This window comes from Thiomicrorhabdus heinhorstiae (assembly GCF_013391765.2).
Taxonomy (GTDB): domain Bacteria; phylum Pseudomonadota; class Gammaproteobacteria; order Thiomicrospirales; family Thiomicrospiraceae; genus Thiomicrorhabdus; species Thiomicrorhabdus heinhorstiae.
Map to the genome: position 1 here is coordinate 1 of NZ_JACBGI020000015.1, position 51,271 is coordinate 51,271.

At 47.2% G+C, this 51,271-nt stretch carries 46 protein-coding genes and 2 tRNA genes; 16 read left to right on the plus strand and 32 right to left on the minus strand.

Translation table 11 applies throughout. The features are described from left to right. Positions 1 to 135: 135 nt before the first annotated feature. Positions 136 to 678, minus strand: coding sequence for a hypothetical protein (locus H8792_RS08045; protein WP_194947654.1), 543 nt, complete (start codon positions 676 to 678; stop codon positions 136 to 138). Between the two features lie 475 nt (positions 679 to 1,153). Here H8792_RS08045 and H8792_RS08050 point away from each other — a divergent pair, with 475 nt between their 5' ends. Together H8792_RS08050 and fic are read left to right on the plus strand one after the other, a co-directional pair. Continuing rightward, positions 1,154 to 2,446: a hypothetical protein gene (locus H8792_RS08050; RefSeq protein WP_194947655.1), complete on the plus strand. Its 1,293-nt coding sequence runs from the start codon at positions 1,154 to 1,156 to the stop codon at positions 2,444 to 2,446. Between the two features lie 244 nt (positions 2,447 to 2,690). Then, positions 2,691 to 3,794, plus strand: a complete 1,104-nt coding sequence (gene fic, locus H8792_RS08055; RefSeq protein ID WP_185978439.1) for a protein adenylyltransferase Fic — start codon at positions 2,691 to 2,693, stop codon at positions 3,792 to 3,794. Between the two features lie 132 nt (positions 3,795 to 3,926). On the opposite strand, the gene H8792_RS08060 is transcribed toward fic, so the two are convergent. The 11 genes from H8792_RS08060 to H8792_RS12750 form a co-directional block, all read right to left on the minus strand. Next, positions 3,927 to 4,985 carry an Abi family protein gene (locus H8792_RS08060; protein ID WP_185978440.1) on the minus strand — a complete coding sequence of 353 codons (1,059 nt, stop codon included), beginning with the start codon at positions 4,983 to 4,985 and terminating at the stop codon, positions 3,927 to 3,929. Further along, positions 4,985 to 6,709: a restriction endonuclease subunit S gene (locus H8792_RS08065; RefSeq protein WP_228767016.1), complete on the minus strand. Its 1,725-nt coding sequence runs from the start codon at positions 6,707 to 6,709 to the stop codon at positions 4,985 to 4,987. Before H8792_RS08065 ends, H8792_RS08060 begins: the two co-directional genes overlap by 1 nt. Next, a complete protein-coding gene (locus H8792_RS08070) occupies positions 6,706 to 8,169 on the minus strand; it encodes a type I restriction-modification system subunit M (protein ID WP_185978441.1) in 1,464 nt (487 codons plus the stop codon). Before H8792_RS08070 ends, H8792_RS08065 begins: the two co-directional genes overlap by 4 nt. 62 nt (positions 8,170 to 8,231) lie before the next feature. Further along, complete coding sequence (gene hsdR, locus H8792_RS08075) at positions 8,232 to 10,652, minus strand: EcoAI/FtnUII family type I restriction enzme subunit R (protein ID WP_407701669.1); 2,421 nt, start codon at positions 10,650 to 10,652, stop codon at positions 8,232 to 8,234. A gap of 303 nt (positions 10,653 to 10,955) precedes the next feature. Beyond that, positions 10,956 to 11,032, minus strand: a tRNA-Met gene (locus H8792_RS08080). Between the two features lie 95 nt (positions 11,033 to 11,127). Continuing rightward, positions 11,128 to 12,219 carry a redox-regulated ATPase YchF gene (gene ychF, locus H8792_RS08085; protein WP_185978443.1) on the minus strand — a complete coding sequence of 364 codons (1,092 nt, stop codon included), beginning with the start codon at positions 12,217 to 12,219 and terminating at the stop codon, positions 11,128 to 11,130. 47 nt (positions 12,220 to 12,266) lie between these two features. Beyond that, positions 12,267 to 12,839, minus strand: a complete 573-nt coding sequence (gene pth / locus H8792_RS08090; RefSeq protein WP_185978444.1) for an aminoacyl-tRNA hydrolase — start codon at positions 12,837 to 12,839, stop codon at positions 12,267 to 12,269. A 41-nt stretch (positions 12,840 to 12,880) separates the two neighbouring features. Next, positions 12,881 to 13,462 (minus strand): 50S ribosomal protein L25, encoded by a 582-nt coding sequence (locus H8792_RS08095; protein ID WP_185978445.1) that lies wholly within the window; start codon positions 13,460 to 13,462, stop codon positions 12,881 to 12,883. Between the two features lie 277 nt (positions 13,463 to 13,739). Continuing rightward, on the minus strand, positions 13,740 to 14,696 hold the full coding sequence (locus H8792_RS08100) for a ribose-phosphate pyrophosphokinase (protein WP_185978446.1): 957 nt from the start codon (positions 14,694 to 14,696) through the stop codon (positions 13,740 to 13,742). A gap of 54 nt (positions 14,697 to 14,750) precedes the next feature. Further along, positions 14,751 to 14,825, minus strand: a tRNA-Gln gene (locus tag H8792_RS08105). 189 nt (positions 14,826 to 15,014) lie between these two features. Next, positions 15,015 to 16,814, minus strand: a complete 1,800-nt coding sequence (locus H8792_RS12750) for a tetratricopeptide repeat protein (protein ID WP_185978447.1) — start codon at positions 16,812 to 16,814, stop codon at positions 15,015 to 15,017. A 294-nt stretch (positions 16,815 to 17,108) separates the two neighbouring features. Between H8792_RS12750 and hemA the strand changes: the two genes are divergently transcribed. From hemA to H8792_RS08130, 4 genes are read left to right on the plus strand one after another with little or no spacing between them, the layout of a single operon-like run. After that, a complete protein-coding gene (gene hemA / locus H8792_RS08115) occupies positions 17,109 to 18,380 on the plus strand; it encodes a glutamyl-tRNA reductase (protein WP_185978448.1) in 1,272 nt (423 codons plus the stop codon). Between the two features lie 39 nt (positions 18,381 to 18,419). Continuing rightward, positions 18,420 to 19,508 carry a peptide chain release factor 1 gene (gene prfA / locus H8792_RS08120; RefSeq protein WP_185978449.1) on the plus strand — a complete coding sequence of 363 codons (1,089 nt, stop codon included), beginning with the start codon at positions 18,420 to 18,422 and terminating at the stop codon, positions 19,506 to 19,508. A gap of 6 nt (positions 19,509 to 19,514) precedes the next feature. Further along, complete coding sequence (prmC, locus tag H8792_RS08125) at positions 19,515 to 20,378, plus strand: peptide chain release factor N(5)-glutamine methyltransferase (protein WP_185978450.1); 864 nt, start codon at positions 19,515 to 19,517, stop codon at positions 20,376 to 20,378. A gap of 35 nt (positions 20,379 to 20,413) precedes the next feature. Beyond that, positions 20,414 to 21,184, plus strand: coding sequence for a HesA/MoeB/ThiF family protein (locus H8792_RS08130; protein WP_185978451.1), 771 nt, complete (start codon positions 20,414 to 20,416; stop codon positions 21,182 to 21,184). Here the strand turns inward: H8792_RS08130 and H8792_RS08135 are convergent. From H8792_RS08135 to H8792_RS08150, 4 genes are all read right to left on the minus strand, one after another. After that, entirely contained in the window at positions 21,175 to 21,882 is a 708-nt protein-coding gene (locus tag H8792_RS08135) for an OmpA/MotB family protein (RefSeq protein ID WP_185978452.1), read from the minus strand. The genes H8792_RS08130 and H8792_RS08135 overlap by 10 nt on opposite strands. 26 nt (positions 21,883 to 21,908) lie before the next feature. Continuing rightward, positions 21,909 to 22,739 (minus strand): motility-associated protein, encoded by an 831-nt coding sequence (locus H8792_RS08140; protein WP_185978453.1) that lies wholly within the window; start codon positions 22,737 to 22,739, stop codon positions 21,909 to 21,911. 205 nt (positions 22,740 to 22,944) lie between these two features. Beyond that, complete coding sequence (gene parC, locus H8792_RS08145) at positions 22,945 to 25,173, minus strand: DNA topoisomerase IV subunit A (protein ID WP_185978454.1); 2,229 nt, start codon at positions 25,171 to 25,173, stop codon at positions 22,945 to 22,947. Between the two features lie 48 nt (positions 25,174 to 25,221). Beyond that, positions 25,222 to 25,509 carry a heavy-metal-associated domain-containing protein gene (locus tag H8792_RS08150; protein ID WP_228767017.1) on the minus strand — a complete coding sequence of 96 codons (288 nt, stop codon included), beginning with the start codon at positions 25,507 to 25,509 and terminating at the stop codon, positions 25,222 to 25,224. A 211-nt stretch (positions 25,510 to 25,720) separates the two neighbouring features. Here H8792_RS08150 and H8792_RS08155 point away from each other — a divergent pair, with 211 nt between their 5' ends. Both H8792_RS08155 and H8792_RS08160 read left to right on the plus strand, forming a co-directional pair. Continuing rightward, entirely contained in the window at positions 25,721 to 27,169 is a 1,449-nt protein-coding gene (locus tag H8792_RS08155) for a protein adenylyltransferase SelO (RefSeq protein ID WP_228767018.1), read from the plus strand. A gap of 138 nt (positions 27,170 to 27,307) precedes the next feature. Then, positions 27,308 to 27,643 (plus strand): PilZ domain-containing protein, encoded by a 336-nt coding sequence (locus H8792_RS08160; RefSeq protein WP_185978455.1) that lies wholly within the window; start codon positions 27,308 to 27,310, stop codon positions 27,641 to 27,643. On the opposite strand, the gene H8792_RS08165 is transcribed toward H8792_RS08160, so the two are convergent. Next, positions 27,637 to 28,209, minus strand: coding sequence for a hypothetical protein (locus tag H8792_RS08165; protein WP_185978456.1), 573 nt, complete (start codon positions 28,207 to 28,209; stop codon positions 27,637 to 27,639). The two genes, H8792_RS08160 and H8792_RS08165, sit on opposite strands and share 7 nt — an antisense overlap. After that, on the minus strand, positions 28,206 to 30,095 hold the full coding sequence (gene parE / locus H8792_RS08170) for a DNA topoisomerase IV subunit B (protein WP_185978457.1): 1,890 nt from the start codon (positions 30,093 to 30,095) through the stop codon (positions 28,206 to 28,208). The genes H8792_RS08165 and parE overlap by 4 nt, the downstream gene beginning before the upstream one ends. A gap of 141 nt (positions 30,096 to 30,236) precedes the next feature. On the opposite strand from parE, the gene pdxH reads away from it, so the two are divergent. After that, positions 30,237 to 30,881 (plus strand): pyridoxamine 5'-phosphate oxidase, encoded by a 645-nt coding sequence (gene pdxH / locus H8792_RS08175; protein ID WP_185978458.1) that lies wholly within the window; start codon positions 30,237 to 30,239, stop codon positions 30,879 to 30,881. Between the two features lie 44 nt (positions 30,882 to 30,925). After that, positions 30,926 to 31,606 (plus strand): uracil-DNA glycosylase, encoded by a 681-nt coding sequence (gene ung, locus H8792_RS08180; RefSeq protein WP_185978459.1) that lies wholly within the window; start codon positions 30,926 to 30,928, stop codon positions 31,604 to 31,606. A 42-nt stretch (positions 31,607 to 31,648) separates the two neighbouring features. Here ung and H8792_RS08185 read toward each other — a convergent pair whose 3' ends face one another. The 4 genes from H8792_RS08185 to glyQ all read right to left on the minus strand — a co-directional run bounded on the left by H8792_RS08185 (position 31,649) and on the right by glyQ (position 35,985). Then, positions 31,649 to 32,353: a lysophospholipid acyltransferase family protein gene (locus H8792_RS08185; RefSeq protein ID WP_185978460.1), complete on the minus strand. Its 705-nt coding sequence runs from the start codon at positions 32,351 to 32,353 to the stop codon at positions 31,649 to 31,651. Between the two features lie 15 nt (positions 32,354 to 32,368). Next, a complete protein-coding gene (gene gmhB, locus H8792_RS08190) occupies positions 32,369 to 32,911 on the minus strand; it encodes a D-glycero-beta-D-manno-heptose 1,7-bisphosphate 7-phosphatase (RefSeq protein WP_185978461.1) in 543 nt (180 codons plus the stop codon). Positions 32,912 to 32,989: 78 nt separating this feature from the next. Continuing rightward, entirely contained in the window at positions 32,990 to 35,062 is a 2,073-nt protein-coding gene (gene glyS, locus H8792_RS08195) for a glycine--tRNA ligase subunit beta (RefSeq protein ID WP_185978462.1), read from the minus strand. Beyond that, positions 35,062 to 35,985 (minus strand): glycine--tRNA ligase subunit alpha, encoded by a 924-nt coding sequence (glyQ, locus tag H8792_RS08200; protein ID WP_185978463.1) that lies wholly within the window; start codon positions 35,983 to 35,985, stop codon positions 35,062 to 35,064. The genes glyS and glyQ overlap by 1 nt, the downstream gene beginning before the upstream one ends. Positions 35,986 to 36,166: 181 nt before the next feature. On the opposite strand from glyQ, the gene H8792_RS08205 reads away from it, so the two are divergent. The 3 genes from H8792_RS08205 (at position 36,167) to H8792_RS08215 (ending at position 39,228) form a co-directional block, all read left to right on the plus strand. Next, complete coding sequence (locus H8792_RS08205) at positions 36,167 to 36,415, plus strand: sulfurtransferase TusA family protein (protein ID WP_185978464.1); 249 nt, start codon at positions 36,167 to 36,169, stop codon at positions 36,413 to 36,415. A 207-nt stretch (positions 36,416 to 36,622) separates the two neighbouring features. Continuing rightward, positions 36,623 to 38,116, plus strand: a complete 1,494-nt coding sequence (locus H8792_RS08210; RefSeq protein ID WP_228767019.1) for a peptidoglycan DD-metalloendopeptidase family protein — start codon at positions 36,623 to 36,625, stop codon at positions 38,114 to 38,116. A gap of 2 nt (positions 38,117 to 38,118) precedes the next feature. Next, positions 38,119 to 39,228, plus strand: a complete 1,110-nt coding sequence (locus H8792_RS08215) for an anhydro-N-acetylmuramic acid kinase (RefSeq protein ID WP_324187604.1) — start codon at positions 38,119 to 38,121, stop codon at positions 39,226 to 39,228. Positions 39,229 to 39,300: 72 nt separating this feature from the next. Here H8792_RS08215 and H8792_RS08220 read toward each other — a convergent pair whose 3' ends face one another. The 3 genes from H8792_RS08220 to argC all read right to left on the minus strand — a co-directional run bounded on the left by H8792_RS08220 (position 39,301) and on the right by argC (position 41,977). Next, positions 39,301 to 40,452, minus strand: a complete 1,152-nt coding sequence (locus H8792_RS08220; protein WP_185978465.1) for a citrate synthase — start codon at positions 40,450 to 40,452, stop codon at positions 39,301 to 39,303. A gap of 42 nt (positions 40,453 to 40,494) precedes the next feature. After that, positions 40,495 to 40,836 (minus strand): iron-sulfur cluster insertion protein ErpA, encoded by a 342-nt coding sequence (erpA, locus tag H8792_RS08225; RefSeq protein WP_185978466.1) that lies wholly within the window; start codon positions 40,834 to 40,836, stop codon positions 40,495 to 40,497. A gap of 97 nt (positions 40,837 to 40,933) precedes the next feature. After that, entirely contained in the window at positions 40,934 to 41,977 is a 1,044-nt protein-coding gene (gene argC / locus H8792_RS08230) for an N-acetyl-gamma-glutamyl-phosphate reductase (protein WP_185978467.1), read from the minus strand. A gap of 189 nt (positions 41,978 to 42,166) precedes the next feature. On the opposite strand from argC, the gene msrP reads away from it, so the two are divergent. After that, entirely contained in the window at positions 42,167 to 43,063 is an 897-nt protein-coding gene (msrP, locus tag H8792_RS08235) for a protein-methionine-sulfoxide reductase catalytic subunit MsrP (RefSeq protein WP_185978468.1), read from the plus strand. An 18-nt stretch (positions 43,064 to 43,081) separates the two neighbouring features. Further along, positions 43,082 to 43,669 (plus strand): protein-methionine-sulfoxide reductase heme-binding subunit MsrQ, encoded by a 588-nt coding sequence (locus tag H8792_RS08240; RefSeq protein WP_185978469.1) that lies wholly within the window; start codon positions 43,082 to 43,084, stop codon positions 43,667 to 43,669. Here H8792_RS08240 and H8792_RS08245 read toward each other — a convergent pair. The 7 genes from H8792_RS08245 to rplU all read right to left on the minus strand — a co-directional run bounded on the left by H8792_RS08245 (position 43,666) and on the right by rplU (position 49,936). Then, positions 43,666 to 44,373 carry a glutathione S-transferase gene (locus H8792_RS08245; protein ID WP_185978470.1) on the minus strand — a complete coding sequence of 236 codons (708 nt, stop codon included), beginning with the start codon at positions 44,371 to 44,373 and terminating at the stop codon, positions 43,666 to 43,668. The genes H8792_RS08240 and H8792_RS08245 overlap by 4 nt on opposite strands. Before the next feature lie 282 nt (positions 44,374 to 44,655). Further along, positions 44,656 to 46,284: a chaperonin GroEL gene (gene groL, locus H8792_RS08250; protein WP_185978471.1), complete on the minus strand. Its 1,629-nt coding sequence runs from the start codon at positions 46,282 to 46,284 to the stop codon at positions 44,656 to 44,658. 53 nt (positions 46,285 to 46,337) lie between these two features. Further along, complete coding sequence (locus H8792_RS08255; RefSeq protein ID WP_185978472.1) at positions 46,338 to 46,628, minus strand: co-chaperone GroES; 291 nt, start codon at positions 46,626 to 46,628, stop codon at positions 46,338 to 46,340. A 279-nt stretch (positions 46,629 to 46,907) separates the two neighbouring features. After that, on the minus strand, positions 46,908 to 48,032 hold the full coding sequence (gene proB, locus H8792_RS08260; RefSeq protein WP_185978473.1) for a glutamate 5-kinase: 1,125 nt from the start codon (positions 48,030 to 48,032) through the stop codon (positions 46,908 to 46,910). Positions 48,033 to 48,044: 12 nt separating this feature from the next. Continuing rightward, on the minus strand, positions 48,045 to 49,130 hold the full coding sequence (gene cgtA, locus H8792_RS08265; RefSeq protein WP_185978474.1) for an Obg family GTPase CgtA: 1,086 nt from the start codon (positions 49,128 to 49,130) through the stop codon (positions 48,045 to 48,047). A 164-nt stretch (positions 49,131 to 49,294) separates the two neighbouring features. Then, complete coding sequence (rpmA, locus tag H8792_RS08270; protein ID WP_185978475.1) at positions 49,295 to 49,552, minus strand: 50S ribosomal protein L27; 258 nt, start codon at positions 49,550 to 49,552, stop codon at positions 49,295 to 49,297. Between the two features lie 69 nt (positions 49,553 to 49,621). Then, positions 49,622 to 49,936 carry a 50S ribosomal protein L21 gene (gene rplU / locus H8792_RS08275; RefSeq protein ID WP_185978476.1) on the minus strand — a complete coding sequence of 105 codons (315 nt, stop codon included), beginning with the start codon at positions 49,934 to 49,936 and terminating at the stop codon, positions 49,622 to 49,624. 324 nt (positions 49,937 to 50,260) lie between these two features. On the opposite strand from rplU, the gene ispB reads away from it, so the two are divergent. After that, complete coding sequence (gene ispB, locus H8792_RS08280) at positions 50,261 to 51,226, plus strand: octaprenyl diphosphate synthase (RefSeq protein ID WP_185978482.1); 966 nt, start codon at positions 50,261 to 50,263, stop codon at positions 51,224 to 51,226. Positions 51,227 to 51,271 lie beyond the last annotated feature (45 nt).

Sequence of the window (51,271 nt, forward strand, 5' to 3'; positions counted from 1 at the left end):
ATCAAGAACTTTTTTTTAATTTAAATAAAACAAATTCATTCGAGAGAAAATAAAAAACCCGATAAACGAAAAATCGTTTACCGGGCTTCTGAGAGCTGATGCTGCGGCAACACCGCAGTCATAGTATTGACTGCTCTAATGAGCCTCTGCGGAGGTTTTTTCAGGGGACGTTTCAGTTCCATAGAAAACAAAGCAGGCCATCTCTTTTTGACCTGCCGGCATAGGACGGTCTGAATCACATACAGACTTTGTCTGCATTAATGCCGACAAAATTGAATGGGCGGAATAAATTCGCCACTCACCATTTTCATTTAGCAACACCTGCGTGGCACTCAGCTTTTTAACTTCGCCCGAACCTGGAGAAACGAGTTCGGCAGAAACTTTAACCAGCGCCATACTGCCATCCGACTCTTCGACGGTTGCATCTTTGACCGTAACGATTCTATTTTTATCCAAAACAGCGGTTCTCATATTAATAAAACGAGAAAACTGTTCTTTACTAAAAGACTCCTTGTCTTTGGCGGAAAGCAGTTCATAACTTTTTTCAGGCTTATTATCCAGAATATTCTGATAATAACGCTTACCGACTTCAATCTGCTGATTGCGGATATCGGATTCACCGGCCGAACACATGGCAACGAAGGTTGCCGAAAAGACAAAAGCCAATAAAGATTTCATTTTCAATTTTCATATTCCTTTTTGTGACGAGGTTAATCACAAAATTCTAACTGTGCTTTTACTTAACACTATTTATTCATCGCATTTTCGATATTTCACCATAATAAATAATCTGCTGATACGCTTCGACTTAAAATTACCGTAGAAAATTATAGAAAAAACCGCAAAAAACGCCTATCCTCGGGCTTTGCCGCAATTCAATCGCATCCCCTCCTATAGCAGAAAAACTCTAACTAATTGAAAAATAATAAATATTCATTAAAATGAGTTAAAAGACTCCCTGTTTCGTTTGGTTTTATTGCTTGGCGACTTCGCCCGGAAAACTTCATCCAGTTGCACAAAACCGTTTGCCCATATATTCGTGCGAATAAAACAATAATATTGCAATCAACCCGCTACATCTGTTCTTACTACATTTCTCGGATTCTTTTTAAATCATTTCAAGATCAACCATTTTTTGGCATTGGAGAAGGATATGGAATGCAATTTAAAACTCACAAACCCTATCGGAATTCTTTTATTTTCATTAGCCGTTTCTGCCTGCAGCTCTTCCACTCTTGAAGAACAAGCAGACATAGGTGATGTAGATGGTGACGGAATTCCCAATACCCCTGGTGATGCCATTAGCTGGACAGTGCAAAAATCAGATACCAATGTAGACGGTGTTTACGATTCCGTGGAAGTGAAGCAGTACTCTAACAATGTTCTCGGCTATCAAATGTCCGATAGCAATGCGGATGGTTATGCGGAATATCTGTATGAATCAAGCGCCGATGCAACGGAGACGACACCCAACACCACAGAAAAGTATGCGCTATCCTCTGGCTATTTCAGTGAAGAAACCAATACCATTGAAAACGGTCTTTTGAGTAAGAGCCAACTGAAACAACCATCGTTTCTTCAAGATACGACCTACAGTTATGACTCTGACAATAATCTGCTCACCATAAAAGTGGAACAATACGGGGAAGATGACGGCTATGAGGAACCGGTCTACCTATATACCGAATCTTACGTTTATAACAGCGACAATCAAATCGTCAGAACCAATACCGATGATGATGGTGATGACCTGATCGATACCTATGCCATCCACGAATATGATGCGAATGGCAATACCATTAAAACGACCGTTCACTATTCCACGCTAGATGACGAAAATTACGATGGTTTGAAAACCATTACCTATGAATACGATGCCAATAACCGAACCACTAAAATCGAATATGACAATGACGGGGATGGCATTGTCGACAATGTTACCGAATACACAAATACGGTTGATGCCGATACAGGTAATCTCACCATCTATACCAATATCGACACCTCACTTTATTTCAATGTCAGTGTCTATAACGCTCTGGCCAGAAAAATCCGCAACTGGATAGAAGAAAAAGCCAATCCCGGAGTTCCTCTATATGTTTATGCCAACACTTACGACGAAGACATCAACCCAGTGTTTAAAGATTTACCCACCGTCTATTCTTATGACTCTAACGGCGATGGTCTGATCGAGGATGATAAGAACGAATATAGAAACGTAAAAAGCATTAATGACAATGGTCTGATTACCCAGGAAAAAAGCTACACCTCCGGCACCACCGATTCCTCCGAAGGAATCCCACCGAGCTCTTTAACTAATTACTACTATTTCGATATCAAACCAACCTGCGAAGAGATATACAGCGGTACAAACACAACCCCTGCGGATGAAAACTGCCTCATATCATTTGAAAATAAAGAAATATGGTGGTCACTATCGCCATAAAACCTGACAACTCAAGCAAATACAATCAGCAGTGAATTTGTAACCTAATCACTCAACACAGAACTTAAAAACGAAAAAAGCCAGACATTTCTGCCTGGCTTTTAAAATATGGTGGCGACTCCAGACACCTTAATGCCTTTAACTTGCCACATCGTCATTGTTCACTTCATCGACATATCACTACAACCTGTCGATAAAACTGAAAAATATAAACATATTGGCAATACGCCATTAGGATAAGACGATGAGCTGGAATCCAAGCAAGCCTTATAATGATTTACCCTATTTGCCTCCTGAGCAGGAACTGGAAACAAAGGCAATTTTGAAAGCGTGTATTTCAGCTCGTGCAGCTTTGGCTGAGTTAAACCAATCTGCCAAGTTGATTCCCTACCAAAGCATTCTGATAAATACTTTACCGTTACTAGAAGCTCAGTCATCTTCTGAAATTGAAAATATTGTCACGACCACCGACAAGTTATTTCAGTACGCGCAAGAAGAGCAAAATGCAGACACTGCGACTAAGGAAGCACTGCGTTATCGAACAGCTCTATTTACAGGTTATCAGGAACTTGCCAAAAAACCGCTGAACACCAATACTTGTATAGCGATTTGCAGTCAGATAAAAGGTCAGCAGATGCAAATCCGAAAAGTGCCGGGAACCGCATTGGCAAGTGATAAATCTGGCACAGTGATTTATACCCCACCAGAAGGTGAAGACATTATTCGTGGATTATTAGGAAACTGGGAACAGTTTATTCACAATGAAACGGATTTAGACCCATTGATTCGCTTGGCAGTGGTTCACTATCAGTTTGAAGCCATTCACCCTTTTACCGATGGTAACGGTAGAACAGGTCGTGTGGTCAATAGCTTGTATTTAATTCAAGAAGAACTGCTGACTTTGCCGATTCTCTATCTCAGCCGCTATATCATCCAAAACAAGCAAGACTACTATCAACTGCTGCTAAAAGTGACACAAGAACAAGCTTGGGAAGACTGGATTATTTTTATCCTCAAAGGTATCGAGCAAACCTCGCATTGGACAACCAATAAAATTCAGGCTATAACCCAATTGGCAGAGCATACCCGAGAATACATCAAAGAATCCCTACCTAAGGTGTATAGCTATGAATTGGTGGATTTAATCTTTGAACAGCCCTATTGCCGAATCAGCAATCTGGTGGAAAGAGATATTGCCAAACGCCAAACCGCCTCTGTTTACCTCAAACAACTATGTGAAATTGGTGTGTTGATTGAAACCGAAGTGGGGCGAGAGAAGTTATTTATTCACTCTAAATTACTGGTTTTGCTTACTCAAAACGACCATTCAGTTGATGACTATTTTTAGAGTAGCCAACGGCTGCTTTTAATTAAATGTGTTTACATTTAATGTAAGAAAACTTACAATCTTTATCAACACGGCCCCTGAGGTTTGAAGAGTTCGCTCGGATAATGCTCGGGGGTTTTTCGTTTCTGGCTTTTACTTACGGCTATCCAACCTATACTGAAAACGGCTTTGATAAGGTTCATTCGACCAATTCAAATCTCGCCAGTTTTCAATAATCCCCATACCTTGAAGCGTTAATCCAAGATGACGTAAATCAGGAAACTCATCCTTTAACAATCGTAATACTCTTTCACCCCAAGTCGAGTTCGGATTAATCACCTTAACCAAGTGCTGACAAATGCAAATCAATAAAAATGGTCGCGCTAATCGGTGATTATTTTCCCTAAAATTGTCCGCTAAAGGAAATTCCTCTTTCGATGGGAGCTTTGGCTGATCCGCAATATTTCGATTCCATAAGCGCGAATGGTGCGCACAGATATTCCTGAGGTTATTGAGCGCTCGTAGCCAAGTAGAAAAGTCATGACCATTTGAAATGCCATATTTTTTTGAAATCTTGTCTTGGTCATCAGCTTTCATGCCCGCATAGAGCGTTGATAAAGTCCCAAAGTCCCAGATTTCACAAGCCACCCAAATCGGCAATGGCAGGCCATACTTTTGTTTGTTATGCACAATAAACGCTTCACGCGAACGATTAATTAATTGAGCGTGCTTGCTTAACCATTCATGGTGTTTAGTCACCCCCTTAGAAACATCTAAATGAAGGGAAAATCCTTCATGAAAGTTAGCTCTGTCTAAATAAGCTGTTGGACTATATTTTCCCAGTAGATGGGCAATATCTACACGCAATGCTATCTCAATTCGCTCAATGGCATCCATTACCAATAAACGTAATTTTTTATCAAAAACATAAAGTGCGATAACGTCTTTAAAACAGGCACCGTTTTTAAAATCATCTAACGCCAAACGGTCAGTTTTGGCTTTTCCCTTTTTGGTTTTCTGTTTGGGAACAGGACAGCAAATTTCACTGCGTTGCCGAAAATCAAACCAATAACCACTTAGCCGGTAATAGCCCAAGCGTTGAAGGTAATCAAGCGCTTTTGCTCTATTCGATACTAGCATTCCCCGTTCAACTAAACGGTCTAGTTGCTGCTCATAAGACAACCAATCTTTTGGATGATTAATCAAACTCATTAAGCCAACGCCTCCTGTGCGATGGATTGGGCGAGGTGGATTTGGGTTTGTTGGGCGGTTTGCAGTTGGGTTTTGAGTTGGTCGCAGAGGGCTATTAACTCATTGACTTTGGTAACTATAAGTTTTTGCTCTTCTAATGCAGGAAGCGGTATAGGTGCAGCTTTCAACTTGTCTTGAGAAATATTAACTTGGCTTGAAGCCATTCCTGATTTACAAGACTCTAAGTATTCGGCAGTTACACCAGCCTGCAAAGCTAACACCATATACTCTTCTGACATCCCTACATCAACTAAATGAAACCGAATTAACTTATCAGAGGTCATTAATTTAGGTCTTGTTTCTTTTACTAGACAAGATATTCCGACACGATTCCACGGCCCCGCTCTTGTTACAAGAATATCGCCTGATTTAACTTCATATTGAGGTCTTGGCTCTTTGTTAGATGGCAACAACTTATTTTCTTCGGGCAGAAACTGGAGAATTTGAACTGAAGTTGTTTTTAACACTCCCCAAGTCTCATTATCTGGTGATGGTTCCGGAGGACACGCAGGACTCCAACCAGCATCCATCATTGAAATAATTTCATTCAGCTTCACCCACTCCCAGCCATTCGGTAAATCAAATGGTTTTTCGGCTTCGGTGATTTCTGGGAGGGGTTTGGATTTTTTGAGTTTGCCGTCTTTGATGAGTTGCGTTTTTTCGGTGGCGATTTTTTTTAGTAGTTCGCTGGCGGGTTCGTCGTTTGGGTTTTGAGGGACGAGTTTGCCCATGACAGCTAGTTGTAGAATGGTTTGTTTGAGTTGGTCGATGCTGTTTTCGGTGGTGAAAAGCACATCGAAGTTTTCGGCAATCAATGCCCAAGCATCTTGAAAATTGGCGGTATTTTCTGGATTAACCAAATTACCTAATAGCGTGCTGACCAAGGTTTGATGAATGTCGATGTGATTCAGCGTTTCGCTTTCCAACTGGTCACATAACGCCATCAGTTCATCCACTTTCGTCACAATGCGTTTTTGTTCTTCAAGTGGCGGAATTGATATCAGATTATCATTTAGAATTTTAAAGTGGCGCCCATATCCTCGATTTTCCAGTGTCAAACTGGTTAAAAACCGATAAAAATATTGCTCATCAATAACAATTGGACACATAATTTTTGTGCCATCTGCACCTGCAATAAAATCAAAATCAATCAGTTTTAGGTTAGTAGTATGGTCTCCAAAAATTACAACCTTTCTTGGGATATGTATAAGTAAGCTTTCATCATCAAAATATCCAGAAATATAATTTTGCCCCTGATCAACAACTGGAAACTTACCTTCTTCTAAAATATCTGAGGTTTTTAACTTTTTCCCACTTGGCGAAATATTGAAATAAATGTCAGGTAATCTTTTGAACTCCCAACCATTCGGCAAATCAAATGGTTTTTCATCCTCTGCAATTTCAGGCAGTGCTTTGCTCTTTTTGATTTTTTTGTCTTTAATCAATTGCGCTTTTTCGGCGGCAATCTTTTCCAGCAAGACACTGGCTGGTTCATCATTGGGGTCTTGCGGCACCAATAACCCTCGCACTGCCATTTCTAAAATCAATTCACGCAGTTTTTGAATACCAACGAGATTGAGCTTATTGCCCGAACCTCTTCCCGCAGTGGATTTGGTTTCAATCGCTTGCGTCCATGTGTCGAGATGTCCGGTAATTAGATTGTTCACAGACAGTTCCGCACTCATTCAGTCTTACCCTCTAATGCATTACCTAAAATGATTTTGAGTTGGTCACGAATCGCTTGAATGCTTTGTTGCTGTTCGGCATAGGTTTTAAGCAGTTCTTGTGGGTCATGCACCACTTCTTCGGCCTGGTGCGGGTTTTTAATGTCGAGGTTATAGTTGCGCTCGATAATTTCTTCAATCGAAACTGACCAGGCCTGCTCGGTTTCCGTTCGGCTGGCAAAGCCATCGGCTTCATTGCCCCACCAGTCGATTTCCGTTTGGAATTCTTCAAACTTCATCGGTTTGGTTTTGGAGTAGTTTTTCACACCTTCTGGATAAGGGTGCTCGTAGTACCAAACCTTTTCGGTTTTTTGCCCTTTGGTGAAAAACAGGATATTGGTTTTAATGCCCGTGTAAGGGTTAAAAACACCATTCGGTAAACGCACAATGGTGTGAAGATTGCATTCTTCGACCAGCATCTTTTTGAGTTTGGTTTTGACACCTTCGCCAAACAGTGTGCCGTCTGGCAAAACGACCGCCGCACGACCACCGTCCTTAAGCACTTCAACAATCAACTGCATAAACAAATCAGCTGTTTCACGGGTACGGAACTCAGCTGGGAAGTTTTTCTCAATGCCGTCTTCTTCGGTGCCGCCAAACGGTGGATTGGTGATAATGACATCGGTATCTGCATCCCAACTGGATAGCGGTTTGCTAAGGGTATTGTCATGGCGAATTTGCACTGGCACTTCAATACCGTGTAGCAGCATATTGGTGGTACACAGTAGATGCGGTAATTGCTTCTTCTCTACCCCGTGAATTTGGCTTTGCAGTTGTTTTTGGTCATCAACCGTTTTGACTTGTTTTTTAAGATGTTCAACGGATGAGGCTAAGAAACCGCCTGTACCGCAAGCAGGGTCAAATACCTTTTCACCCAGTTGTGGGTTAATGCGATTAACCATAAATTCCGTGACCGCTCTTGGCGTATAAAACTCACCGGCATTGCCTGCCGCTTGCAGGTCTTTGAGGATTTGCTCATACATATCGCCAAATAGATGGCGTTCTTGTGAGTTTCCAAAATCAATTTCGTTCAGTTTGTTAATCACCTGGCGTAGGAGCGTACCGTTTTTCATGTAGTTGAATGCATCGCTAAAGGCTTCTTTAGCGACTAGCCCGCGCGGATTAATATCGATGGGTGCGTATAAATTTTTGAGTTCAGGAAATAGCTTAGTATTCACAAAATCCAGTAAATCATCACCGGTTAACCCTTGCGAATTGCTCGCCCAGTTACGCCATAAAAATTTTTCCGGAATTGGGGCTTGGTAATTGTCTTGTTCAAATTCTAACTCTTCTTCTTGGGCATCAAAGATTTTAAGAAACAGCATCCAAGAAAGCTGGCCTAAACGCTGGGCATCTCCATCTACGCCGGCGTCCTTACGCATAATGTCTTGAATGGATTTAATAACGGTTGAAATAGACATGAACACTCTTTGTTATTTTTAATTATTTTGATTATTTGAAATTAGACGGTTTGTTAAATCTGCTAATTGGGCGCATATAATAGCGCTTCTAATTCACTAAGAGCTTGCTCATAAGCTTGTTTATTGCCAAAGGCATTTTTAACAATCTCTTTAGGTTGCCCCATTTGATCAAATGGGGTGACTTTAAGCACTTGAATAGATTCAATTTCCGTTACACCCTGGTCGGCATATTTATCCAACAAGGCATTTAATACCTGTTGAGCGGCTTCGGAATATTTGGTGAAGTAGTTGCGCTTTTTGACGTTTTCAGCACGCTCTTTACGAGTGAGCGGTGGTTGGTCAAAGGCAACGTGGCAGATTAAATCAAATGGATCCATATCACGACTGACATCATCTTCCAAAGCCTGCCAAATTACACCTTGCTCTTCAAGCTCATCAATAATGGCCTGCTTGCGCTCTGAAGATTGCCATTTTTTGACAAATTCATCCATTGAGGTGTACTGTTTTGCGATGGTCTTTTTGGTGTAGTCCTTGAATGACTCAGTGACCAGCTTGCCATCCGCATCGTAATACTGAACTCGCTCGGCGATCTTTTTAACCGTAACGCCTGAAACATGATATTTAATAAATGGCTCTTTCTCTCCGCCAGTGTCTTCACCTGTATCAGTCCATTCATCTTCTGAACCTACGTTATATTCACCTCGTGAATCTTCAACGCCATCAGCATCTTCATTATGATTTTCGGGATTGTTTAACTGTTCATCAAAGTCAGGATTTTCTTCATCAATAATCGTGCCGGGGTTAGTCACCATGACTTTTTCAGGAATGCCGTCAAAACGCTCATCGGCAAACAGTTCAGTGGCTTTTTTGAAATCGAGAATGGTAAACCAAAGCTTACCGTAACGGTCATCAATACGGGTGCCACGACCGATGATCTGTTTGAATTTAGTCATGGATTGGATAGATTGATCAAGTACCACCAATTTACAAGTTTTCGCATCAACTCCTGTGGTCATAAGCTCCGAGGTGGTTGCAATAACGGGGTAGGCTTTTTTGGGATTAATGAAATTATCTAACTGCGCTTTGCCGAGTTCATCGTCACCCGTGATTTTCATGACATACTTTTCGTTTTTCTTAACCTGTTCAGGATTCAGGTTTACTAAAGCTCGACGCATACGTTCAGCATGGTCAATGTCATTACAGAACACAATGGTCTTAGCCATTGGATCGGTGCGTTTCAGGTAAGCAGTAATGGTTTCAGCAACCAATTGCGTGCGCTCGTCAATCACCAGCGTGCGATCGAAATCTTTGGCGTTATAGATGCGGTCTTGAATAACTTCACCGTGTTTATCGGTTTGCCCTTTGGTTGGTCGCCAGCCAAGCGCATCAATATCCAAATCAACACGAATTACTTTATAAGGTGCCAAGAAACCGTCTTCGATACCTTGCTTTAACGAGTAGGTATAAACCGGCTCGCCAAAATAGTCGATGTTTGAAACTTCTTCGGTTTCTTTCGGTGTCGCCGTCAAACCAATCTGCGTGGCGGAATTAAAGTATTCCAAAATCTCTCGCCAAGCGGAGTCTTCTGCCGCACTGCCTCGATGACACTCATCAATCACGATTAAATCAAAGAAGTCAGGGTCAACTTGCTTGTAAGCTTTTTGATGTTCTTCTGGGCCAGTTAAGGCTTGATACAAAGCAAGGTGGATTTCATAGGCGGGATCAACCGTGCGCTTTTCCACTTTGGTCATGGCGGTGTCAAACGGTTGAAAGTCATTGATGCGAGTTTGATCCACTAAGACATTGCGGTCGGCTAAAAACAGAATGCGCTTTTTGGTTTTAGACTTCCATAGCCGCCAGATAATCTGAAAGGCGGTATAGGTTTTCCCTGTACCCGTTGCCATCACCAGAAGAATACGGTCTTGCCCTGCGGAAATCGCTTCAATGGTTTTGTTAATGGCCTGCAGTTGATAATAGCGAGGCGATTTGCCTGAACCGTCATCATGATATGCTTGGGTAATGATTGGAAGTTGGCTTTCGGAATAGCCCTTCCAAGCACAATATTTCTGCCAAAGCTCTTCTGGAGTTGGAAATTGGTCGAGGGTGATTTCGGTTTCTATTGGTGTAGTCTTTGCCGTTTTATCGTGGAAAATAAAACCATCACCGTTTGATGCAAATACAAAAGGCGTTTCTAACAAATTGGCGTAATCCAATGCCTGTTGCATCCCTTTTCCAATTTCATGCTTGTTGGCTTTGGCTTCGATAACAGCTAGAGGAAGATTTGGTTTGTGATAGAGAACAATGTCGGCCGACTTCACTTTTTTACGAACTGCTACTTGACCTCGGACAATTACTTTACCATCTCGAAGTTTGACCTCCTGGCGAATTTGGGTCATTGAATCCCAGCCCTTGTCGATTACCGCAGGAAGGATGTACTTTGTGATGATATCGGTTTCAGTTAACTGCTTTTTATTCATTATCAAACCTTAACAACAATATGCACATTCCATTATAGCTTTCGTTCACTAAAATATTTGAATCACCACCGAACAACATCTTGAACTAAATACCTAAGCCATTTCGGGCGTCCTTACTTAGTGTAAATACTAACAAGTCGTTAGAAACATATTTTGCATTTTCTACAACCATTTATGGGAAGTTTTGTAAGAAAAAGCACTATTGGAGAATAAAAATTCGGCAAAAAATCGATGCCATTAAGAACAATTCAGAATCAGATAGAAACAAAAAAGCCCGGTAGACGAAAACGTTTACCGGGCTTTGCAATATGGTGGCTACACCGAGATTCGAACTTGGGACCCCATCATTATGAGTGATGTGCTCTAACCAGCTGAGCTATGTAGCCAAAAAGAATAGCGCGTATTATAGTTTGATTGGCGCGCTTGTCAAGGGACTATTTTTAAAAAAGTGTCACTTTTGTGACAAGCGCTGAAATCACAATCAGACGTTAAAACGGAAGTGCATTACATCGCCGTCTTGAACGATGTATTCTTTACCTTCCAAGCGTTGTTTACCGGCTGCTTTCGCGCCTGCATCACCCTTATATTCGACAAAGTCTTCGTAAGCCGTAACTTCGGCACGGATAAAGCCTTTTTCGAAGTCGGTATGGATGACGCCGGCCGCTTGTGGCGCGGTGGCGCCTTTTTTCACTGTCCAAGCGCGAACTTCTTTTACACCGGCCGTGAAGTAAGTTTGCAGACCTAACAAATCATAAGCGGCGCGAATAACACGATTCAGCCCCGGTTCTTCCTGCCCCATTTCTTCCAGGAAATCCGCTTTGTCTTCGGCATCCAATTCCGCGATTTCCGCTTCGATCGCCGCACAAACAGGAACGACTACCGCACCTTGCTCCGCAGCCAAAGCTTCAACCTTTTCCAACAGTGGATTATTTTCGAAACCATCTTCATTGACGTTGGCAATATACATCATCGGCTTGATAGTCAACAGATGCAGATCACGCAACATCAGACGCTCGTCATCGGTCATCTCAACCAGACGCACCAGCTTGCCCTCTTCAATTTCTTTCAGAACACGCTCGTACAAGGCTTGCTTGGCCTGCGCATCTTTGTTGCCGCTTTTACCAAGCTTTTGCGCTTTGACTGCGGCTTTTTCCAGAGATTCCATATCGGCAAAGATCAATTCCATATTGATGATTTCGATATCGGAAATCGGGTCAACTTTACCGGCAACATGGACGATATCGTCATTTTCGAAACAACGCACAACTTGCACAATCGCGTCGGTTTCACGGATGTTTGCCAGGAATTTGTTCCCCAAGCCTTCCCCTTTAGAAGCCCCTTCAACCAAGCCGGCAATATCCATAAAATCCACCGTCGCCGACAATACCCGTTCCGGCTTGACGATTTCCGCCAATGCATCTTCACGCAGATCAGGAACAGGAACCACACCGACATTCGGTTCGATAGTACAGAACGGGTAGTTTGCGGACTCGATTCCGGCGTTGGTCAAAGCATTGAAAAGCGTGGATTTTCCGACATTCGGCAAACCGACGATACCGCATTTAATTCCCATTCGGGCTTCTCCTAATCAACAAAAGGGATGAAACTGAAACTTAAGGCTTATTTGGTATGCAGGGTCATCATGGCTTTCTCAAGCCGACCATGCATTAAATCTTCTAGTATTTTTGTCGCTTGATAACTGGCGTCATCGATCAATTGACGGTCAATTTTAGATGGAGTTTTGAGAACATAATCCACCACCTGATCACGATGTCCAGGATGTCCGATCCCGATGCGCAAACGCAGAAATTCATTACCCATCGCGGCAATAGTGTCACGCAGGCCGTTATGACCGCCGTGGCCACCGCCTTTTTTGAGCTTGACCGTGCCTGGTGGCAGATCCAGTTCATCGTGAACGACTAAAATCGATTCCGCCGGAATCTTGTAGAATTTGGCGATTGCCTGGATCGATTGACCGCTGCGATTCATAAACGTTGCCGGTTTTAATAACCAGACATCGATACCGTTTTGCTGAATTCGCGTCGCCTCACCAAGAAATTTGGTCTCTGGACGAAATACCGCACCGAATTGTCGCGCTACTTCGTCCACAAACCAAAAACCGGCGTTATGTCGGGTCTGATCGTATTTATCGCCCGGATTTCCCAGACCAACAATTAATCGAACAGATGACATAACGCCGGCTCTTGTTTCATCGATGGCTTAAAGCCGATCGATTAACCTTTACGCTTAGGCTTACTGATGTTTACAACCGATTGGTCGTAGTCAGAGTTACCGTGTGAAAGAGCAGTCAAGATTACACCTTCAGGCATAGACAGCTCAGACAAACGCATACTTTCGCCAGCTTGCATTTTAGAAACGTCAACTTTGATCGCAGTAGGCAGATCTTTTGCCAAACAACGAACTTCAACCGTTGCTTGCAAGAATGACATCAAACCACCGGCTTTAACACCAGGCGCAACGTTTTTACCAACAAAGTTCAAAGGAATTTTCTTAGTCAAACGGTTGCTTCCGGCACGTTGCAAGTCGATGTGAGCGACTGCACCAGTAGCTGGGTGACGTTGAACATCCTTAACAACGCAAGACTCGGCTTGACCTTCAACATCAACATCAAGAATCGTGTTGAATACGTCAACGTTTTCAAAAGCGTGCTTAATGAAGTGACCACCAAACGCAACAGAAACTGCGTCTTTGTTGTCACCGTAGATGATAGCAGGAACTTGACCCGCATTACGAAGGCGGCGGCTCGCACCTTTCCCTTCTTCTTTACGGATAACTGCTTTCCATGATTGGCTCATTTTATTTCTCCAAATAGCGGCCTTTCCCTCAAAACCTTCATTTCAAGTGGAATAAGGCCGATTAACAAAACTTACGTCCGCGACCAAACGTAAGCAAAGGGCGAATTATACTCAAATTTTGATTTTTTTCCAGTCTTTTATTCGAGACTTTCTTATTTGAATCAAGCACTTCGCTTGCTTCAAATAACCGGCTGCAAAAAACCTACTGAAAAAATAAATACCCGTAAAACAAAAAAGCGCCGTTAAAAGGCGCTTTTTAAAACATTCGGCAATGCAACTATCGAGGCATCAGTGCCGTAACGGATTCTTCCAAGTTAACACGACGAATCGTTTCGCCAAGTAGATCGGCAACCGAAACGCGACGGATTTTTGCACATTTTCGTGCCGCATCGCTTTCAGGAATCGAGTCGGTTACTACCAGCTCTTTCAATACCGAGTTCTGGATGTTTTCTACTGCCGGACCGGATAGAACCGCATGCACAACATAAGCTGAAACACTTTTGGCGCCACGATCCATCAAGGCCTGCGCCGCTTTACACAAAGTGCCTGCTGTATCGACCATGTCATCGATAATGATACAGTCGCGACCTTCGATATCACCGATGATATTCATAATTTGCGCGACATTCGCTTTCGGACGACGCTTATCGATAATCGCCATATCGGCGTCAATTGCCTTAGCAACCGCACGAGCACGGACAACACCACCCATATCCGGGGAGACGATGGTGACGTTTTCCAGATCCTGGGTCTTGTTCATATCTTCGACCAATAGCGGAGAACCATAGATGTTATCCACCGGAATATCGAAGAAACCTTGAATCTGGTCTGAGTGCAGATCCACCGTTACTACACGGTTGGCACCGGCAGCGGTAATCATATCAGCCGACAAACGGGCAGTAATCGGAACACGAGCAGAGTGAGGTCGACGATCTTGGCGGGCAAAACCGTAATAAGGAATAACCGCAGTGATACGAGCCGCGGAAGCACGTTTGAGTGCATCGATCATAACCAGCATTTCCATCAGGTTGACGGCTGGTTCCGGCGTACAGGTTGGTTGCAAGACATAAACATCTTGACCACGAACAGATTCTTTAATCTCAACCATGATTTCACCGTCGCTAAAACGGCCTACATCGGCTTTTCCTAGGGGGATATCAAGATATTGGGAGATTTTTTCAGCGAGACTGACGTTTGCGTTTCCCGCAAAAATCATAACATTTTTATTAGCCATTAAAGGCGCTCCTGTTCGAGGAAAAAATGATTTGGGGAATTCGGGAAAGGATATTGGCAGGACTGGCAGGATTCGAACCTGCGGTACACTGGATCAAAACCAGATGCCTTACCACTTGGCCACAGTCCTATAATATCGCTGTCATTGAAGACAGGTGCGTATTATCCACGTATTACCGCCGTTTTCAAGTATTTTTTACAAAAAAATTTCAGTTTCATCAGAGCCCGACTTTCACGGGCAAACGCCCCCATCCTAAGCTCCTGAATCTATTTAAAAAGTTAAAGTAATCGATATTTCAGACTAACCGCACGGCGGTGATTAGTCAATTGTCAGCCCGGCTTTCAAGCTGTCGATCAGCTTCTGGAAGGTCTCGTTATCGCCGTATTGTTTGTGGAACTTCTTCCAAAGACGCTCCGCTTTGCTGTAATCGCCCAATTGCCAATAAACCCTGATCAAATGGATTAAGACCTCTTCGTCCTGCTGGATGGCAAATGACTTTTCAAGATAAGACCTGGCTTGCTTGAAATCTTTATGGCGGTAGAGCAGCCAGCCCATACTGTCCAATACATAATAATTATCCGGCTCTAGTTGCAACGCTTTATCTAATAAGGTGCGCGCCTGATTCAGATTTTTGTTTTGTTCGACGTAAAAATAGCCAAGACCGTTTAAGGCGTCGACATTTTCCGGGTCAAGCTTCAACAAACGGTGCATATTATCTACATAATCGTCAAAGCGCTCGGTGCGATAAAACACCATCGCCTGGGAAGCCAGTGCCTGCTCGTGGTTGGGATCGATCTTCAAAACCTGATTATACAAATCGACCGCTTGATCGAACTGTTCCTGCTGGGTGGCAAAAATCGCTTTGGCGCGCAGCACCTTAATACGATCTTCAACCTGTTTGACATCCAAACTGTCTAACAGCTCGTTCGCTTTCTCGACTTGTCCTTGCGAGAACAAAATTTCGGAGCGGTGAAGATCGGCATCCAGGCGGTAGTTCGGATGCAGAACTTTGGAAAACGCTTTTAGCGCTTCGTCATATTTGGCCTGCGCCTGATAGATCACACCCAGATAATAATTGGAAACATCGCGATACTGAGGAAAGGTCAGCGTTTTTTTCAATTGCGCTTCCGCTCTGCCGTAATCCTCTCTTTCTATTAATAAAAGAGCCAGAGACAATCGCGGCGTAATCAGCGACGGGTTTGCTTTGATAATTTTCTGATAACGCACCTCTGCCGACTGCAGAAGATTCGCCTTAACCTCAAGACGCGCCATCTGTTCTTGCAGCTCCCAGTCTTTAGGGTGCTTTTTCAAATAAGGCGCAATAGTATCCACACCTTGTTTGGCATGCTCGCCTTCCAGGTATACGGTTGCCAGCAAACGATATAACTCGGCTTCGGAATCCTGCGGCACCTTATTACGCGCGTAGAGCAACGCATCCAGCGATAACTCCAAGCGACCGGCACTTTTGGCAACCAGCCCCAGGCCTACCCAGACACTCCACTCTTTCGGATATTCTTCGGCCAGCTTCTGCATAAAAGCCACGCCGGCATCGGTTGCCACCGAAGCCACAACTCTCTGCGAAGTCAGTAACAGCAGTTTTTCAAGTTCAAGATCGCTTAACTCGCGGAACTTTTGCCACTGTTCAAAAGCAGGTTCTACTTTGTCCTGTTGCAGGGAGAGTAAAAACGACGCTCGCCAGACGGCGGCGTTATTCGGGTCCAGTTTGCGCCATAATGCTATCGACTCTTGAATTTTATCGATATCGTAACTGGCCATCGAAAACTGAAAAGCACGCTGAGCCAACTCAGGAATCGCAGTCTGTTCCGCGGCATGATGCATTACTTCATAGGCCGTCGCGGGTTCTCCGCGTCTGATCAGCATCTCGGCCAACATCACCTGATACATAGCGGCGGCACGCTTTTGCCGCTCCTTCTGCTCTTCGGTCAGCTCAGGTAAAGGCTGCTTGACTTCTTTACTGGATAAAATTGCCGCTGAAGGCGACGATTCCGTGCGCAACAGCCCGTCTGCGCTGCATCCGCCGAATAATAAAGCCGCAAGGGCAAGAATAACGGTTCGAGATTTACTACCGGCTTGGGTAATCTTTTGAAGCCCTAACACTTAATAAAATTCCTTTTGAATCCATCCTGAATACGGATTTATATTGCAAGTAACCGGCTTTGTCCAACTTAGACAAACAAAAACACACCAATTTCAACCATCTGGCTCCGGAGATGAGACAGAAAAACTTGCAATTGAAAGTATAATTTAGCAGAATTACGCCTCTTTAGTAGCCGATTTGTATGATTCGGCTCTTCGGGGAAATCCGATATCGAACCCGTCCATGGTGACAAGCCCTTTTAGTTAAGGGAATCAAGCCGTTTATTTCCGATACAGGTCGAAGCTTTTGAATTTATGAAACTTTTTACACTTGGTGTTAATCACGAAACAGCCCCGGTTGATATTCGCGAGACAGTTTCATTTTCTCCAGATCTAGCCAAGCAGGCCTTTCAGGAGCTGAAGGAACACCAGTTACTGTCCGAGTGTATCATTTTATCGACCTGTAACCGAACAGAAATTTACGGTATCTGCTCTGCCGAGAATCAGGCCGATCAGGTACAAAACTGGCTGCACGATTTTTTCAAACTGAACGAAGACTCTCTCTCTCCGTATCTGTACCGTCACGATAATATCGAAGCGGTTAAACACATTATGCGCGTTGCCAGCGGGCTGAACTCCCTGGTATTGGGTGAACCGCAAATTTTCGGACAGATGAAAGATGCCTACAATCTGGCACAGCAGAACAAAAGCGTCCGCCAAACCATGGATTCGCTGTTCCAACATATTTTCAAAACCGTCAAACAGGTTCGTACCGACACTGCGATCGGTAACAGCCCGGTCTCGGTCGCCTTCTCTGCTGTTGCCCTTTCGAAGCAGTTTTTCGGCGATCTTTCTTCACAAACCGCTATGCTGCTTGGTGCCGGAGAAACCGTTGAACTGGTAGCACGCCATCTTAAAGAGAGCAATATCGGCAACTTGATTATTGCCAACCGCACTTTCGAGCGCGCTCATCAATTGGCCGAGAACGTGACCGGCTATGCCATTCGACTGGACGAAATCGACAACCACTTGCACGAAGCCGATATTGTAATCGGTTCGACAGGCAGCCCGAATGCCATCCTCAGCGCGTCACAAGTTGCACAAGCATTGAAACAGCGTAAGAACAGCCCGATGCTGATGGTCGACATCGCGGTTCCACGCGACATTGAAGCTCAGGTCGGCCAGCTGGAAAACGTCTATCTGTATACCGTGGACGACCTGCAGGAAATCATCGAAACCAACAAACAATCGCGTCAGACTGCAGCACTGGAAGCCGAAGAGATCATCGATCTTCAGGCCGATAACTTCATCGCCCAGCAAAATGCGCTTACCCAGGTCAAGCCGCTGATTCAGACTTACCGCCAACAGGCTAACGAGATCAAAGAAGAAGCTTTGGCCCAAGCGCTGAACCATCTGGAGCAAGGTCAAGATCCACAGCAGATCATCACCAGACTGGCTAATCAGTTGACCAACAAACTGCTTCACACCCCTTCTGCACAACTGCACAAAGCCGGCATCGAAGGCAACAGCTCTTTAATCGATGCCGCCGAAACCCTATTAATCCACCAGGCTCCGTCCGATAAATAGACGTGCCCGGCCACAATATGATTTAAGAGTGTTATCACCGTGAAACCATCTATTCGTACCAAACTGCAACATCTGGTAGAACGCCTTGACGAAGTCAATGCCTTAATTTCCGATCCGGAAATCATTTCCGATCAGAAAAAATTTACCGCCCTGACGAAAGAACACGCGCAGCTGACGCCGGTGGTTAACACTTTTAACGAGTTTGAAACTACCGAAGGCGATTTGGAAGAAGCCAAAGAGATGCTGAACTCCGGTGATGCCGACCTGATTGAAATGGCTAAGGAAGAAATCCCAAGCCTGAACGAGCAGATCGAGAATCTGGAAGCCGAACTGCAAAAAATGATGTTGCCGAAAGACCCGAAGGACGAATCCAATATCTTTCTGGAAATCCGCGCCGGAACCGGCGGCGACGAAGCGGCCATCTTCGCTGGGGATCTGTTTAAAATGTACAGCCGTTATGCCGAGAAAATGCGCTGGCAGGTTGAAGTCATCAACAGTAATGAAGGCGAACACGGCGGCTATAAAGAAATTATCGCCCGCGTTATCGGTGACGGAGCTTACTCGCGTTTGAAATTTGAATCCGGCGCCCACCGCGTTCAACGCGTACCGGCCACCGAAACCCAGGGCCGTGTCCACACTTCGGCGGCAACGGTGGTCATTATGGCTGAAGCGCCTGACGTCGAGCAGGTTGAGCTGAATCCAGCCGACCTGAAAGTCGACACTTTCCGTGCTTCCGGTGCCGGCGGTCAGCACGTTAACAAAACCGATTCGGCAATCCGAATTACTCACTTGCCGACCGGAACCGTGGTTGAATGTCAGGACGAGCGTTCACAGCACAAAAACCGTGCCCGTGCCATGTCACTCCTTGCCGCGCGAATTATGGATGCCAGACAGCAGGTGCACGATGCGGAAATCGCTAAGGAGCGTAAAAGTCTGGTCGGAACAGGAGATCGCTCGGATCGAATCCGTACCTATAACTATCCTCAGGGACGCGTCACCGATCACCGAATCAACCTGACGCTCTACAAACTGGAAGACGTGATGAACGGTGCTCTGGAACAGGTTATCGACCCACTGGTTCAGGAGTATCAAGCCGAGCAGCTTGCCGCACTGAGCGAATCCGATTAAGCTACCATGCCGACTATCGAGAGTGCGCTACGATCTGCCAAACAGGCGTTCATCGACCTGGGGTTAACCGATTCGCCGCAGTTGGATGCGGAAATCCTTCTGGCACACGTTCTCAAGCAGAATCGCACCTATCTATTCACCTGGAACGATAAAGAGCTGAATTCAGCGCAACTGAACGAATTCAACGCTCTCTGTCGACAACGACTGTCGGGAGAGCCGATCGCACATTTAACCGGCTCACGCGAATTCTGGGGCATGGAGTTAAACGTCACGGCCGCTACCTTGATTCCGCGCCCTGATACCGAAACGCTGGTCGAAAGTGTTTTACAAAAATGTCTCACTCCCGGCAGCGGAAAACACCTTCTCGACATGGGAACCGGCAGCGGAGCCATCGCTTTGGCTCTGAAAAAAGAGTGCCCTGCCGCTCAAGTAACTGCTCTGGATTTCAGCAAGGATGCTCTGCAGGTTGCGCTCAGCAATGCACAACGGCATGCGCTCGAGATAGAATTTCTTCATAGCGACTGGTTCAGCGCTCTGTCGCCGGAACAAGCATTCGATGTGATCGTCTCCAACCCGCCGTATATTGAAGAAAACGACCCGCACCTGCAGCAAGGCGACGTGCGTTTCGAACCGATCACCGCTCTGACGTCCGGAACCGATGGCTTGGACGACATTCGCTTACTAACTCGACAGAGTCGAGACTTTCTGAAACCGCACGGCTGGTTAATGATTGAGCACGGCTACAATCAGGCGGAAGCGGTTGCCGAACTATTTGAGCTGGCGGGATTCGAGAAAATACAATCGGTTCGCGATTACGGTGATAATCCCCGGGTTACCCTGGGTCAAGCACCGGAACAAATGTCGGAATAACCGCAGCAAAACCGTAAGAATTAAGGAGTCCAAGCTTGAACTTCGAAAAAAATGAATTAAACGATGAAGAACTATCCCGCTACAGTCGCCAGATTCTGTTGCCGGAAATCGACTACAGCGGCCAACTGAAACTGGCTCAGGCGCATGCGGTTATTTTCGGTCTAGGCGGTTTGGGCTCTCCGGTCTCCCTCTACCTGGCAGCGGCCGGAATCGGTAAATTGACGCTGGTCGATTTCGACGAAGTAGACGATTCCAATCTTCAACGCCAAATCGTCCACCGCGAAGCCAATATCGGTCAGGCGAAGGTCGCTTCGGCGCAGTCCAATCTGACACAACTGAATCGATTTATCGAAATTGAAGCAATCAACAGCCGAGCGGACGAAAAACAGATCCAGAAACTGGTTGCGCAGGCCGATGTCGTTCTTGACTGTACCGATAACTTCACCTCACGTTTTGCACTTAATCGCGCCTGTCTACAGAACAAGGTTCCGTTGATATCCGGCGCGGCAATCCGCTGGGAAGGACAGCTGAGCACCTACGACTTCCGCAAACCGGGCGGTCCGTGTTATCAATGTCTATACCCGAATGATGGTGGCCAGGAGCTGACTTGCAGCCAGAGCGGCGTCTTGTCGCCGGTAGTCGGCATGGTCGGCTCGATCCAAGCGATCGAAGCGATCAAAGCCCTGTTGGATTTGCCGACCCTGCACGGCAAACTGATGATTGTCGATGCCTATTCGATGATGATTCGAACACTGAATTTAAAAGCCGACCCGAATTGTCGGCAATGCGGTTGCGATCACGGCTGAAGCTGGTCGCCGTCAAAATTCTTGTTCTTGTCGACGAAAATGACCACCCGGCGATTTAAGGAGCGGCCGTAAGCGCTGTCGTTCGATGCTACCGATTCATTATCCGCCTTGCCTTCGATGGTCACGCGCCCCTGATTGATTCCCATATAGATAAAGGTTCGCGCGATGGTCGCAGCACGCGCTGCCGACAACTCCCAGTTGGACGGAAATTGCAGATTATTGATTGGAATATTATCGGTATAACCGGTAATCGTAATCAGCTGCCGTCCTTTCGAAAGGGTAATCCCCAGCTCTTCGACTTTTTCACGGGTTTTATCATTGATTGTGGCACGCCCGCTTTCAAAGAAGCTGTCGGAACGCAGAGTGATTTTCAGAAAGTCCGCAGTATCTTCCACCGAAATGTCTTTCGGATCGATTTCGCGCAATACTTCTTCAACCTCTTCGCGCGAGGCTGGAGGCTGCAAATCGAGAGGGTTGATCGTGTCTTGTCGCGGGTGCAACTTATCGTCGGCAATATCCGCACCGATCGGCGGATCGCCGGTAATACTGTTAATAAAAGCCTTGCGGTCTTCGGGGTCTATGACCGAAACCAGCCACAGAACCAGAAAAAACACCATCAGCACGGTCATCAGATCGGCAAGGGCGATTTTCCAGGAACCTCCGTGAGCTCCACCGTCTTCGTGATCACTATGTCGCATTACATCTTCACCAGTTTACAGCTGAACTAACGGGGAATTTCGAATTCGGGAGGAACGCGTTGGCGACCGATTTCGACCGCCAGATTCGGTGAAACACCTTTCGCATAGGCGGATAAAAATGCCGCCGACATCTCAAACAGAGAACGATCCTGACGGATCATCACTTCCACTGCATGCACAAACGGCGCCACTACCGCAAAAGCAACAAATACCCCGGTCAAGGTTCCAACCAGAGCCGCACCGATTGCCGTTCCGATCTTGGCGACATCCATTTCGCCACCGAGCAGTTCCATCGTGAGAATCACCCCCATGACCGCGGCGACAATCCCGAAACCGGGTAACCAGTCGGAGAGCTTGCCGACCGATTTAGGCACTTCCATCATGGAACCGTAGATTCCCTGGATCTGCTGATCCATATGATGGTCAAAATCCTGACTCTGCGGCGGGTTAAGCAATAAATAGCTAAAATTATCGACGATGAATTTCTTGAGGTCGGGATGCTTCAGAACCAGATTATGCTCTTGAAATATCTCGCTTTCATCCGGCTCGATCAGATGCTTTTCCAATGCCAATACACCCGAAGAACGCGACAGACGTGCCAGATCAGACAACAAACCAAGCGTATCTGCATACAGACGGGCGCTGACTTTTTCTCCGCTGAAATAACGCCCCAAGAAACCGATTGTCCGCTTCCAGACATGAACCGGTGTCGAGGCGAGAAAAGCCCCGAAAGCAACGCCTAAAATAACCACCAGCTCCGATGGATGCCACAGCGACCATAAATTGCCGCCCATTAATAAAAAACCGCCGAAAAAGCTCAGGGTAATAACCAGAATCCCGAAAGGCTTCGCTAACATATATTTTCTCTTCTATTTGGCAGAAGCCGACGGCTTCTGCCAGTGGAGACGCTAATTTCGCGTAACTAATCCTCAATGGAGACATCAATCGAACGTATCTGATATCTTGATTACTTCTCGCTTTCGGCGGTTTTTGCCGCAATCAAAAGCTGAAAACACTAGAAGCAAAACACATACCAGCCAATTACTACATCGACTACACAGCCTAATCTACGACTCTGACTTGATTAACTCTCTTTAAGGTTCTCGGCAGATTTACGCCTTTTTTAGCTCTATTTGCAAAAGCTTCTTCCAAAGCGGCCGGCCCGAAGACTTTTTCATAATCTCCGGACTTCAAGGCCAGCTTCTGTCCGGGCTCGAATGCAAACACCGCCTGCACCCGCTCTCCTTTCGGTAATTGAATTAATTTATTCCCCTTTCCTTTGGCCAATTCCGGCAACTCCTCCTCGTTGAAAACAAGCATTCTCGGTTCCGAAGTCACCACCAATACCCATTGCTGCGACTTTAATTTCGCAGGCGTTAAGACTTCAGCACCGTTCGGCAGACTTAAGGAGGCCTTACCGGCTTTGTTTTTAGAGTACAGATTCTCCAACCTGGTCTTGAAACCGTAACCGACACTTGATGCGAGGATAACTTGATCGTTCGGATTGCCAAGCAATACTTGTGTGAAGCTGCTACCGGTCGGCGGACTCAAACGTCCGGTCAGAGGTTCGCCATGCGATCTCGCCGATGGCAGGCTGTGCGCCGGTAGAGAATAGCTGCGCCCGCTATTATCGAAAAATACCGCATTCTGCCTCGTTTGACCGCTGTCTTGAGCCAGGAAAGCATCGCCGGACTTGTAGCTTAAGGATTCACCATCCACATCATGTCCTTTGGCGGCACGAATCCAACCGTTTTCCGATAACACGACAGTAACCGCCTCAGAAGGCAACAGATCCTGTTCACTCATCGCCTGCGCCGAGTCCGCCTCAACCAGAGGAGAACGACGCTCGTCGCCAAACAGTTCGGCATCCTTAAGCAGCTCTTTCTTCACTTGAGTTTTCAGACGGGTTTCGCTGCCCAGAATCTTTTCGAGCTTTTGACGCTCGGCTTCCAATTCGGCCTGTTCGGTGCGAATTTTCATCTCTTCCAAACGCGCCAAGTGGCGTAATTTCAATTCCAGAACCGCTTCGGCCTGCAGATCGCTCAAACCAAAGCGCGCCATTAAAGCCGGTTTCGGCTTATCTTCTTCACGAATAATGGCAATGACTTCGTCGATGTTCAAAAATGCGATCAGCATCCCTTCAAGAATATGCAGGCGCGCCAATACCTTATCAAGACGGTACTGCAAACGCCGACGCACGGTTTCCACTCGGTACAGCAACCACTCGCTCAGCATCGCTCTCAGGCCTTTCACCTGCGGGCGGCCATTCAAACCGATTACATTGAAGTTGGCTCTATAACTACGCTCCAGATCGGTCGTCGCAAACAAGTGCTTCATGACCGTGTCTATATCGATGCGCTTGGAACGCATTTCGATCACGAAGCGAACCGCATTTTCGTGATCGGATTCATCCCGCAAATCAACGACCATCGGCAACTTCTTGTTACGCATCTGCGCGGCAATCTGCTCCAATACCTTGCCGCCGGAGACCTGGAAAGGCAGCGCCTTAATGACGACATTAATGCCATCTTCGACTTCATAAGCAGCGCGTTGACGAATCGATCCCTGACCGCTATCGTACAGTTTGAGCAACTCGTCACGCGGAGTGATAATCTGCGCATCGGTCGGATAATCCGGACCGGGAATAAATTCCAGCAACTCTTCGGTCGTTGTCGATGGCTTGGCCAACAGTGCAACGCAGCCGTTGATAATTTCAGTGACATTATGCGGCGGAATATCCGTTGCCATACCAACGGCAATACCGGAAGTACCATTTAACAATACATGCGGGACTCGCGCCGGCAAAACGCGCGGTTCATCGAGAGTGCCGTCAAAGTTCGGCGCCCAGTCGACCGTCCCCTGACCGATCTCGTCGAGCAATAGCTGACTGAATTTTGACAGTCTGGCTTCGGTGTAACGCATGGCGGCGAAAGATTTCGGATCATCCATCGATCCCCAGTTCCCCTGGCCGTCGACCAGCGGATAACGGAACGAGAAATCCTGCGCCATCAAAACCATCGCTTCATAGCAGGCGCTGTCGCCGTGCGGATGAAATTTACCGAGTACATCCCCGACGGTACGCGCGGATTTCTTATGCTTGGAGCTGGCTTTCAAACCGAGCTCGGACATGGCATAGATAATCCGTCTTTGAACCGGCTTGAGGCCATCTCCGATGTGCGGCAAAGCCCTATCCAGAATGACGTACATGGCATAATCCAGATAGGCGCTTTCAGTAAATTCGGCAACACTGCGCTGCTCGACACCATCGTAATTTAAAGTGGTTTGCGACACCAAAGCCTCCTTATCAGACGCTCAATTTAACCTAATAAAAATCTGAAACTAATCATCGCTCATACGACCGATGGCACATGAGACAAACGATTTTGCCTTGGCACCGGCCGATTCCAGACCATGAACCGTTCCCGCCAAAGGATAGCCCATCACTTTCAACTGTCCCTTAACTTCATCCAGTACAACGTCATCGCACTCGTCTTTCAACAGTAGAGCAACGCTGCCTTCTTCAACATGGATTTCAACTTTTTCGACACCTTCGATTTCCTGCAACTTCGAGGTAATTCGGCTGGCACAACCGCCGCATTTAATATTTTCGACTGCTAAGTTGATCATACTGCCCTCCTTTGATCAGAGCCTGTTCTCAAGCTAATTTGCAGACCTTAATCTACCACATTTTAGTCGTATGGAATTAACATCACCTTATCGAGATAGCGAAACCGCCGGCATTAGACCGAAATTAAACGTACAGCCACAAAGAATTCCTGACTAAAATACTAGGGAATTAAACATTTTTCTTCTACAATAGAAATTTTCGATTTCCCGAATGTTTACAAACCATATGACAGCTATCGATAACCACTATCTGGATCTTCCAGAAGATTTTTACCGAACGATTTCTCCGGAGCCTCTACCGCATGCCGAGCTGCTTCACTCCAACCGGCAACTGCAACAGCAGCTTGATAAAAATTTCAGTGACGAACTCCTGCTGAAAATCACTTCGGGAAACAGTCCCGAACTGCAGAGTGTCGCCCAGAAATACACCGGCCATCAGTTCGGCTACTACAACCCCGACCTTGGCGACGGTCGCGGCTTATTGCTAGGACAAGTTTACGACTCCACAGGCCAGAGCTGGGATCTGCATCTGAAAGGTTCAGGCCAGACGCCTTTCTCCCGCCGCGGAGACGGTCGCGCCGTTTTACGTTCGGCAATTCGCGAATACCTGGTTGGCGAAGCCTTGCACCACCTCGGAGTACCGACCAGCCGCTGTCTGAGCATTTGCCACAGCCCGGAAACCGTTTATCGCGAACAACCGGAAACCCGTGCCAGCTATATTCGTGTCGCCAAAACTCATATCCGTTTCGGCCATTTCGAATGGCTGGCGCAACGTCAGGACAAAGCCGGTATGCAGAAGCTGGCCGATTACGTTATCCGCCATAATTATTCCCATTTGCAAACAATGCAAGGTGAAGAGCGTTACCAGCAATTGCTGAGCGAAATTATCGAAGGCACCGCTCAATTAATGGCGAAATGGCAGGCAGTCGGCTTCTGCCACGGCGTCATGAACACCGATAACATGTCGGTAGCGGCGGAAACTTTCGACTTCGGACCTTTCGCTTTTATGGATGACTTTAAAATCCACTATATCTGCAACCACACCGACACTCAGGGACGCTACGCCTACAGCCAGCAACCGAATATCGGTTTATGGAACTGCCAGGTACTTGCCGGCGCTTTTGAAGCGATTGCCGGCGAAAGCATCCAGCAGAAGGTACTCGACCGTTACATCGAAACTTATAACGCCCACTATCACGAATTGATGGCAGCGAAATTCGGCATCCGTGATCCGCAAAAGCTCAATAAAGGTTTTATCGCCGACACTCTGATTCTGCTTGATCAGTCAGCACTGGATTTTCATTACTTTTTCCGGCTGCTCAATTATTTTGACAGTGAAGAACACGAGAAGTTTACCGGTTATCTGCCGGACTCCAAAGCGTGGCACAAGTGGCTGGGCCAATATGCCGAATTAATGCTGGATGAGGAAGACCCGCATTCCATTCGCAGCCGCCACAATCCGCAACTGGTGTTACGCAACTATATCGCGCAGGAAATCATCGAAGAAGCACAACAAGGACGCCACCAGATGCTAGCCGACTGGATGCAATATCTACAAACACCTTATCAAGTCCCGGAGTCATTGACCGAGAAACTGCATCGCTATATGCAACCACCGCCAAATAACCAAAAAGGCTTTGCATTAAGCTGTTCATCCTGAAAAATACCAGCGCAGGCGATCATAAAGTTTGCGCACCGTAAACGGATACAAGACGGCGATTTTTAATCGCTGTGCTTGCCATCCTCCTGCCGCGGACTTAATATCTCTATTTAGAGCTATCTGGATAATAAAAACACAATGATTAAAACAGATCGAAAAGCCTTACTTATCGGTAAGAACGGCCATGCACAAGGGAAACTGATTGAATTATCGGCGACCGAGGCCGGAATCATTGCCACGCGGGGCGCACAACCCGGTACCGAATTAGAACTGGTTTTTGAAATCCCGGCCCATCAGCGATTTGTAACGCTAAAAATCCTTTCCAAGGTCACCTACCGCCACAATACCAATCACGGGACTTACCTGAAATTGAGTTTCGAAAACATCAGTCCGGAAAACTCCGACGCGATTGACGATTTTCTCAACTACAAAAAGCGCCTGAAAGAGTTCGGCAAGAAAACCAAGGTTCAATAACACAACTCGGGAAAGCGCAGTAATATCTGCTTGAGACCGGCGGTAGAAAAACGATAGGATTTACTCTGCAGAGTTCGATGCGAAAGAGTTATCTCAACTTCTTTTCCCGCCGACCATTGCTCCAATACCGCGCGGTAATTCTGCTGCATTTGTGCCATGGTTTTTCTTTGCGGATTGGTTAAAACCTGCAAACGAATCTTATTGGAAAGCTCGTCCACAGTATCCACCACCTGCAAAACACCCTGCATAGGATAGAGACTTGAATTTCTCGGCGAGCTCGCCGGCAAAGTCCGGTAGGTAACGTTCAGGAGCTTCGGCGTTTCGCTAATAATCTCTTTTTCATTAAACAATAACAGCTGCAGTTGCGGAAAAGGCGACATTGAAGAACAGCCGATCCCCAGAAACGCTTCGCCGTCTGACTTTTTGGTAAAGGCTTCAAATTCCAGCACGCCACCCTGATAATCCGGATAGGTCTTTAAATCAAAATCCCCGACAACTTCGGCGTGGGTTACATGACTGAACAGATAGAACGCCGCAAGCACAATATAGCTAATTAATTTCGTCATACCTGCGCCAGATCACCTTTATCTTCCAACCAGACCTTACGATCCGACGAACGTTTCTTCGCCAGCAATTTATCCATCATTTCCTCAACCACTTTCGGTTCGTCCAACTGCAGCTGCACCAGGCGCCGGGTATCCGGCAACATGGTCGTTTCGCGCAATTGCATCGGATTCATTTCTCCCAATCCTTTAAAGCGGGTAACACTGATTTTCCCGGTCATTTTCTCCGCTTCAATTCGATCAAGCACCCCTTGACGCTCCGCCTCATCCAAAGCGTAAAACACCTGTTTACCGACATCGATTCGGTACAGCGGCGGCATGGCAACATAAATATGCCCGGCCGAGACCAGTTTCGGAAAATGCTTTACAAACAGCGCGCATATCAAGGTCGCGATATGCAAACCGTCGGAGTCGGCATCGGCCAGAATGCAGACCTTGCCGTAGCGCAGACCGCTAAGATCTTCGCTGCCAGGATCGACACCGATCGCGACACTGATATCGTGAATTTCCTGCGAGGCCAATACCTGAGCAGAATCGACTTCCCAAGTATTCAGAATTTTCCCACGCAGCGGCATAATCGCCTGATAATTTTTGTCGCGTGCTTGCTTGGCCGAACCTCCGGCGGAATCTCCCTCAACCAGAAACAGCTCGGTCAAACTAAGGTCGTTATCGACACAATCCGCCAATTTACCGGGCAAAGCCGGACCGGAAGTGATTTTTTTACGCGCAATTTTCTTGGCTTTTTTACTGCGCTGACTGGCATTCTGAATCACCAAATCGGCGATTCTGTCTGCAACGTCAGTATGCTGATTCAGCCACAAACTCAAGGCATCTTTAACCACACCGGAAATAAACGGCACACACTCTCGCGACGACAGGCGTTCTTTGGTTTGTCCGGCAAATTGAGGGTCGCGCAATTTGGACGACAACACAAAGGCCACATTGTTCCAGGCATCTTCCGGAGTAATTTTGACTCCGCGCGGAATCAAGTTACGGAATTCGCAATATTCACGAACGGCATCGGTGGTTCCGGCACGCAAACCGTTGACGTGAGTTCCACCTTGCGGAGTAGGAATCAGATTGACGTAACTCTCCATCAACATTTCGGCGCCGGGTTCTTCCACCCAGGACATCGCCCAGGAAACCGCCTCATTTTCACCGGTCGCCTCGCCGATAAACCCTTCCTGCGGAAAGGCTTCAACTTCACTTAAGGCGTCACTTAAATAGTCTTTCAGGCCTTGTTGATAAAACCATTCCACCGCTTCCTGATTGGTTTCGTCATTGAAGGTGATTTTCAAACCCGGACTCAATACTGCTTTTGCCCGCAGCAGATGCTTCAGCTTGTTTAATGCATACTTCGGAGTATCGAAAAAGTGCCCATCCGGCCAGAAACGCACATAGGTACCGGTGTTCTTTTTACCGACCTTGCCGATCACTTCCAACGGCTTACTTAAAGCACCGTTTTCAAAATAAATCTCGTACAGTTGAGCATCGCGACGAATCTGAATTTCCACTTTGGTCGACAGGGCGTTGACCACCGAAATCCCGACACCGTGCAACCCCCCGGAAAACTGATAGGCTTTATTGGAAAACTTTCCGCCGGCATGCAGACGCGTCATAATCACTTCGACTCCGGGAACCCCCTCTTCCGGATGGATATCGACCGGCATACCACGTCCGTTATCCCAGATACTCATCGAACCGTCTGCATGGTGAGTGACACGAATTTCATCGGCATAACCGGCCAAGGCTTCGTCAACGCTGTTATCGATAACTTCTTGGGCCAAATGATTGGGGCGGGTGGTGTCGGTGTACATTCCGGGGCGTTTTCGAACCGGATCCAAACCGGTCAGAACTTCAATTTCCGAAGCGTTGTAGTTTTCACTCACAGTGAAGACTCCTAATGATAGAATGAGCACATAAAAAGCACGGAATTCAAACCGTGTAAAAAATACTGTCAACCGAGGTTTAAAGGCTGACGAAACCGGGCTTGCCGTTCTATAAAACTACCGGAATCATATCATATTATTATGCCAAATCGAGATTACCGCCAATCGCGCAGAGAATACCTGGCTTCCGAGCTGAACGAAGACCAAGTGCAATCCGACCCTTACCGTCAATTCGGCCTGTGGATGGATCAAGCCGTCGAAAAAATCCCTTATGATCCGACCGCCATGTCGGTATCTACTGTCGATGCTAACGGCCAGCCTCACAGCCGCGTGGTACTGTTGAAATCCTTCGACAGTGAAGGCTTCGTGTTTTACACCCACTATCAAAGTGCCAAAGGGTTCCAAATCGAACACAATTCCAAAGGCGCTCTACTGTTTTTCTGGCCTGAACTGGATCGCCAGATCCGCATTGAAGGCGAGCTGCAGAAAATCGACCCGCAAGATTCGGAAAACTATTTCCACTCGCGCCCGCATGACAGCCAGGTTGCCGCTGCCAGCTCGGTGCAAAGCACGCCGGTAGACAATCGCCAGACGCTGGAAGCACGCTTTAGCGAGCTTGAAGAAAAGTATCGGGATATCGAAGTACCCTATCCGCAACACTGGGGCGGTTACCGACTGCAAGCCCAGCTGTTTGAATTCTGGCAGGGAAGAGCCAACCGACTGCATGACCGACTGTGCTATTACCGTGCCAATAGCGCATGGAAAATCCAGAGACTGGCTCCTTGAGTCGGATTAACGAGCATACAGAGTCATCACGGATAGAGAACTTCATGAGCGATATTCAACTGGAAGCGAGCTGGCTGGAAAGACTGAAACCGCAATTCGAACAGCCGTACATGCAGAATTTAAAAGCTTTTCTGCTGAAGGAAAAACAGCAGGGTAAATTGATCCTGCCGAAAGGAAACCAGTGGTTTAACGCCCTGAACAGTACGCCGTTCGACAAGGTGAAAGTCGTCATTCTGGGTCAGGACCCATACCCGACTCCGGGACACGCCCACGGCTTGTGCTTTTCGGTTCAGCCCGGCGTTTCCCCCTTGCCCAAATCACTGTTGAATATCAATCAGGAACTGTATGACGATCTCGGCGTGGATAACCGACACAGCGGTTTTTTGCAGCCTTGGACCGATCAAGGCGTTCTATTGCTCAATGCGGTACTCACGGTCGAAGCAGGCAAGCCTAACGCTCACCAGAACCGAGGCTGGGAACAGTTTACCGACGCCATAGTCGACGAAATAAATCGCGACACGGAACATACGGTGTTCATATTATGGGGAGCCTATGCACAGAAGAAAGGGCGAATGATCGACCGGAACCGGCATTTCGTGATTGAAAGCCCGCATCCGTCACCGCTGTCGGCCTATAGAGGATTTTTCGGCAGCCGACCTTTTTCGCACTGCAACGCTTATCTGCAAGCGAACAATAAAGCCCCTATAAACTGGCAATTGCCGTAGAAATCTGCGGTGAAGCCACGAGCAGCGCCACAGGATTCATCATTACAAGTGCTTCTTAAACCACTCTTCCGTTGCCCTATTTAACTCGGCGACGCTCATTTCACCCGCATTCAGCGGTTCGCTGATATAAACATCAATACTTCCCGGACGCTTAATAAAACTGTTTTTCGGCCAATAAGAACCGGCATTATGCGCCACCAGATAAACTGTTGCCTTTGCCTGACTCGCCATCATTGCGCCACCGACATTGATCTTACCGAGTTCATTCGGCGCCATGCGCGTTCCTTCCGGAAAAACCACAACCCAGTCACCGCTCTTAATTCGTGCCGACCCTTCGCTTACCAGCTGTTTCAAGGCCTGTCGCCCTGCCCCACGGTCGATTGCAATCGGATGTAGCAACGCCATTCCCCAACCGAAAAACGGAATTCTCAACAACTCTCTTTTCAACACATACGCCTGACGCGGAAAAATTTGTTGGAAAACCAAGGTCTCCCAAGCCGATTCATGGCGAGCCATAATAACCGCTGCCTGATTTTTATTAATATGTTCGGCGCCATGTACCTGATAACGCAAACCGCAGGTTAATTTTAACCACCAGACACAGAACACTGCCCAGTAGTGCATTACGTCATAGCGAACTTTAAACGAGAACGGACGGGTAAACTGCCCCAACACCGAGAAAAATACCAGACTGGTCAGCTGACCGACCGCAAACAGACAGGAACGTAAAAACCAAATAAGCTGCATATTTTTTCCTTTCAATCAGGCTCCATGAGCCAAGAGGTATTCAACCAACGCTTGCAAATTATCGAAAACCTCAACCCCCTGCAGCATTGGATCTTGCGTCGCCAGCGTACGCTCTCCCTTTCCGCTGCGCACCAGGTAGGGTTGCATGGACATAGAGCGGGCCGCCTGAATGTCCGCCAGCGTATCTCCGACAAACGGAGCGCCTTTCAAATCGACATTCAATGCCTTCTCTATCGCTTGCATCATACCGGTTTGCGGCTTTCGCGACGGCGAATTATCGCCGCTTAGGTAAGGCGAATAACTGATCCAATCCGGTTTACAGTCCTCCAAGAGATCATTCATCTTCTGATGCATCGAGCTCAAGGTCGCACGGTCGTAATAACCGCGTTTAATTCCTGACTGGTTGGTCGCAATCGCGACTGTCCACCCGGCTTGTTTTAAAGCACGGATCGCCTCCATGCTTCCTTCGACCGGAATCCACTCTTCCGCCGATTTAATAAAGGCATCCGAGTCTTCGTTAATGACGCCATCCCGATCCAAAACAATTATTTTGTGCATAGTTTAATCTTAGTTATTCGACCACTAATGAAAAAAATCCCGCCGAAGCGGGAATTTCTTACGAGTATTATCAGCCTGTTACAGTCGGGAAATATCTGCAACCTGCAAGAACAGCTGGTAAATCTGCTGCAACAGCGCCAAACGGTTATTACGAACCGCCTCGTCCTCGGCCATAACCATTACTTCATCGAAGAAACGGTCGACCGTATTACGGATTGAGGACATTTCACCGATGGCAGCGATATAGTCACGGTTCTCGATCAAACCGGCAACTTTGTCTTGCAGCGCCTGCAATTCTTGATACAGGTTTTCCTCTGCTGCTTCAACAAACAGCCCGACATTTACGTCAGCAGAAACGTCGCCTTCGACTTTTTTCAACAAATTGCTGATACGCTTATTGGCCGCACTCAGGCTCTCAGCCTCTTCCATTGAGCTGAAACGCTGGACGGCTTCAATACGCTTGGCAAAATCCAACGGCTGACGCGGCTGACAGAAACGTACCGCTTCAAACTGTTCGGCACTGATGCCCTGATCGGCAAAATAAGCTTTCAGACGCGATACGATAAAATCGTAAATATCCATGACCAACTCATCGGTCATCTTGACGCCATCGTGCTGTTGCAAGCCGGCTTCGATCAATTCGACCAGGTCCAAATCCAAAGATTTCTCGATCATAATACGCAACATACCCAACGCCGCACGACGTAGAGCAAACGGATCTTTGTCACCGGTAGGCACCTGACCGATACCGTAAATCCCGGTAATAGTATCCAATTTATCGGCGATCGCTAACGCCTGAGCCACTCCGGAAGCCGGCAGTTCGTCACCGGCAAAACGCGGTTGATACTGAGCATCCAGGGCTTCTGAAACCGCTGGATTTTCATTTTGCGCTTCAGCGTAGTAACGTCCCATCACTCCTTGCAGCTCTGGAAACTCGCCGACCATTTCCGACATCAGGTCGCATTTACTCAAATGCGCCGCGCGCTCGCAAAGAGCGGCATCTTCACCCAACAGTCGACCGATCTTAACGCTAAGATTCTCCATACGATCGACCTTGTCCAGCAGGGTTCCCAACTGCTGTTGGAAAACCACCGTCTTCAGACGCGGCAAGAAATCATCCAGCGGATTCTTCAAATCCTGATCCCAAAAGAATTTCGCATCCGACAAACGTGGGCGAATTACTCGCTCGTTACCTGACTTAACCGAGGCAGGATTCGAGCTTTCGATATTCGAGATCGTAATGAACTTCGCCATCAGCTTACCGTCGGCATCCAGCATATGGAAGTATTTCTGATGCCCTTTCATTGCTGAAACCAAGGCTTCCTGAGGCACGCTCAGGAATAAGTCATCGAAATCACCGACAATCGCCTGTGGCCATTCGTTTAGAGCAGTCACTTCTTCCAGCAGGTCTTCATCGATCTGTGCAACACCACCTTCCGCTTTCGCCGCAGCTTCAACCTGTAAACGAATCATATCGGCGCGCGTAGCAAAATCCGCCTGCACATAACCTTGTGTACACAAGGTATTGATGTAATCTGACGGCTTGGCAATTTCAATTGCCTGCGGCGCGTGGAAACGGTGACCTCGTGTTGTGTTGGATGTCTGATGTCCAAGAATCTCAGCCGGTACGACGTCATTCCCTAACAACATCAAGACCCAATGCACCGGACGGACGAACTCTACATCCGAGCTTCCCCAACGCATACGTTTCGGAATAGGCAACTTCGCCAGGGATTGACGAACGATCTCCGGCAATAATTCTTCTGCCGCTTGTCCTTTTACTTCCTGGTTAAAGGCCATCCACGCGCCTTTATCGGTCTCGACTTCGACCAAGTCGCTTAATTCGGCACCACTACCGCGCATGAAGCCCAACAGTGCTTTGGTAGGATTCCCCTCGGCATCAAATGCTGCTTTCTTTGCCGGTCCTTTTTTCTCGACTACCTTATCTGCCTGCTGGCATTGCAGACTTTCCAGCATCACTGCCAAACGGCGCGGGGCGGCATAAACTTTCAAACCGTCAAATTCCAACTCGGCTTCCCGCAGACCGGAAAGAATACCGTCGGCAAACGCCTGACTCAGTCCTTTCAAAGCTTTAGGCGGCAGTTCTTCGGTTCCGATTTCAACTAAAAAAGCTTGTTTCATCTGACTCATTATTTTGCCTCCTTCTGCGATTTAACCAACGGGAACCCAAGCGCTTCGCGACCTTCATAATAGGCCTCGGCAATCTGACGGGCCATAGCGCGTACACGACCGATAAAACGGGCGCGCTCGGTCACGCTGATCGCGTGGCGTGCATCCAGCAGGTTAAAGGCGTGAGAAGCTTTCAACACCTGTTCGTAAGCCGGCAAAGGTAATTTATCTTCAACCAGCTTGGCAAAAATTTCTTCGCATTCATCAAAAGTACGGAACAATTTATCGGTATCGGCTTTTTCAAAGTTATAAGTCGACATCTCAACCTCGTTTTGATGAAAAACATCGCCGTAGGTGACTTTACCTTCCGGACCATCCACCCAGGTCAGATCGTATACGCTGTTAACCCCTTGCAGATACATGGCGATGCGCTCAAGACCGTAAGTGATTTCACCGGTTACCGGACGACACTCCAGACCCCCAACCTGCTGAAAATAAGTAAACTGGGTGACTTCCATACCGTTCAACCAGACTTCCCAACCAAGCCCCCAGGCTCCCAAAGTCGGTGATTCCCAGTTATCTTCAACAAAGCGGATATCATGCTCAAGCGGGTCGATACCGAGCATTTTCAACGATTCCAGATACAATTCCTGAATATTGTCCGGCGACGGCTTCAACATCACCTGGAATTGATAGTAGTGCTGCAAGCGGTTCGGGTTTTCGCCGTAACGGCCGTCGGTCGGTCTGCGGCAGGGCTGTACGTAAGCTGCACGCCAAGGCTCCGGCCCGATTGCACGCAAGAATGTAGACGGATGAAAAGTCCCCGCCCCCATCTCGTTGTCGTACGGTTGCATTACCACACACCCCTGCTCTGCCCAGAAGGCTTGCAAAGTCTGGATTAACCCTTGAAAAGTACCGATATCTGTTGCTGCTTGTGCCGCCACCCTTAATAAACCTCTACTTTTTACGCCCCTACTTCAGGACTCAAAATTCTTCACGAGGCAATTTTTAATGCCTAAAAACCGACTCGAGAGCTTTAAATTTGAAAATCGCAAAATTATACCGTATTTTAAGGCAGTCTTTTTAACAGTTTAGAAACAACAGAAACAGGTTCAAGTACAACCCATGACCAATCAATCCAACGGAATAATCGAACTCGACGCCCGCGGCTTAAAATGTCCGATGCCAGTGATTAAATTGCAGCAACAGATCCGAAAAAGCCAGCCTGGTAACAGGGTTCGCATTGTATGTACCGATAAAGGTGCCGAAAAAGACATTCAAAGCTGGTGCAGAGTCAACAAACACGAAATTATTGAGATATTTCGGGAAAGCGATCAATTATCGATCACAATTGAGGTTAAAGAACGCAAATAACCGGCCGATTAACCTTAAATACCTTGATTATTTAGCATGCTGTCATTATCCTAGTGCTAGAAACGGAATTCGGCATATCAAAGATCGCTTTAAAGGGACTTAAAGCGCAAAGTAACTCACAGTAAACCTTGACGCGATCCAATCACGTCCAAATTATTTTTTGATTACATTGCAATGCTTTAATTGCAAACTGAAACTTACAAATACATGAGAAGTCGAAGCGCGGCGCAAATATCGCTAATCGTATTACAACTTAGTCTGGGAATGATCCTGTTACTGATTTTCCTGGCACCCAGCTCATCCGTTGCCAACTTACCAGCGGACAAGGTTGCGCTCCCCCTGCCTCCAGCCAAAATCGCCAGTAATCAAATCGATTCGCCACCAATCGAAAGCGACAATATCGATAATCAATTGGAACAAGCGCTCATTCCTGTCCCGGCCGCAGAAAAACCTGAAGCCGTGTTACATCAACACGAAGAGCCGATGCAAGCAATGAGCGACCAACCGAAAGTTGACGCTATTGAGACTGTTGAAACGCCGCAAGAACCTGCCGAAGCCAGCTATTATCCTGTCGAAATTGACGAACAACACCCGCAATGGAATAAGTTCACCGTCAAAATCGACAAAAACGACTCTCTGAGCCTGATTCTTGATCGCCTGCACGTTTCTCCGGAAACCGTTTACACCATCAGCAAGCTGCGAAACGGCCGTAACCTGACCAACCTTCGCTACGGAAGCGAAATCACGGTATGGATTGATCAGCAGGATCAACTGCAGCGTATTTTGTACCCTGCAAGCGTAAACACGCATTACGAACTTTCGAAAGACGACACCGGCTTCAAAATTCTTAAAGAAGTCAAAAAACCGGAAATTCGTCACACAACCGTCTACGGCGTCATTCAGAACTCTTTCTTTGTTGCCGCTAAACGTGCCGGTTTGAGCGCGCGTAACACCATGAATCTGGCGGACATTTTCGCCTGGGAAATCGACTTTGAACGTGAAATTCGCAAAGGCGACACCTTCAAAGTGGTTTACGAAAGCAAATACATCGACGGTAAATACATTGGTGAAGGCGAGATCCTAGCCGCAGAATTCAATACCAATAACGGAAAAGACAAGCATCGCGCCTTTGCGTTCATCCAAGACGGAGAACTTGAAGGTTACTACGACGAAAAAGGCAACAGCCTGAGAGCCGAGTTCCTGCGTAGCCCTGTCGACACCGTACGCATCACTTCAAAATTTACTCCACGACGCTACCACCCGATTTTGAAAAAATGGCGTTCGCATCGCGGCGTTGACTACGGCGGTCCAATCGGTACACCTGTCCGAGCAACGGCTGACGGTAAGATTGTCTTCCGCGGCTGGGGACACGGCTACGGACGTTACATTAAAATTCAACATGCCAACCAGCGCATGACCGTATATGGCCATTTCTCAAAATTTGGCAAATATAAAAAAGGCAGCTATGTCAAACAGGGGCAAATCATCGGTTATATCGGCCAGTCAGGCTTGGCTACAGGCCCTCACCTGCACTACGAATTCCGAATCAAAGGCGAACATGTTGACCCGCTGAAAGTGAAAACCATCAGTGCCGGACCGATTGCGTCAAAATACCGTAAAGGCTTCTTGAAGCAAGCCAACCTTCTCATGGCTCAGCTGGATAGTGCCAATCTGGTTAAAGTTGCGCGGAGCAGTAATTAAAAGTGTCGTCACTCTATATCGGCTTAATGTCCGGTACCAGCGCCGACGGCATTGATGTCGCTCTTGTCGAAATCTCTTCCAGCACTTTCAGACTCCGCCATTTCCTTACCTATCCTATACAGCCATCATTAAAACAGCGTCTTCTTAAGCTTAATATTGATCAGGAAGTCGAGCTTAAAGAATTGTGCTCTCTACAGAACGAACTCGGTCAAATGTTCGCTGCAGCGAGCTTGGCCTTGCTGGAGGAATCCTCGGTAGAAGCACAGCAAATTACTGCGATCGGCAGTCATGGTCAGACTCTCTATCACGCCCCTGAAGTTCAGATGAGTCTGCAAATCGGCCACCCGGCAATTATCGCCAAACAAACCGGCATTCAAACAGCAGCAGATTTTCGGATAGACGATTTGGCTGTTGGGGGACAAGGAGCGCCCTTTGCTCCCGCTTTTCACCAAAGGCTTTTTCAAACGGACGAAACCGTACTGGCAGTCAATATAGGCGGTATTGCCAACATCAGTGTCATTCCCGGAAAAACAAATTCGACTTCGCCTTTATCCGGCTTTGATACCGGACCGGGAAACTGCTTAATCGATGAAGTTTGTCTGCAGAAATTCAATCAAGAATACGACCGAAACGGTCAATTGGCCTCACAGGGCAACGTTCATTCAGCGCTGCTACAAAGCCTTATTTCCGACCCTTATTTCCTAAAACCGGCACCCAAAAGCAGTGGCCGTGATTACTTTAACCTCAGCTGGCTAAATTCCTGCCTGCAGGCTTTCCCTAACCTCGACGATCTTGATTTGCTGGCAACCGTCACCGAATTAACCGCTGTCAGCATCGCCAATGAGGTCAATAAAATCCAGACTGATTATTCAGCGCCTCTATGGGTTTGCGGAGGCGGCGCCTACAATCCCTATTTAATGGGACGCTTGCAAAACCATCTCCCACAAGCCAGGGTAATCAGCAGTCGTGAAGCCGGCATCGAACCGGATGCAGTAGAAGCGGTATTATTTGCCTGGCTGGCTTACCAGCGCATCCACAATTTAACCGTTCCTCTTAAAGACGTGACCGGCGCCGAACGAGATGTTATCCTCGGCGGCATCTGGCAGCCCTGAATGAGTTTAACAACTAAATCCTAAAAGTAAAAAACCGGCATTAAGCCGGTTTTTTTTGATTCCGATTACCTCTTAACCGCGCTGATCGACAGGCAGGTAACAGGCAGATCCTTTTCCTTTGTAGACCTGAGTCGGACGGAAAATTTTGTTGTTCTGTAACTGTTCGCGCCAGTGAGCCATCCATCCGGCAGAACGGGCAACCGCGAAGATCGGTGTAAACAAGCCTGGATCGAAGCCCATTTCTTTATACAAAATACCCGAGTAGAAATCGACATTTGGGTAAACCCCTTTATGCCCAAGAAGCTCTTCACAGACTTTTTCGACTTCCAGAGCGGTCTCGAAAGAGACACTCAGCTTATCCGACTTGTCTTTCAACAGATTGACCGACAGTTTTTGCAAAATATTGGCGCGCGGATCCTTGGTTTTATATTCGCGGTGCCCCATTCCCCAGATCACCTTCTTGCTGGCCAAACGCTCTTCAATATATGGCCTGGCACGATCCGGCGTACCAATATCATCCAGCATCTCAATAACTTTCTGGTTGGCACCGCCATGCAAAGGGCCGGATAGAGATGCAATCGCGGAAGAGATAACCGAACAAGGATTTGCCAAAGTCGAGCCGGTCACCATCGTTGTAAAGGTGGAAGCATTAATAGTGTGTTCAGCGTGCAGAATCAGAATTGCATCCAGTAGTCGCGCCCAATCCTTATCCGGTTCCTCTCCCGTCACCATATACAAGAAATTTTCCGCATAGGTCAAATCCTTGCGTGGTTCAATTGGGTCGTAACCGTTGCGCATATGCTCCCACATCGCGACCAGAGTCCCCATGTGCGCGATGATCTTCACGGTTACATCGTTGATATAATCCTGATTTTCCGTACCACCTTTCATATACTCGGTACTTGGGTAGAAGCTTGCCAAACTGGCAACCACCACCTGCAACATGTGCATCGGATGGGTTGTCGGCGGCAAGTTTTTCATAATTTCGCGGATATTGTATTTAACACGGCGATTCTCACGCAATTTACGATCAAAATTCGCTAGTTCTTCCGATGTCGGCAATTCACCGAACAATAACAGTAGAGTTGTCTCTTCGAATGAAGAATATTCAGCCAGTTCCTGTATGTCGTAACCTCGATAGGTTAAAACCCCTTTAATACCGTCAATATAAGAAATTTGCGATTCCGTGGCCGGAACCCCCGCTAAACCTGGAACATACTGCATATAGAAACTCTTACCGTTTAATTAATGAAAAATAAAACTGGATTACACGCTAAAGGACGATCCGCAACCGCAGGTAGTGGTCGCATTCGGATTTTCAATAACGAAACGCGCTCCCTGAAGATCTTCCAAATAGTCGATTTTAGCGCCGACCAGATATTGAAAGCTCATAGGATCAACCAATAGAGTTACACCGTCTTTTTCCACTACGGTGTCGTCACCCGCTTGTGCTTCGTCAAAGGTAAAACCGTAAGAGAAACCTGAACAACCGCCGCCCGTGATATAGACGCGTAGTTTCAGGTTAGGGTTCTGTTCATCTTCAATTAGCCCGCTTACCTTAGCTGCTGCTGCCTCGGTAAAATTAAGTGGAGTTGGAATATCAGACATATCCGTTTCCTTTTATTTATTTTAAATAGCCGCTTCAAACAAAAAGCGTTTAAATCGGCTCTTTCATTATAACAAAACCGCTTTTAAACTGACCGTTTTATGGCATGAGCGCAACTTGCGTCAAACCGGCATCTTCTTCCAGGTCGAACATCAAATTCATGTTCTGCACCGCTTGCCCGGCGGCACCTTTTACCAGATTATCAATGACCGAGGTCACCACAACGACATCGCCACCTTCAGGGCGGTAGACAGCCATCCGGCACATATTCGAGCCTTTCACCATTCGGGTATCCGGTAGTGAGTTTGCCGGCATCACGTCAACAAAACACTCCTGAGCATAGGTCTCTTCGTACAGTTTTTGCAGGTCTTCCTGAGAAATATTGCTTTTCAATTTACCGTAGAGCGTCGCCTCGATACCCCGAATCATCGGCAACAAATGCGGTACAAAAGTCAGATTAACCTGGGCATCAGCCATAATTTCCAATCCCTGACGAATTTCCGGCAGGTGACGATGACCGCTGATGCCGTAAGCTTTAAAGCCTTCGCTGGTTTCCGCCGCAAGAGAACCTACTTTCGCGCCGCGTCCAGCACCACTGATACCCGACTTGGCGTCGGCGATCAGGTGATCGATATCGACCAGACCTTCCTTCAACAAAGGATAAAAACCAAGCTGCACCGCCGTTGGATAACAGCCGGGGTTGGCAATCACTCTGGCACCACGAATTTTCTCGCGATTCAATTCAGGAAGACCGTAGACCACCTCATCCATAATTTCCGGACAGGCGTGCGGCATGCCGTACCACGACTCCCATACATCCATATCCTCGATACGGAAGTCGGCTGCCAAATCGATTACCTTGACACCTGCTTCAATCAATTCCGGCGTCATATTCATCGCCACCCCATGCGGCGTTGCAAAAAAGACCACATCGCATTTCGATAAAACGTCCAGTTTCGGTTCACTAAAAGCAAGATCATAAATACCGCGCAGGTTCGGAAACATATCTGCTACCGCCAAACCAGCTTCACTTCGCGAGGTGATTGCCTTGACCTCGACAGCTGGATGGTTTGCTAAAAGACGCAGTAATTCGACCCCGGTGTAACCGGTTCCGCCAACAATCCCGACTTGAATCCGTTTCATTTATGATCTCTTTTAATTATTTAATGAGGTATGAAAATTCTATTGTAATATGAGCTTCGAATTAAAGGAAATTTTCCCCGACAAAAGTCTTTTCCCCAGATTGTAGGCGACAAAAACAACCCTGCTTGAAATAAAATTCGTTATAGCAGGTCTGTTATAGTGACTCTAGGCTACATTGGAGAAACGACCATGATCCCCAGCTCAAAAATCACCCCAGAATCGATTTTTCTCAACCGCAGACGCTTTATTCAAGGCATGGCCGGTGTCGGCTTGATGTCGACACCCTTGATCGGCCACGCCCTGCAATTTAAAAGCAACCCCGAATACAAGCCTGCTTTGGAACTAACCGACCCGGAACACGCTTTGCACTACAACAACTTTTACGAGCTCGGAACCGCTAAATCCGATCCTTTTCAGAATGCCGAGGCCTTGCACACCGACGACTGGAAAGTTGTCGTCGAAGGCGAATGCACCAAACCGCAGACATTCGATATGGACGACCTGCTGAGGATCGATCAGGAAGAACGTATCTACCGTTTCCGTTGTGTCGAAGGCTGGTCGATGGTCGTACCGTGGATCGGTTTTCCCTTGAGCAAACTTCTGGAAAAAGTGCAACCGACATCCAAGGCACACTATGTCGAGTTCGTCAGTGTACTGGACCGTAAAAACCTTCCCGGACAAAGATTCAACCTGTTGGATTGGCCGTACAAGGAAGGACTGAGAATGGACGAAGCCATGCACCCCCTGACTTTAATGGCAACCGGTCTTTACGGCAAGGAGTTGGCCAACCAGAACGGCGCGCCGATTCGCTTGATTGTTCCTTGGAAATACGGCTTCAAAAGCAGCAAATCGATCGTTAAAATCCGTTTGCTTGAAAAACAACCTATCTCCACCTGGATGGAAGCGGCACCGCGTGAATACGGTTTCTACTCGAACGTTAACCCGAATGTCTCACACCCGCGCTGGTCGCAGGCCAAAGAGCGCCCTTTAGGTTCATTTCTCAAGCAGAAAACCCTGATGTTCAACGGCTACGCCGAAGAAGTCGCCCATCTTTATAAAGGTATGGATTTAAAAAAATACTTTTAAAGAACCGAAGGATTTCTCATGTCCCAAGCGCTTAAAATCACTCTTCTCAGCCTGATCTGCAGTGTACCGGCCATTTCACTTATCCACAGGCTGTTCACAGATCAACTTGGGGCCAATCCGGTCGAAACGCTTGAACACTTCAGCGGCGACTGGACCATCTATTTCCTTCTGCTGACACTGAGCATCAGCCCCTTACAATATTACTTCCGCCCACGTTGGCCGATCCCCATGCATCTGGTTCGCCGTGTGCTCGGCCTTAGCGCCTTCGCTTACGCCCTGATTCATTTAAGCGTCTACTTTGCCTTCGACATGGGACTGTCTTTTAACGATACACTTGTCGACATTGCCGAACGGCCATTTATTTTAATCGGCATGCTGGCGTTTTTAATACTGATACCACTGGCGGTCACTTCGACTTCCGGGTGGCAAAGACGCCTGAAACGGCGCTGGAGCCAGCTTCACAAACTTATCTATCTTTTGACCTTTCTCGGAATTCTCCACTACGCATTGCTGGTCAAAGCGGATCTTTTCCAACCGTTAGCTTACCTCTCCCTGTTTGCAGCGCTTATGCTCGCACGCCAACTAAAGGGATTAAAAAGAAACTAACAATCGGCCTGCCAACCTTCTGCCTTAGCGACAAATTGATTACGAGTGGTTAAAGCCTTTTCCGACACCCATAAAGGCTTATGTCCATCTTGCCATACTGGCCGATTACGCATAACGTTGATGAAATAATCACTCTGCAAATGCCGATCCAACCAGTTCCTGACGCCAGCATAACCACTTTCGGAAAACCACAACTTATCTACATGGGCAAATTGTCGAACAAACGGAAATATTGCAATATCCGCCACACTCAATTTGTCACCGACTAGAAATGACTGTTGCAACAAAACTTTTTCGATCTTTCGCAAGAAAGCTTCTCCGCCAGCTCGCACTTGCTGCTTTTCGACCTCGTCTTGCGAATATTTATAGACATCCAGATGAGTTTTAAATTCACCGTCATTCAATTCAATCCAAGCAGCCACCTCGGCGGCAACCTGAAGATCGCTTGGAACTAAGCCCGAAGCACTCTGACGCAATGCCCACAGCAAAATATCCAAACTTTCGTCGATTACTCGACCATCAGGTAACACCAGTACCGGTACGGTTCCTTTCGGTGACGCCGTCAGCATCGACTCAGGCTTATCCCAAAACACGATCTCCCGCTGCTCCACCTGCAACCCTGCCAGATAAATTCCCATCCGCGCCCGCATCGCATACGGACAACGACGGTAAGAATACAAAATCGGATGTGATTCAGAATTCATACAAAAAACCTATAAAACGGATTGAAATAAACAACCGAAAAACAGCTATTTATTTCAATCAATTTAATACAAAACGTACATATACAAAAAAGCCCGCAAACGCGGGCTTTCAAGAAAAACAGACGGAATTCATTTCCGAATTTCCAAACTAGGCGGTACAAATTTAAGATGAGAGCGAGGCGAATTTAAAACCGGCGCGCAGTGTGCATATCAGCACATGAGCACCGGAATGTTCAAATTACAACGAAGCTCTCGCTTAAATTTGAACGCTCTAGACGGAAATTACATCATGCCGCCCATTCCTCCCATGCCTGCTGCACCAGCATCGTCACCACCTTTCTTAGGCAGATCAGCAATCGCCGCACCGGTAGTCAATACCAGACCGGCAACGGAAGCAGCATTTTGCAGTGCAGAACGAGTTACCTTGGCAGGGTCGATAATACCGGCTTCAAGCATATCGCAATAAACTTCTTTTGCCGCGTCGAAACCGAAGTTACCCTCGCCTTCCATCACTTTGCTGACGATAACCGAACCTTCAAGACCACAGTTGGCAGCGATTTGACGCATCGGCTCTTCCATCGCACGCAGAGCGATCTGGATACCGACGTTTTGATCGTCGTTTTCACCTTCAACATCAATTAGAGACTTAGCGCGAACCAGAGCAACACCACCACCAGGGACGATACCTTCTTGAACAGCCGCACGAGTCGCGTGCAACGCATCGTCAACACGGTCTTTTTTCTCTTTCATTTCCACTTCGGTTGCGGCACCCAGTTTCAATACGGCAACACCGCCAGACAATTTAGCCAGACGCTCTTGAAGTTTCTCTTTGTCATATTCGGAAGTGGTGGACGCAACTTGTGATTTGATCTGTGCACAACGCCCTTCGATATCTTCCTTAGAACCGGCACCATCGATCAGTTTAGTTGAGTCTTTGCCAACGACTGCAGACTTAGTTTCACCCAACAGATCCAAAGTAACGCTTTCCAGGCTTAGGCCCACTTCTTCGGAAATAACCGTACCGCCAGTCAGAATCGCCATATCTTGCAGCATGGCTTTGCGACGCTCACCGAAACCAGGCGCCTTAACCGCTGCAACCTTAACGATACCACGCATATTGTTGATAACCAAAGTTGCCAAAGCTTCACCGTCAACATCTTCAGAAATAATCAATAGAGGACGACCTGACTTGGAAACTGCTTCCAACGTAGGCAGCAAGTCACGGATGTTAGAAATTTTCTTGTCGTAAAGAAGAATGAAGGGCTGTTCCAATTCAGCAACCATTTTTTCCTGGTTGGTAACGAAATATGGAGACAGGTATCCACGATCGAATTCCATCCCTTCAACCACAACCAACTCGTCTTCCAAAGAAGAACCTTCCTCAACGGTAATAACACCTTCGGTAGAAACTTTTTCCATCGCTTCTGCAATCATTTCACCGACTTTAGAGTCAGAGTTTGCAGAGATGGTACCAACCTGTGCCCAAGAAGCCTTGGTATCACATGGCTTAGCCATTTTCTGAATTTCCAAAACAACCGCTTCAACCGCTTTATGGATACCACGGTTCAAATCCATCGGGTTCATACCGGCTGCAACCGACTTCATCCCTTCACGAACGATCGCCTGAGCAAGAACCGTTGCAGTCGTCGTACCGTCACCGGCAACGTCATTGGTCTGGGAAGAAACTTCTTTAACCATCTGCGCGCCCATGTTCATGAACTTGTCTTCAAGCTCGATTTCACGCGCAACGGAAACACCATCCTTAGTTACCGTCGGTGCACCGAATGATTTTTCCAAAACTACGTTACGACCTTTAGGCCCCAAAGTTACTTTTACTGCATCCGCCAGAATGTTGATCCCGTCAACCATTTTTTCGCGGGCGTCTAAACCGAATTTAACGTCTTTTGCCATTTGTTCATTCCTTAAAATTTAAAAAACCGATTAAACAATCTGATAAAAATTCATTACGCGATGATCGCGATGATGTCATCTTCGCGCATGATCAATAGCGGCTCACCAGAGTCATCTTTGACTTCCTGGCCAGAGTACTGACCGAACATAACTTGGTCACCGACTTTAACTGTCATCGCAACGATGGCTCCCGAATCAGACGCTTTACCTGGCCCCACTGCGACAACTTCACCCGTGTTCTGCTGCTCTTGAGCAGAACCAGGAAGAAGAATTCCGCCTGCAGACTCTTTCTTCTCCTCAACGCGGCGAATAACAACGCGGTCTTGTAAAGGTTTAATGTTCATAGGTTTCTCCTAAAAGTTTCACAAATTAACAGGTTTTCAGAGTGTCAGCCGAATACTCAAATTCCACGAAACGACTGAATTAACTACAAAAAACCGACAAATTCGATTAAAAATTTGCCGGGCTTTTCAAAATTAGCACTCTTGAATCAAGAGTGCTAACCATTGTATTCATCACCATAACGGTGTCAACTGAATATAAGGTTGAATATTTGCATTTCAAGAGTCAGGCATAAAAAAATCGGGACAAGCCCGATTTTTTAATTAATTTAATAAGCGTCCTTAGTCGGATAACACCAGATTATCGCGATGAACCAAAGATTCATCCTCGATATAGCCGAGAATGGATTCGATTTGATGGCTTGGCTTACCAAGAATTTTTTGCGCTTCCGCAGCAGCATAATTAGTCAATCCGCGGGCAACTTCTTTTCCTTGCAGGTCATAGCAAACCACCATTTCACCACGCTGAAACTGACCCTGTAGAGATTTCACCCCGATCGGCAACAAACTCTTACCGGAATTTTTCAGCATCGCCACCGCGCCTTCATCCAAAACCAGTTTGCCTTTTGCCTGCAAATGGCCGGCCAGCCACTGCTGACGTGCGGTTAAAGGCTCCAGATCAGGTACCAGCAGCGTGCCGAATTGTTGCCCTTCAAACAGCTTGGTAAGAATATCCGGTTCACGCCCGGAAGCGATCAAAGTCGCCGTCCCTGAACGCGCCGCACGCTTGGCCGCCATGACTTTGGTATACATGCCGCCTTTACCCAAAGCACCGCCTTCCGGAGAAGCCATGGCTTCGATATCCTTGCGGCTGACTTTGGCTTCGGTGATTAATTTAGCGTTCGGATTTTCACGCGGATTATCGTCATACAAACCTTGCTGGTCGGTCATAATCACCAGCACATCGGCGGAAATCAGATTGGCGGTCAAAGCCGCCAGAGTATCATTATCGCCGAAACGAATTTCGTCAGTTACCACCGTGTCGTTTTCATTGATAATCGGCACTGCATTGTATTGCAGCAATGTCTGAATGGTATTACGTACATTCAGATAACGCTTACGATTGGAAAGATCGTCATGTGTCATCAGAATTTGTGCGGTACGAATATCGTACTTGGCAAACTTGGATTCATACGCCTGAATCAAGCCCATCTGACCGACCGAGGCCGCCGCCTGCAACTCATTCAGCGCCGAAGGACGACTACTCCAACCAAGACGCTTCATCCCCTCGGCAACCGAACCAGAGGAAACGATCACCACCTCGATGCCTTGCTGTTTCAAAGCAACAATCTGCTCGACCCAGTGCGACAACGCTTCACGATTCAATCCCTTACCGTCATTCGTCAGCAGCGCACTGCCGATCTTAACCACCCAACGTCGTGTCTGTTTTAAATCCGAACGATGCATTTACTACCACACTTAAAAATCAAAATCTTCATCAACAGGCGCCCTCAAGGCCGCCGCTTGTCTGGCATCTTCCTCGTCACGCTCCGCCTGACGGTTTCGCTCGAGAGCATGTGCGATATCCTGTACCAGTTTTTCGGTACCGCGACGGTCCGCTGCGGAAATTTTGTATACCGGCCCCTGCCAGTCGATCTCGGAAAGAATACGATCACATACTTCTTCGGCCTCTTCATCCAAGAAAAGATCGATTTTATTCAAAACCAGCCAACGCTCTTTACCGACCAGCTCATCGCTATACTTTTCCAGCTCTTTTTCGATGACATGGATACTTTCAACCGGATCGGACTCATCCAACGGCCCGATATCGACCACATGCAACAGCAAACCGGTACGCGACAAATGTTTCAAGAACTGAATACCCAGACCGGCACCTTCCGCCGCACCTTCGATCAACCCGGGAATATCCGCCATAACAAAACTGGTTTCCGGCGATACGGCGACGACTCCCAAATTCGGGTACAGAGTGGTAAACGGATAATTGGCCACCTTAGGGCGAGCGGCCGACACGGCGGAAATCAAACTCGATTTTCCGGCATTCGGCAATCCAAGCAGACCGACGTCCGCCAAAACCTTCAACTCAAGTCGCAGATTACGCTCTTCGCCATCCTCGCCCGGAGTACATTGGCGCGGGGTACGGTTACGCGAGCTTTTGAAGTGCACATTCCCCAGACCATGCAAACCGCCTTGTGCCACCAACAGCTTTTGATCGTGTTCGGTCAAATCGCCTAAAACGCGGTCTTCATCGACATCGATTACCGTTGTTCCGACCGGAACACGGATCGTCAGGTCATCACCGGCTGCGCCGGTCTTCTGCTGCCCCATTCCGGATTGACCGTTCTGTGCCTTATAGTCTTTGGTATAGCGAAAATCCACTAGGGTATTCAGGTTTCGGTCTGCCAGCAAATAGACGCTGCCGCCATCACCGCCGTCACCACCGTTCGGGCCGCCGAACGGAATATATTTTTCGCGACGGAAACTGACAATCCCGTTCCCCCCGCGACCGGCCGCAACACGAATGATTGCTTCATCTACAAATTGCATAGCACCCTTTTCCTTAGAATCTCTTGAGTTTGCACTATTTTAACAGAGGCCTGAAAACGTCGAATCAAAAGTCGGTGTGATAAAACCGCTCCAAACCATTTTCTTTACATACAAAAACGCCCCGACAAAGCGGGGCGTTCTCTATGCGATACGTTTTGAATAAATTATTCAGAAACAATCGTCACGAAGGTACGTACTGGCTTACCTTTAGAAACAAAAGCAACTTGACCGTCAGCTTTTGCAAACAAGGTATCATCCTTACCGCGCCCAACGTTTTCACCTGCGTGGAACTTAGTTCCGCGCTGACGAACGATGATGCTACCTGCAGATACAGTTTGACCACCGAAAACTTTAACGCCCAGGCGTTTAGCATTGGAGTCGCGACCGTTTTTAGTACTACCTGCTGCCTTCTTATGAGCCATGGTATTATCCTTTAGTTAACAGTGTGCTGTCCCCTACTCAGAAACAGCTCCTGTTTTAGATTCATCAAATTAAGCTGAAATCTGACCGATTTTAACTTCAGTATAGTTTTGGCGGTGGCCTTGCTTAGTTTTCGAACGGTTCTTACGACGACGGAATTTGATGATGGTTACTTTCTTACCACGACCGTTTGATTCTACAGTCGCTGCAACTTTAGCACCTTCAACAAAAGGCGCACCAACTTTAACGTCTGCACCTTCACCAACCATCAATACTTCGTCAAACTCAACCGCATCACCTGCTTCTGCATTCAAAGACTCAATGCGTAGGATTTGACCTTCACGAACTCGATACTGCTTACCACCGGTTTTAATAACTGCGTACATATATCTCTCCCGGATATCTAAAATTCTTTTTAATAAGCCGCTATTTAGCGAAGGCGGAATTATAATCACTTTTCCGCCTCAGGTCAAAATAAATTTTCATCTGAAAAGGTTTTCACGCAGAAAGAACCGTTAATCCAGTCATTTTACAGTAAACATTTGAATTCTATAGGCTATTTTAGGTATCAATTAACGATTAAAATAGGCATATTTCATACATGCAAAGAAAGCGCAAAACCCTGTTCGCAAAGACTGGCGCAGAGCCCCCATTCATACTAAAATAACGCCTTTAATTTTGACTAGAGTGGCCCAGTGCCTGAAGCCAGCATGACCCTATCCGAAATCCGAGCTCTAATTTCAGACGACATTCAAGCCGTTGACCAATTAATTCTCGACCGCCTCGCTTCCGACGTAGTATTGATTAACCAGATCGGACATTACATTATCAATAGCGGCGGCAAACGTCTTCGTCCGCTGCTGGTTCTACTGTGTGCCCGCGCATGCGGCTATCAAGGCACCAACCACCAGTTGATGGCAGCCGTCATCGAATTCATCCACACATCTACACTGCTACATGACGATGTCGTCGATGAGTCGGACACCCGTCGCGGCAACAAAACCGCCAACGAAGTCTGGGGCAACGCCGCCAGCGTCCTGGTCGGCGATTTTCTCTACTCCCGCTCTTTCGAAATGATGGTCGAGCCGAACAATCTGCGTATTATGGAAGTCATGTCGCAGGCGACCAATGTCATTGCCGAGGGCGAAGTTCTGCAGCTTTTGAACTGTCACGATGCCGACACGACCGTCGAGCGCTACATGGAAGTCATCCACCGCAAAACCGCCAAGCTATTCGAAGCTGCCACGCAAATGGGTCCGATTCTGGCCGATAAACCACAGCTTGAAGAAGCGTTTATCGCTTACGGCCGCCATCTGGGTGCCGCCTTCCAACTGATCGATGATGCGCTGGACTATATGGCCGATGCCGAAGAGTTAGGGAAAAATATCGGTGACGATTTAGCGGAAGGCAAACCAACCCTGCCTTTGATCTATGTACTGCAAAACGGCAAAGAAGCGGAAAAAGACATTATCCGACGCGCGATCGAATCGGAGGGGATTAACCTCTTGAACGAAGTCACCGAAATCATCCAGAATTCGGGAGCTATTCGCTATACGCAAGAAGTTGCTCAAGAGCAGGCCGAGCTGGCAAAACAAGCCATACAAGCTTTGGAAGAGAGCGAACTGAAAACCGCTCTGTTCTCTTTAGCCGAGCTGGCGGTGAACCGTAACCACTAAATTTATTGCAGCTGCAAAACAACCTTAAACAAATCAGCCCGCAAA

Coding starts and splice junctions, on each gene's coding strand:
- H8792_RS08045 (WP_194947654.1), bottom strand. CDS start 678: ATGAAATCTTTATTGGCTTTTGTCTTTTCGGCAACCTTCGTTGCCATG.
- H8792_RS08050 (WP_194947655.1), top strand. CDS start 1,154: ATGGAATGCAATTTAAAACTCACAAACCCTATCGGAATTCTTTTATTT.
- fic (WP_185978439.1), top strand. CDS start 2,691: ATGAGCTGGAATCCAAGCAAGCCTTATAATGATTTACCCTATTTGCCT.
- H8792_RS08060 (WP_185978440.1), bottom strand. CDS start 4,985: ATGAGTTTGATTAATCATCCAAAAGATTGGTTGTCTTATGAGCAGCAA.
- H8792_RS08065 (WP_228767016.1), bottom strand. CDS start 6,709: ATGAGTGCGGAACTGTCTGTGAACAATCTAATTACCGGACATCTCGAC.
- H8792_RS08070 (WP_185978441.1), bottom strand. CDS start 8,169: ATGTCTATTTCAACCGTTATTAAATCCATTCAAGACATTATGCGTAAG.
- ychF (WP_185978443.1), bottom strand. CDS start 12,219: ATGGGAATTAAATGCGGTATCGTCGGTTTGCCGAATGTCGGAAAATCC.
- pth (WP_185978444.1), bottom strand. CDS start 12,839: ATGTCATCTGTTCGATTAATTGTTGGTCTGGGAAATCCGGGCGATAAA.
- H8792_RS08095 (WP_185978445.1), bottom strand. CDS start 13,462: ATGAGCCAATCATGGAAAGCAGTTATCCGTAAAGAAGAAGGGAAAGGT.
- H8792_RS08100 (WP_185978446.1), bottom strand. CDS start 14,696: ATGGCTAATAAAAATGTTATGATTTTTGCGGGAAACGCAAACGTCAGT.
- hemA (WP_185978448.1), top strand. CDS start 17,109: ATGAAACTTTTTACACTTGGTGTTAATCACGAAACAGCCCCGGTTGAT.
- prmC (WP_185978450.1), top strand. CDS start 19,515: ATGCCGACTATCGAGAGTGCGCTACGATCTGCCAAACAGGCGTTCATC.
- H8792_RS08135 (WP_185978452.1), bottom strand. CDS start 21,882: ATGCGACATAGTGATCACGAAGACGGTGGAGCTCACGGAGGTTCCTGG.
- H8792_RS08140 (WP_185978453.1), bottom strand. CDS start 22,739: ATGTTAGCGAAGCCTTTCGGGATTCTGGTTATTACCCTGAGCTTTTTC.
- H8792_RS08150 (WP_228767017.1), bottom strand. CDS start 25,509: ATGATCAACTTAGCAGTCGAAAATATTAAATGCGGCGGTTGTGCCAGC.
- H8792_RS08155 (WP_228767018.1), top strand. CDS start 25,721: ATGTTTACAAACCATATGACAGCTATCGATAACCACTATCTGGATCTT.
- H8792_RS08160 (WP_185978455.1), top strand. CDS start 27,308: ATGATTAAAACAGATCGAAAAGCCTTACTTATCGGTAAGAACGGCCAT.
- H8792_RS08165 (WP_185978456.1), bottom strand. CDS start 28,209: ATGACGAAATTAATTAGCTATATTGTGCTTGCGGCGTTCTATCTGTTC.
- pdxH (WP_185978458.1), top strand. CDS start 30,237: ATGCCAAATCGAGATTACCGCCAATCGCGCAGAGAATACCTGGCTTCC.
- ung (WP_185978459.1), top strand. CDS start 30,926: ATGAGCGATATTCAACTGGAAGCGAGCTGGCTGGAAAGACTGAAACCG.
- H8792_RS08185 (WP_185978460.1), bottom strand. CDS start 32,353: ATGCAGCTTATTTGGTTTTTACGTTCCTGTCTGTTTGCGGTCGGTCAG.
- gmhB (WP_185978461.1), bottom strand. CDS start 32,911: ATGCACAAAATAATTGTTTTGGATCGGGATGGCGTCATTAACGAAGAC.
- glyS (WP_185978462.1), bottom strand. CDS start 35,062: ATGAGTCAGATGAAACAAGCTTTTTTAGTTGAAATCGGAACCGAAGAA.
- H8792_RS08205 (WP_185978464.1), top strand. CDS start 36,167: ATGACCAATCAATCCAACGGAATAATCGAACTCGACGCCCGCGGCTTA.
- H8792_RS08210 (WP_228767019.1), top strand. CDS start 36,623: ATGAGAAGTCGAAGCGCGGCGCAAATATCGCTAATCGTATTACAACTT.
- H8792_RS08220 (WP_185978465.1), bottom strand. CDS start 40,452: ATGCAGTATGTTCCAGGTTTAGCGGGGGTTCCGGCCACGGAATCGCAA.
- erpA (WP_185978466.1), bottom strand. CDS start 40,836: ATGTCTGATATTCCAACTCCACTTAATTTTACCGAGGCAGCAGCAGCT.
- argC (WP_185978467.1), bottom strand. CDS start 41,977: ATGAAACGGATTCAAGTCGGGATTGTTGGCGGAACCGGTTACACCGGG.
- msrP (WP_185978468.1), top strand. CDS start 42,167: ATGATCCCCAGCTCAAAAATCACCCCAGAATCGATTTTTCTCAACCGC.
- H8792_RS08240 (WP_185978469.1), top strand. CDS start 43,082: ATGTCCCAAGCGCTTAAAATCACTCTTCTCAGCCTGATCTGCAGTGTA.
- H8792_RS08245 (WP_185978470.1), bottom strand. CDS start 44,373: ATGAATTCTGAATCACATCCGATTTTGTATTCTTACCGTCGTTGTCCG.
- groL (WP_185978471.1), bottom strand. CDS start 46,284: ATGGCAAAAGACGTTAAATTCGGTTTAGACGCCCGCGAAAAAATGGTT.
- H8792_RS08255 (WP_185978472.1), bottom strand. CDS start 46,628: ATGAACATTAAACCTTTACAAGACCGCGTTGTTATTCGCCGCGTTGAG.
- proB (WP_185978473.1), bottom strand. CDS start 48,032: ATGCATCGTTCGGATTTAAAACAGACACGACGTTGGGTGGTTAAGATC.
- cgtA (WP_185978474.1), bottom strand. CDS start 49,130: ATGCAATTTGTAGATGAAGCAATCATTCGTGTTGCGGCCGGTCGCGGG.
- rpmA (WP_185978475.1), bottom strand. CDS start 49,552: ATGGCTCATAAGAAGGCAGCAGGTAGTACTAAAAACGGTCGCGACTCC.
- rplU (WP_185978476.1), bottom strand. CDS start 49,936: ATGTACGCAGTTATTAAAACCGGTGGTAAGCAGTATCGAGTTCGTGAA.
- ispB (WP_185978482.1), top strand. CDS start 50,261: ATGACCCTATCCGAAATCCGAGCTCTAATTTCAGACGACATTCAAGCC.